This is a genomic window from Pseudomonas sp. CF161 (genome assembly GCF_000416215.1).
GTDB lineage: Bacteria > Pseudomonadota > Gammaproteobacteria > Pseudomonadales > Pseudomonadaceae > Aquipseudomonas.
The window spans coordinates 228,596-284,983 of record NZ_ATLP01000112.1 but is presented as its reverse complement, the minus strand read 5'-3'; the positions used below and the strand labels follow the sequence as shown (position 1 = coordinate 284,983).

General features: G+C 63.4%; 55 protein-coding genes (2 of these 55 only partly in view). 31 read left to right on the top strand and 24 right to left on the bottom strand.

Annotation, left to right across the window (positions count from 1 at the left end; translation table 11 throughout):
* Positions 1-98, top strand: the 3' end of a protein-coding gene (locus tag CF161_RS27175) for a TonB-dependent siderophore receptor (RefSeq protein ID WP_020299844.1). The gene continues 1,999 nt to the left of window position 1, outside the view; only the last 98 of its 2,097 coding nucleotides appear in the window; the start codon falls outside the window, past its left edge; its stop codon occupies positions 96-98.
* A gap of 91 nt (positions 99-189) precedes the next feature.
* On the opposite strand, the gene CF161_RS27170 is transcribed toward CF161_RS27175, so the two are convergent.
* The 4 genes from CF161_RS27170 to CF161_RS27155 all read right to left on the bottom strand — a co-directional run bounded on the left by CF161_RS27170 (position 190) and on the right by CF161_RS27155 (position 5,736).
* On the bottom strand, positions 190-390 hold the full coding sequence (locus tag CF161_RS27170; RefSeq protein ID WP_020299843.1) for a hypothetical protein: 201 nt from the start codon (positions 388-390) through the stop codon (positions 190-192).
* A 245-nt stretch (positions 391-635) separates the two neighbouring features.
* A complete protein-coding gene (gene aguA, locus CF161_RS27165; RefSeq protein WP_020299842.1) occupies positions 636-1,742 on the bottom strand; it encodes an agmatine deiminase in 1,107 nt (368 codons plus the stop codon).
* A gap of 5 nt (positions 1,743-1,747) precedes the next feature.
* Positions 1,748-2,626 carry an N-carbamoylputrescine amidase gene (aguB, locus tag CF161_RS27160; protein WP_020299841.1) on the bottom strand — a complete coding sequence of 293 codons (879 nt, stop codon included), beginning with the start codon at positions 2,624-2,626 and terminating at the stop codon, positions 1,748-1,750.
* Positions 2,627-2,823: 197 nt separating this feature from the next.
* On the bottom strand, positions 2,824-5,736 hold the full coding sequence (locus CF161_RS27155) for an aminotransferase (protein WP_020299840.1): 2,913 nt from the start codon (positions 5,734-5,736) through the stop codon (positions 2,824-2,826).
* A 243-nt stretch (positions 5,737-5,979) separates the two neighbouring features.
* On the opposite strand from CF161_RS27155, the gene rfbB reads away from it, so the two are divergent.
* Genes rfbB through CF161_RS27120 form a run of 7 tightly spaced genes read left to right on the top strand, consistent with a single transcriptional unit; the run spans position 5,980 to position 13,094 of the window.
* Entirely contained in the window at positions 5,980-7,062 is a 1,083-nt protein-coding gene (gene rfbB / locus CF161_RS27150; protein WP_020299839.1) for a dTDP-glucose 4,6-dehydratase, read from the top strand.
* Positions 7,059-7,934: a glucose-1-phosphate thymidylyltransferase RfbA gene (gene rfbA, locus CF161_RS27145; protein WP_020299838.1), complete on the top strand. Its 876-nt coding sequence runs from the start codon at positions 7,059-7,061 to the stop codon at positions 7,932-7,934. The genes rfbB and rfbA overlap by 4 nt, the downstream gene beginning before the upstream one ends.
* The gene (gene rfbC, locus CF161_RS27140; RefSeq protein ID WP_020299837.1) at positions 7,931-8,476 is read left to right on the top strand and encodes a dTDP-4-dehydrorhamnose 3,5-epimerase; all 546 of its coding nucleotides are present in this window, start codon (positions 7,931-7,933) and stop codon (positions 8,474-8,476) included. Before rfbA ends, rfbC begins: the two co-directional genes overlap by 4 nt.
* Positions 8,473-9,354, top strand: coding sequence for a dTDP-4-dehydrorhamnose reductase (rfbD, locus tag CF161_RS27135; protein WP_043230480.1), 882 nt, complete (start codon positions 8,473-8,475; stop codon positions 9,352-9,354). Before rfbC ends, rfbD begins: the two co-directional genes overlap by 4 nt.
* 35 nt (positions 9,355-9,389) lie before the next feature.
* Positions 9,390-11,198 carry an ATP-binding protein gene (locus CF161_RS27130; protein ID WP_043230477.1) on the top strand — a complete coding sequence of 603 codons (1,809 nt, stop codon included), beginning with the start codon at positions 9,390-9,392 and terminating at the stop codon, positions 11,196-11,198.
* Positions 11,195-12,595, top strand: coding sequence for a sigma-54 dependent transcriptional regulator (locus CF161_RS27125; RefSeq protein WP_020299834.1), 1,401 nt, complete (start codon positions 11,195-11,197; stop codon positions 12,593-12,595). Before CF161_RS27130 ends, CF161_RS27125 begins: the two co-directional genes overlap by 4 nt.
* 43 nt (positions 12,596-12,638) lie before the next feature.
* Positions 12,639-13,094, top strand: a complete 456-nt coding sequence (locus tag CF161_RS27120) for a thioesterase domain-containing protein (RefSeq protein WP_020299833.1) — start codon at positions 12,639-12,641, stop codon at positions 13,092-13,094.
* 18 nt (positions 13,095-13,112) lie between these two features.
* On the opposite strand, the gene cysQ is transcribed toward CF161_RS27120, so the two are convergent.
* Entirely contained in the window at positions 13,113-13,940 is an 828-nt protein-coding gene (gene cysQ / locus CF161_RS27115) for a 3'(2'),5'-bisphosphate nucleotidase CysQ (RefSeq protein WP_020299832.1), read from the bottom strand.
* A gap of 11 nt (positions 13,941-13,951) precedes the next feature.
* The gene (gene nudE, locus CF161_RS27110; protein ID WP_020299831.1) at positions 13,952-14,518 is read right to left on the bottom strand and encodes an ADP compounds hydrolase NudE; all 567 of its coding nucleotides are present in this window, start codon (positions 14,516-14,518) and stop codon (positions 13,952-13,954) included.
* An 89-nt stretch (positions 14,519-14,607) separates the two neighbouring features.
* Between nudE and yrfG the strand changes: the two genes are divergently transcribed.
* Positions 14,608-15,270 carry a GMP/IMP nucleotidase gene (gene yrfG / locus CF161_RS27105; protein ID WP_020299830.1) on the top strand — a complete coding sequence of 221 codons (663 nt, stop codon included), beginning with the start codon at positions 14,608-14,610 and terminating at the stop codon, positions 15,268-15,270.
* An 80-nt stretch (positions 15,271-15,350) separates the two neighbouring features.
* Here yrfG and lysM read toward each other — a convergent pair whose 3' ends face one another.
* Complete coding sequence (lysM, locus tag CF161_RS27100) at positions 15,351-15,791, bottom strand: peptidoglycan-binding protein LysM (protein ID WP_020299829.1); 441 nt, start codon at positions 15,789-15,791, stop codon at positions 15,351-15,353.
* A 138-nt stretch (positions 15,792-15,929) separates the two neighbouring features.
* On the opposite strand from lysM, the gene CF161_RS27095 reads away from it, so the two are divergent.
* The 4 genes from CF161_RS27095 (at position 15,930) to CF161_RS27080 (ending at position 20,824) form a co-directional block, all read left to right on the top strand.
* A complete protein-coding gene (locus CF161_RS27095) occupies positions 15,930-16,817 on the top strand; it encodes a LysR family transcriptional regulator (RefSeq protein WP_020299828.1) in 888 nt (295 codons plus the stop codon).
* A 94-nt stretch (positions 16,818-16,911) separates the two neighbouring features.
* Complete coding sequence (gene fdhD / locus CF161_RS27090) at positions 16,912-17,751, top strand: formate dehydrogenase accessory sulfurtransferase FdhD (protein WP_020299827.1); 840 nt, start codon at positions 16,912-16,914, stop codon at positions 17,749-17,751.
* Positions 17,748-20,096 (top strand): FdhF/YdeP family oxidoreductase, encoded by a 2,349-nt coding sequence (locus CF161_RS27085; protein ID WP_020299826.1) that lies wholly within the window; start codon positions 17,748-17,750, stop codon positions 20,094-20,096. Before fdhD ends, CF161_RS27085 begins: the two co-directional genes overlap by 4 nt.
* 254 nt (positions 20,097-20,350) lie before the next feature.
* Positions 20,351-20,824 (top strand): YMGG-like glycine zipper-containing protein, encoded by a 474-nt coding sequence (locus tag CF161_RS27080; RefSeq protein ID WP_020299825.1) that lies wholly within the window; start codon positions 20,351-20,353, stop codon positions 20,822-20,824.
* A 67-nt stretch (positions 20,825-20,891) separates the two neighbouring features.
* Here the strand turns inward: CF161_RS27080 and CF161_RS27075 are convergent, their stop codons facing one another.
* The 5 genes from CF161_RS27075 to CF161_RS27055 form a co-directional block, all read right to left on the bottom strand.
* Positions 20,892-21,335: a thioesterase family protein gene (locus CF161_RS27075; protein ID WP_020299824.1), complete on the bottom strand. Its 444-nt coding sequence runs from the start codon at positions 21,333-21,335 to the stop codon at positions 20,892-20,894.
* Between the two features lie 168 nt (positions 21,336-21,503).
* Entirely contained in the window at positions 21,504-22,730 is a 1,227-nt protein-coding gene (locus CF161_RS27070; protein ID WP_020299823.1) for a 3-hydroxyacyl-CoA dehydrogenase, read from the bottom strand.
* Positions 22,731-22,859: 129 nt separating this feature from the next.
* Positions 22,860-24,794: an ATP-dependent DNA helicase RecQ gene (locus CF161_RS27065; RefSeq protein WP_020299822.1), complete on the bottom strand. Its 1,935-nt coding sequence runs from the start codon at positions 24,792-24,794 to the stop codon at positions 22,860-22,862.
* Positions 24,795-25,020: 226 nt separating this feature from the next.
* A complete protein-coding gene (locus CF161_RS27060; RefSeq protein ID WP_043230474.1) occupies positions 25,021-26,151 on the bottom strand; it encodes a polysaccharide deacetylase family protein in 1,131 nt (376 codons plus the stop codon).
* A gap of 66 nt (positions 26,152-26,217) precedes the next feature.
* Positions 26,218-27,393 carry a tetratricopeptide repeat protein gene (locus CF161_RS27055; RefSeq protein ID WP_020299820.1) on the bottom strand — a complete coding sequence of 392 codons (1,176 nt, stop codon included), beginning with the start codon at positions 27,391-27,393 and terminating at the stop codon, positions 26,218-26,220.
* A 206-nt stretch (positions 27,394-27,599) separates the two neighbouring features.
* On the opposite strand from CF161_RS27055, the gene CF161_RS27050 reads away from it, so the two are divergent.
* Both CF161_RS27050 and CF161_RS27045 read left to right on the top strand, forming a co-directional pair.
* A complete protein-coding gene (locus CF161_RS27050; protein ID WP_020299819.1) occupies positions 27,600-27,884 on the top strand; it encodes a hypothetical protein in 285 nt (94 codons plus the stop codon).
* Positions 27,885-27,886: 2 nt separating this feature from the next.
* Entirely contained in the window at positions 27,887-28,240 is a 354-nt protein-coding gene (locus tag CF161_RS27045; RefSeq protein ID WP_020299818.1) for a DUF1493 family protein, read from the top strand.
* Between the two features lie 165 nt (positions 28,241-28,405).
* Here CF161_RS27045 and CF161_RS27040 read toward each other — a convergent pair whose 3' ends face one another.
* The gene (locus tag CF161_RS27040; protein ID WP_020299817.1) at positions 28,406-29,947 is read right to left on the bottom strand and encodes a phosphoenolpyruvate carboxykinase; all 1,542 of its coding nucleotides are present in this window, start codon (positions 29,945-29,947) and stop codon (positions 28,406-28,408) included.
* 179 nt (positions 29,948-30,126) lie between these two features.
* Positions 30,127-31,029, bottom strand: a complete 903-nt coding sequence (gene hslO / locus CF161_RS27035; protein ID WP_020299816.1) for an Hsp33 family molecular chaperone HslO — start codon at positions 31,027-31,029, stop codon at positions 30,127-30,129.
* A 102-nt stretch (positions 31,030-31,131) separates the two neighbouring features.
* On the opposite strand from hslO, the gene CF161_RS27030 reads away from it, so the two are divergent.
* Positions 31,132-31,932 carry a phosphatase PAP2 family protein gene (locus CF161_RS27030; protein ID WP_020299815.1) on the top strand — a complete coding sequence of 267 codons (801 nt, stop codon included), beginning with the start codon at positions 31,132-31,134 and terminating at the stop codon, positions 31,930-31,932.
* Positions 31,933-32,004: 72 nt separating this feature from the next.
* Here CF161_RS27030 and CF161_RS27025 read toward each other — a convergent pair whose 3' ends face one another.
* Positions 32,005-32,409 (bottom strand): RNA-binding S4 domain-containing protein, encoded by a 405-nt coding sequence (locus tag CF161_RS27025; RefSeq protein ID WP_020299814.1) that lies wholly within the window; start codon positions 32,407-32,409, stop codon positions 32,005-32,007.
* Between the two features lie 115 nt (positions 32,410-32,524).
* Here CF161_RS27025 and CF161_RS27020 point away from each other — a divergent pair, with 115 nt between their 5' ends.
* From CF161_RS27020 to rimK, 3 genes are all read left to right on the top strand, one after another.
* Positions 32,525-33,304 (top strand): EAL domain-containing protein, encoded by a 780-nt coding sequence (locus CF161_RS27020; RefSeq protein ID WP_020299813.1) that lies wholly within the window; start codon positions 32,525-32,527, stop codon positions 33,302-33,304.
* Positions 33,305-33,385: 81 nt separating this feature from the next.
* Positions 33,386-33,802, top strand: a complete 417-nt coding sequence (locus CF161_RS27015; RefSeq protein ID WP_371106556.1) for an ATP-dependent zinc protease — start codon at positions 33,386-33,388, stop codon at positions 33,800-33,802.
* Positions 33,799-34,704, top strand: coding sequence for a 30S ribosomal protein S6--L-glutamate ligase (rimK, locus tag CF161_RS27010; RefSeq protein ID WP_007972871.1), 906 nt, complete (start codon positions 33,799-33,801; stop codon positions 34,702-34,704). Before CF161_RS27015 ends, rimK begins: the two co-directional genes overlap by 4 nt.
* Before the next feature lie 71 nt (positions 34,705-34,775).
* Here the strand turns inward: rimK and CF161_RS27005 are convergent, their stop codons facing one another.
* The gene (locus CF161_RS27005; RefSeq protein WP_020299811.1) at positions 34,776-36,089 is read right to left on the bottom strand and encodes an ATP-binding protein; all 1,314 of its coding nucleotides are present in this window, start codon (positions 36,087-36,089) and stop codon (positions 34,776-34,778) included.
* Between the two features lie 104 nt (positions 36,090-36,193).
* Entirely contained in the window at positions 36,194-36,934 is a 741-nt protein-coding gene (gene ompR, locus CF161_RS27000) for a two-component system response regulator OmpR (protein ID WP_020299810.1), read from the bottom strand.
* Between the two features lie 359 nt (positions 36,935-37,293).
* Between ompR and CF161_RS26995 the strand changes: the two genes are divergently transcribed.
* The 9 genes from CF161_RS26995 (at position 37,294) to CF161_RS26955 (ending at position 46,373) form a co-directional block, all read left to right on the top strand.
* Positions 37,294-39,618: a Tex family protein gene (locus tag CF161_RS26995; RefSeq protein WP_020299809.1), complete on the top strand. Its 2,325-nt coding sequence runs from the start codon at positions 37,294-37,296 to the stop codon at positions 39,616-39,618.
* Complete coding sequence (locus CF161_RS26990) at positions 39,618-40,001, top strand: PaaI family thioesterase (RefSeq protein WP_020299808.1); 384 nt, start codon at positions 39,618-39,620, stop codon at positions 39,999-40,001. Before CF161_RS26995 ends, CF161_RS26990 begins: the two co-directional genes overlap by 1 nt.
* A 214-nt stretch (positions 40,002-40,215) precedes the next feature.
* Positions 40,216-41,799 (top strand): glutamate--cysteine ligase, encoded by a 1,584-nt coding sequence (gshA, locus tag CF161_RS26985; protein ID WP_020299807.1) that lies wholly within the window; start codon positions 40,216-40,218, stop codon positions 41,797-41,799.
* 160 nt (positions 41,800-41,959) lie between these two features.
* On the top strand, positions 41,960-42,937 hold the full coding sequence (tauA, locus tag CF161_RS26980) for a taurine ABC transporter substrate-binding protein (RefSeq protein WP_020299806.1): 978 nt from the start codon (positions 41,960-41,962) through the stop codon (positions 42,935-42,937).
* Between the two features lie 27 nt (positions 42,938-42,964).
* Positions 42,965-43,759, top strand: coding sequence for a taurine ABC transporter ATP-binding subunit (gene tauB / locus CF161_RS26975; protein ID WP_020299805.1), 795 nt, complete (start codon positions 42,965-42,967; stop codon positions 43,757-43,759).
* Positions 43,756-44,607 (top strand): taurine ABC transporter permease TauC, encoded by an 852-nt coding sequence (gene tauC / locus CF161_RS26970; RefSeq protein WP_020299804.1) that lies wholly within the window; start codon positions 43,756-43,758, stop codon positions 44,605-44,607. The genes tauB and tauC overlap by 4 nt, the downstream gene beginning before the upstream one ends.
* Positions 44,608-44,772: 165 nt before the next feature.
* On the top strand, positions 44,773-45,606 hold the full coding sequence (tauD, locus tag CF161_RS26965; RefSeq protein WP_020299803.1) for a taurine dioxygenase: 834 nt from the start codon (positions 44,773-44,775) through the stop codon (positions 45,604-45,606).
* A 96-nt stretch (positions 45,607-45,702) separates the two neighbouring features.
* Positions 45,703-45,948, top strand: a complete 246-nt coding sequence (locus CF161_RS26960; RefSeq protein WP_020299802.1) for a hypothetical protein — start codon at positions 45,703-45,705, stop codon at positions 45,946-45,948.
* Entirely contained in the window at positions 45,945-46,373 is a 429-nt protein-coding gene (locus CF161_RS26955) for a type II toxin-antitoxin system VapC family toxin (protein WP_020299801.1), read from the top strand. The genes CF161_RS26960 and CF161_RS26955 overlap by 4 nt, the downstream gene beginning before the upstream one ends.
* 55 nt (positions 46,374-46,428) lie before the next feature.
* Here the strand turns inward: CF161_RS26955 and mgrA are convergent, their stop codons facing one another.
* The 3 genes from mgrA to CF161_RS26940 form a co-directional block, all read right to left on the bottom strand.
* Positions 46,429-47,466 carry an L-glyceraldehyde 3-phosphate reductase gene (gene mgrA / locus CF161_RS26950; protein ID WP_020299800.1) on the bottom strand — a complete coding sequence of 346 codons (1,038 nt, stop codon included), beginning with the start codon at positions 47,464-47,466 and terminating at the stop codon, positions 46,429-46,431.
* Positions 47,467-47,538: 72 nt separating this feature from the next.
* Positions 47,539-48,873, bottom strand: coding sequence for an LLM class flavin-dependent oxidoreductase (locus CF161_RS26945; protein ID WP_020299799.1), 1,335 nt, complete (start codon positions 48,871-48,873; stop codon positions 47,539-47,541).
* A gap of 85 nt (positions 48,874-48,958) precedes the next feature.
* A complete protein-coding gene (locus CF161_RS26940) occupies positions 48,959-51,223 on the bottom strand; it encodes a TonB-dependent receptor (RefSeq protein ID WP_020299798.1) in 2,265 nt (754 codons plus the stop codon).
* Positions 51,224-51,430: 207 nt separating this feature from the next.
* On the opposite strand from CF161_RS26940, the gene CF161_RS26935 reads away from it, so the two are divergent.
* Positions 51,431-52,477 carry a LacI family DNA-binding transcriptional regulator gene (locus CF161_RS26935; RefSeq protein ID WP_020299797.1) on the top strand — a complete coding sequence of 349 codons (1,047 nt, stop codon included), beginning with the start codon at positions 51,431-51,433 and terminating at the stop codon, positions 52,475-52,477.
* A gap of 133 nt (positions 52,478-52,610) precedes the next feature.
* Here the strand turns inward: CF161_RS26935 and CF161_RS26930 are convergent, their stop codons facing one another.
* The 3 genes from CF161_RS26930 to CF161_RS26920 all read right to left on the bottom strand — a co-directional run bounded on the left by CF161_RS26930 (position 52,611) and on the right by CF161_RS26920 (position 54,222).
* Positions 52,611-53,012, bottom strand: coding sequence for a type II toxin-antitoxin system HicB family antitoxin (locus CF161_RS26930; protein ID WP_043230523.1), 402 nt, complete (start codon positions 53,010-53,012; stop codon positions 52,611-52,613).
* A 29-nt stretch (positions 53,013-53,041) separates the two neighbouring features.
* Positions 53,042-53,224: a type II toxin-antitoxin system HicA family toxin gene (locus tag CF161_RS26925; RefSeq protein ID WP_020299795.1), complete on the bottom strand. Its 183-nt coding sequence runs from the start codon at positions 53,222-53,224 to the stop codon at positions 53,042-53,044.
* A 107-nt stretch (positions 53,225-53,331) separates the two neighbouring features.
* On the bottom strand, positions 53,332-54,222 hold the full coding sequence (locus CF161_RS26920; RefSeq protein WP_020299794.1) for a LysR family transcriptional regulator: 891 nt from the start codon (positions 54,220-54,222) through the stop codon (positions 53,332-53,334).
* Between the two features lie 132 nt (positions 54,223-54,354).
* Here CF161_RS26920 and CF161_RS26915 point away from each other — a divergent pair, with 132 nt between their 5' ends.
* Both CF161_RS26915 and CF161_RS26910 read left to right on the top strand, forming a co-directional pair.
* Positions 54,355-55,095, top strand: a complete 741-nt coding sequence (locus CF161_RS26915) for an SDR family oxidoreductase (RefSeq protein ID WP_020299793.1) — start codon at positions 54,355-54,357, stop codon at positions 55,093-55,095.
* 95 nt (positions 55,096-55,190) lie between these two features.
* Positions 55,191-55,448 (top strand): hypothetical protein, encoded by a 258-nt coding sequence (locus CF161_RS26910; protein WP_020299792.1) that lies wholly within the window; start codon positions 55,191-55,193, stop codon positions 55,446-55,448.
* Positions 55,449-55,490: 42 nt separating this feature from the next.
* On the opposite strand, the gene betT is transcribed toward CF161_RS26910, so the two are convergent.
* On the bottom strand, positions 55,491-56,388 hold the final stretch of the coding sequence (gene betT, locus CF161_RS26905) for a choline transporter BetT (protein WP_020299791.1). It continues 1,067 nt past the right edge of the window; only the last 898 of its 1,965 coding nucleotides appear in the window; the start codon falls outside the window, past its right edge; its stop codon occupies positions 55,491-55,493.

The following is a 56,388-nucleotide window of genomic DNA, read 5'->3' as shown; positions in this document are numbered from 1 at the left end:
TCAGCGACCGCACTTACTACTCCACGGCCACCAGTGCCGGGCAGATCCAGTTCGGCGACCCGCGCAGCCTGGTGGTCACCGGCACCTACAGCTTCTGACGCCCCACGGAAGGCGCTGAAGCCCCGCTATAAAATCCGCGCAAAAAAAAGCGCTGCCATCCCGGCAGCGCTTTTATCAATCCGTTGCTGACTATCCTTCCATTACATCCCACAACGCTTGCAGTTCTGCCTCGCTGAGCAAGCCGGCAGGGTAGCGCTCGGTGATCATCCGGCGCGGATCAGGCTCTCTGATCTGGCGCGTTCCATTGGATTTCAACCACAGGGCCAAAGCCTGAAGCGATTCGTTATTCATTGCCAAGGGATGCGATGCCCGCTCGCTGATCATATTCATTCCAGCGCTCTCTCCTGGTTCGTGAGCGGCTAACTTATCCAAGGTTTATGACAGAACATCGCAGTTCTACCGGTCTCAGAATTACCTCTGAACTGATACAAGAGCTGTGCCAATGTGCCGGCAATGACGGTTGGCGGATACAAAAAAGCCCGCAGTCCATAAGGGCTGCGGGCTTGCTGCTCGGTACAGGATTAAATTCATCATCCCATCCCGTACTCAGGTGACATGGGCTGTTACAACCCCACTCAACCTTTGTGCGGTGCAGGCTGCTGTTGGGTAAGGCAATGGATATTGCCGCCCCCCAGTAACAGTTCACGCCCCGGCACCATCACCACTTCATGCTGCGGGAACAACCCCTGGAGGATCTCCCGGGCCTGGTCATCCAGCGGATCGTCGAAACTTGGGGCAATGATGCCGCCGTTGACGATCAGGAAATTCACATAAGAGCCGGCCAGGCGCACGGACGGGTTGCGCTCCTGGGTCCCTTCCACGGCATCGACGCCGTCGCACTCTTCCTGGGTGGCGTACAGCGGCCCCGGGATCGGCATTTTATGCACCTTGAAGGTGCGGCCCTTGGCATCGCGGGTGCTTTCCAGCACGTTCATCGCCGCCTGGCAGCGCGGGTAGTTCGGGTCCTCGGGATCATCGGTCCAGGCCAGCAACACTTCACCCGGGCGCACGTAGCAGCAGAAGTTATCCACATGGCCGTCGGTTTCATCGTTGAACAGGCCATCCGGCAGCCAGATGACCTTGTCCACCGCCAGGTGCTCGCCCAGCAGCGCTTCGATCTCATCGCGCTTCAGGTGCGGGTTGCGATTGCGATTGAGCAGGCACTCTTCGGTGGTGATGACCGTGCCTTCGCCATCGACGTGGATCGAACCACCTTCGAGCACAAAACCTTCAGTGCGGTAGCGCTGGCAGCGTTCGATTTCCAGGACCTTGCTCGCGACCTGCTCGTCACGGTTCCACGGCGAGTACAGGCCGCCGTCGAAACCGCCCCAGGAGTTGAACCCCCAGTGCACACCGCGGACTTCGCCGCTGTTGTTGATGACAAAGGTCGGGCCGGTATCACGGACCCAGGCATCATCGCTGGACATTTCCACCAGGCGGATATTGGGTACGTCGAGGCGCGCCCGGGCGTTTTCATATTGGCCGGCCGATACCGCTACGGTCACCGGCTCAAAACGGGCGATGGCCCGGGCCACCGCCGCATGTGCGGCCTGCGCCGGCTTGCCGCCCAGGCGCCAGTTGTCCGGGCGCTCGGGCCAGATCATCCAGGTCTGGGTCTGCGCTGCCCATTCGGCGGGCATGTAAAAGCCGTCGGCGCGAGGCGTGCTGTGCAAAGTGCTCATGGTGCTTAGGACTCCAGGGAACCGTCGAGTGTTTTGATCGCACCATACAGGTTCGGACGACGGTCACGAAACGAACCCCAGGCGCTGCGAATGTGTTCCAGCTGGTCGAGGTCAAAACTCTGGACCAGTACCCCTTCTTCGGTCTGGTTCAGTTCCTGGACCTTCTCGCCGAATTGATTGGCGATAAACGACGAGCCGTAGAAAGTGATGTCGTAGCCGTCCTGCTCTTCGTTGCCGATGCGGTTGCTGGCGATCAGCGGCATCAGGTTGGCACCGGCATGGCCTTGCTGCACGCGCTGCCAATGCTCGCGGGACGAAATGCTCTGGTCATGGGGCTCGCTGCCGATGGCCGTGGGGTAGAACAGGATTTCCGCCCCTTGCAGCGCCATGCTCCGCGCGCATTCCGGGAACCACTGGTCCCAGCAGATACCCACGCCGATTTTTGCGTAGCGGGTGTTCCACACCTTGAAACCGGTGTCGCCCGGGTTGAAGTAATACTTTTCGTGGTAGCCGGGACCATCCGGAATATGGCTTTTCCGATAAATCCCGAGGTTGCTGCCATCGGCGTCGATGATCGCGATGCTGTTGAAGCGCGCGCGCCCGGCCAGCTCGAAAAAGCTGATGGGCAGCACCACTTGCAGCTCCTTGGCGACCTTCTGGAAATGCTTGATCGCGATGTTTTCTTCCACCGTCGTCGCCAACTGCAGGTAGTCCGGATTCGGCTTCTGGCAGAAATACGGGGTCTCGAACAGCTCCTGGATCAGGATGATCTGCGCGCCTTGACCCGCGGCCTCGCGGACCAGCTTTTCAGCGGTCTCGATATTGGCTTCCAGATCCCAGGAACAAGCCATCTGGGTAGCGGCGACGGTAACGATACGACTCATGGAGCATCTCCTGGGCTGGCGGGCGTTGGACCGATGGTGACAGCGGCCCATGACAGAAAAGGCCACGCGCGAACACGCGGGCGTTTCAGCAACGCCGACTTTATATCCGATAAAAATCGACTTTAAAAGCGATATCAATTCATAACATGACAAATTACGCACTTAAAGCCGATAACAATCGGTTAAAGCTCAGGCATTCACAGCCCCTCGCCCAGCACCTTGGATAGCATGTCGACAAAGAAATCCACGCTCTGGCGAGTGGTGACCATGGGTGGCTTGATCTTGAGAATATTCAGGTAGTCACCGGTGGGCTGCATGAAGATGCCCAACTCCCGCAGGCGTTCGCACAGCAGGGTGGTTTCTTCGGTGGCGGGCTCCAGGGTCTCGCGGTCGCGCACCAGTTCCACCCCCAGATAGAAGCCCGAACCATGCACCGCCCCCACCAACGGATGAATATCCATCAGCGCCAGCAAGCGTTGCTTGAAATGGCCGCCGACCACCTGGGCGTTTTCCCAGAGCTGTTCTTGCTCCATCACATCCAACACCGCCATGCCGATCCGGCAACTCACCGGGCTGCCGCCCGAGGACGAGAAGAAATAGCCCTCGGCCTCCAGCGCCTCGGCAATTTCGCGCCGGGTGATCACCGCTCCCAACGGCTGGCCATTGCCCATGCCTTTGGCCATGGTGATGATGTCCGGCACCACGCCCTGCTCTTCAAAGCCCCAGAAGAAGGAGCCCATGCGGCCGTAACCGACCTGCACCTCATCGGCAATGCACACGCCGCCCTGGGCCCGTACCAGGCCATAGACCTGCTGCAGATAACCCGGCGGCAGGGAAATCCCGCCGGCATTGCCGTACACCGGCTCGCAGATAAAACCGGCCAGCTGCCGTTGTTGCGCGGCCAGCCTGGCCAGGTTGTGCTCGACACTGCGCACGTAGTCCGGCGCGCTGTCCTGGCCGCGGAACTCGCCACGGTAGGTATTGGGCGCGGTGACCGGGTGCACCCAGTCCGGCCGACTGCTCAGGGCCTTGGGATTATCGGCGATCGAGGTCGACACCGCGTCCGCCGCCACCGACCACCCGTGATAGGCCTCAAGCACGCTGAGCATGTCGCGCCCGCCGCTGTAGGCCCAGGCCAGGCGAATCGCCAGGTCGTTGGCCTCGGTGCCGCTGTTGACCAGGAATACCCGGTCCATGGAATCCGGCGCCAGGGCCAGCAGACGTTCGGAAAACTCCGCCAGCGCGGCGTAGTGAAAACGCGAATTGGTGTTGAGCAACGACCACTGGCGGCTGGCTTCAGCGGCCATGCGCGGGTGGCCATGGCCCAGCACCGCTACGTTGTTGAGCATGTCGAGGTAGGAACGGCCCTGCATGTCGATCAGATGGTTGCGCCAGCCGCGCTCGATACGCGGCGGGTCCACGTAATAGTGTTTTTGCGAGCGGGCAAAACTGGCATCGCGCCGCGCCAGCAGCAGTTGGGGATCAAGCTCCGGCTCGGCATCGCAGGCCAGCCCCAGCAGCGCCGCCGGTGACGGGCACAACGCCTGCCAGGCCGCAGCCCGGGCCGGCGCGCAAAACAGCGGCGGGTCAAGCTCCAGGCCACGGCACAACTGTACCTGCAAGCCCTGGCTCACCTCCCCCAGCACCTGCCCCTTGAGCAGCGCCGCGCCCGAGTCCAGGGACGGCCTGACGCCCCACAGGCGCACGCTCAATTGCCCGCTGTCGAGGCGCAGGCTGCCGTCGGCGGCCACCTTCAGTACACCGGCAAACGGCGCTTCGACCGGGGTGCCACTGGGCACTTGCAGTTGCACATGCAGCGGGCAGGTGTCCGGCTCTACGGCGCTGTCAGGGCGGGTCCGGGATAAGCGGTACTGGCCATAGCGGCTGGCGGCCAGGCCATGGGTGGCGGCCGCCTCTTCCAGCAGCCGCTGGTCGATGCCGGGCTGTTCCCAGTTGCCGGCTTCAAAGTGCGGGCTGAGCACCCCCAGGTCGATCAGGGCAAACTCCCGTCCCACCAGGCTCGGCAGCAGGGGCGCAAAACCCTCACTGACAATGCTCGGCAAGGACTGGCCGAGCGCTGTCAGAATCGCCGCCTCCATCAACTCGAAGGGCACGGCCGTGGCGACCCGGAAAATTTCCCATTCATGGCTCAGGTTGGCGCGGCTGTATGCATTGCCCGGGTCGATGCTGACCTGCTGCTCACCACTGAGCACCAACACCGCCGCGCGCGCCACGATCAGCGGCCACAGCGCCCGCAACTCGGCATGCTGCAAGGGGTTGACCGCGTGATAGGCGCGAACTGCCGGCAGGATGCGCAACGGATCGCCTTCAGCATGGTGCAGCAGGGCGGCGCAGGTGACCGAAAGGTCGGTGATGCGCCAGGTGCGGATCAGGTCGCCAAAGTCGATGACGCCCTGTAACTGCCAGTGCCGTTGCGAATCACGCTGCCAGACCACGTTGTCATCGGTGATGTCCATATGGATCGCCTGCACCGGGAGCTCGTCGAGCAACGGCTGCAAGCGACGCTCAGCCTGCTCGGCGGCCTCTGCAATCAACCCGCGCTGGCGCCCATCGGCAATCACCGGCAGCAGATGGCCGATCAGGCTGCTGGCGTGACGCGCATCCCACTGCAAGGTGCGCTCAAGGCCCGGATGCTGGAAATCGGCCAGGGCCAGGTCCATCTGCCCGCACAACCGGCCAAAGCCAGCCACCAGTTGCGGCCCCAGGTAATCCAGGTGGGTCAGGGAGTGGCCTTCGATGAAATCGAGCAGGCGCACCTGTACCGTTTGTCCGGACATTTCCAGCGAAAGCAGGTCGGCACCGCTGTTGGCCGGGATCACCCGCGGCACTCGCCACTCGGGATGCTGGCCCAGATGTCGCAGCCCGGCATGCTGGGCCTGCAACTCCAGGGCGGCGTAGTCGCCATGGCAGATTTTCAGGACAAACCGACCCTGGTCGGTGTCGACGCGAAAGTTCAGGTCCTGCTGGCTGCCCAGGGATTGCAGCGTGCCGCGCAGCCCGTAGTGGGTTTCCAGCAACTCCAGCGCCTGCTGCGCGCTAACCTGCGGACTTGGCAGGCTGGCACGGTGAATCAACGTGGCGAGCAACATACAACGACCCCAGGCAATTATTATCAGGCGCTTATATCGCCACCGCGCCCGACGTTACGCAACCCCCCAGGTGTGACCGTCAGTGAACAAGCCAAGCGCCACTATGGGTTTAGCATTGTCTGAAAAACCTTATCGAGTTTGATTTGGACCACCCATGCCCCTTGCACCGCATGGGCTATGCCGACAAGCTATGCTGCTTCCGTTTGCACACAACGACCGACTTAAGGAAACAGGCTACCCAACATGCGCATTCTCGTTACCGGCGGAGCCGGTTTTATTGGGTCGGCGTTGGTCCGCCACTTGATCGAGCACACCGAACACGAAGTGCTCAACCTGGACAAACTGACCTACGCCGGCAATCTCGAGTCGCTGCACAGTGTTGCCAGTAACAGTCGCTACGAGTTCGTCAAAGCCGACATCATCGACCAGGCCACCGTCAGTGCCGTCCTGGCGCGCTTCCAGCCCCATGCCATCATGCACCTGGCCGCTGAGTCCCACGTCGACCGTTCCATTGACGGCCCGTCGGATTTTATCCAGACCAATATCGTCGGCACCTACAGCCTGCTGGAAGCCAGCCGCGCCTATTGGCAGGGCCTGCCGGCCGCGGAGAAAAGCGCCTTCCGCTTTCACCATATCTCCACCGATGAGGTCTACGGCGACTTGCATGGGGTCGATGACCTGTTCACCGAAACCACACCCTATGCCCCCAGCTCGCCCTACTCCGCCAGCAAGGCTGCGTCCGACCACCTGGTCCGCGCCTGGCAGCGCACCTACGGCTTGCCGGTGCTGATCACCAACTGCTCGAACAACTACGGCCCGTTCCACTTCCCGGAAAAGCTGATTCCGCTGGTGATCCTCAATGCCCTCGCGGGCAAGCCGCTGCCGGTGTACGGCAACGGCCTGCAAGTGCGCGACTGGCTGTTCGTCGAAGACCACGCCCGCGCCCTGTTCGAAGTGGTGACCAAAGGTGTGGTCGGCGAGACCTACAACATCGGCGGCCATAACGAACAGACCAACATCGACGTGGTGCGCGGCATCTGCGCCCTGCTCGAAGAGCTGGCGCCGCACAAACCGACCGGGGTCAAGCAGTTCGCTGACCTCATCACCTTTGTCCAGGACCGCCCCGGACACGACCTGCGCTATGCCATCGACGCCAGTAAGATCGAACGCGAGCTGGGCTGGGTTCCCGAGGAAACCTTCGCCAGCGGCCTGCGCAAGACCGTGCAGTGGTACCTGGCAAACCTCGAATGGTGCCAGCACGTCCAGGACGGCAGCTACCAGGGCCAACGATTGGGCTTCACCGACACCAAGGATCTGATTGCATGATGAAGGGAATTGTTCTGGCAGGTGGTTCGGGCACGCGCCTGCACCCGATCACCCTCGGCGTGTCGAAGCAACTGCTGCCGGTCTACGACAAGCCGATGATCTACTACCCGATCTCGGTGCTGATGCTGGCGGGGATCAAGGACATCCTGCTGATCTCCACCCCCCAGGACCTGCCGCAGTACCGCAACCTGCTGGGCGACGGCAGCCAGTTCGGGGTGCGCTTCAGCTACGCCGAGCAGCCTTCGCCGGACGGTCTGGCCCAAGCTTTTCTGATTGGCGAAGAGTTTATTGACAAGGACCCGGTGTGCCTGATCCTGGGTGACAACATTTTTCATGGTCAGCATTTCGGCGAGCAGCTGAAAAGCGCGGCCAAGCGCACCGGTGGTGCCACGGTATTCGGCTACTGGGTCAAGGACCCGGAGCGCTTCGGGGTAATCGACTTCGATAGCGAAGGCCGTGCCTTGTCGATCGAAGAAAAACCACAGAAGCCGAAATCCAGCTACGCAGTCACCGGGTTGTATTTCTACGACAACGATGTGATCGAGATTGCCAAGGCGGTCAAACCTTCGCCCCGGGGCGAATTGGAGATCACCGACGTCAACAATGCCTACCTCAAGCGCGGCGACCTGCAGGTTGAGCGTTTCGGCCGTGGTTTTGCCTGGCTCGATACCGGTACTCACGACAGCCTGCTCGAGGCATCGCAGTACGTGCAGACCATCGAGCACCGCCAGGGCCTTAAAGTTGCCTGCCTTGAGGAGATCGCCTACGAGAATGGCTGGATCAATCGTGCGCAGTTGCTGGAGCGGGCGAGTTACTTCGGCAAGACCGGCTACGGCCAGTACCTCTTCACCCTTGCCGGAGAAGAACAATGAAGGTCATCCCTACCGACCTTCCTGGCGTGTTGATCCTCGAGCCCAAGGTCTTTGGCGATGAGCGCGGTTTTTTCTACGAAAGCTTCAATGCCAGGGCCTTCAAGGAAGCCACCGGGCTGGATACCCAGTTCGTGCAGGACAACCACTCCCGCTCACAGCAAGGGGTGCTGCGCGGCTTGCATTACCAGCTGGAAAATACCCAAGGCAAACTGGTACGCGTCACCGTGGGTGAAGTACTCGATGTGGCGGTGGATATCCGTCGCAGCTCGGCGCATTTCGGGCAGTGGGTGGCGGTGCGGCTGTCCGCCGACAACCATCGCCAGCTATGGGTGCCCGAAGGCTTCGCCCACGGTTTCGTCGTCCTCAGCGACTTCGCCGAGTTCCTCTACAAGACCACCGATTACTACACCCCGTCCGCCGAGCGCTGCATTCGCTGGGATGACCCGGACCTGGCCATCGACTGGCAACTCACGGGCACGCCCACCCTCTCGGCCAAGGATCAGGCCGGCAAGCGCCTGAACGAGGCCGACCTGTTTCCATGAGCACGCCCATGAAGATCCTTATCAGCGGCCAGCATGGCCAGGTGTCCCGCGAGCTGCACCAGCGCCTCAAGGGTTTGGGCGAGTTGATCGTGCTCGGTCGCGATCAGCTCGACCTGGCGCACCCGGAGCAGATCCGCCGCCAGGTCCAGGCCATCGCCCCGCAGTTGATCATCAACGCTGCCGCCCATACCGCGGTGGACCAGGCGCAAAGCGAACCCGAGCTGGCCTTTGCCATCAATGCCACGGCGCCCGGTATCTTCGCCGAGGAGGCCCGAGCCCTGGGCATCCCGCTGATTCACTACTCCACCGACTATGTGTTCGATGGCAGCAAGGCCACGCCCTATACCGAGGACGACGCGCCCAATCCGCTTGGGGTCTACGGCCAGAGCAAGCTGGCCGGTGAGCGCGCGATCGGCGCCGTCGGCGGCCAACACCTGATCCTGCGCACCAGTTGGGTCTACTCCAGCCACGGCAAGAACTTCCTGCTGACCATGCAGCGCCTGCTGCAGGAAAAACCCCTGCTGCGGGTGGTCGCCGATCAGATCGGTGCGCCAACCTGGGCCGGCACCATCGCCCACAGCACGCGCCTGCTGATCGAGCGCTGGCAGGCCGGGGAGGCGGGTGCCTGGGGCACTTATCACCTGAGCGCTGCGGGCCACACCTCGTGGTTCGGCTTTGCCGAGGCGATCGCCGCGCACCTGCGGAACCAAGGCAAGGCCTGCGCCGCGCTGGAGGCGATTCCCTCCAGCGACTACCCGACTCCAGCACCCCGGCCGCTGAACTCGCGCCTGGACTGCAGCCGCCTGGAACGCGAGTGGGGCGTGACCCAGCCCGACTGGCAGGCTGCATTGCGCGAGTGTCTTGCCGAGCAGGGCTAGGCATAATGCGCCTGTATCCACAGGCGCCGACCCCCATGACTCCACCCCTCCCCCGCAGACCCCGTTGGCGTAGCCTGGCGTTGCTGGCCCTGTGCCTGGCGCCGCTGCTGTGGCCGCTGGAGCATTTGGCCGAGCGCTATTACCGCAGTGAATTGGTAGGGCAGAACCGCCAGACCCTCGATCTGTACGTGGCCAACCTGCTCGGCACCCTGCATCGCTACGAAGTGCTGCCGCAGATCCTTGGCGATCTGCCCGCCCTGCGCTCGGTGCTCGATGCCCCGGATGATGGCGTCACCCAAGGCAATGCCAACCGCCTGCTGAAAAACATCAGTGCCCAGACCGGCGCCGAAGTCATGTACCTGATGGACACCAACGGCAAGACCCTGGCCGCCTCCAACTGGGACAAGCACGACAGCTTTGTCGGGCGCAATTTTTCCTTCCGTCCGTATTTCAGCGAAGCCATGGCCGGGCGTCTCGGGCGGTTCTTCGGCCTTGGCACCACCTCGGCCAAGCGCGGTTATTTCTTCGCCGCGGCGGTGCACGACGGCGAGCGGATCATCGGCGTGCTGGTGATCAAGGTCGATCTCGACCACACCGAGAGCCTGTGGGGCAAAACCCCGGAACAATTGCTGGTGACCGACCACAACGGCGTGGTGATCCTGACCTCGCGCCCCGAGTGGCGCTTCCGTGCCACCCGGCCCCTGAGCGATGCGGAGCGCCAGGCGATCAGTGCCATCCAGCCCTACCCGACCCGCGAACCCAGGCCCCTGAAGCTCAACGCCAATGCCTGGCTGACCCAGACCGTGCAGATCGATGAAACCGGCTGGAGCGTGAGCATCCTCGCTCCGCAGACCTTGGTGGCGCGCCCGGTGCGCACGGTGGTGGCGGTGGGCGGGGCCGCGCTGCTGGTGTTGATGCTGTTGCTGGGCCTGATGATGCAGCGCCGCCGTCACTACCTGGACCGCATTGCCTTCGAGGCCAAGGCCCGCCGTGAGCTGGAAATGCGCGTAGCCGAGCGCACCAGTGACCTGGAAGGCCTCAACCGCCGGCTCAAGCAGGAAGTGCTAGAGCGCGAAACCGCGCAGCAGGAGTTGGTGCGGGCCCAGGACGACCTGGTCCAGGCCGGCAAGCTCTCGGCCCTGGGCACCATGTCGGCGAGCATCAGCCACGAGCTCAATCAACCCCTGGCGGCGATCCGCAGCTACGCGGAAAACGCCGAGGTGCTGCTCGATCACCAGCGCACCGAAGACGCCCGCGGCAACCTGAAGTTGATCAGCGAGCTGACCGGGCGCATGGCCTCGATCATCGCCCACCTGCGGGCCTTTGCCCGCCGCGACCGCCATGCTCCGGAAAGCGTGGCCCTGCAACCGGCGCTGGACGATGCCCTGGCCTTGCTGGCCAAGCGCCGCAGAGCGATGGAGGTCGAGCTGATTCGCGACCTGCCGGCCGCCACACTGTGGGTCGAAGCCGGGGAAACCCGCCTGCGCCAGGTGCTGGGCAACCTGCTGGCCAATGCCCTCGACGCCCTGACCGAAAAAGGTCCGCCGCGCAAATTGTGGCTGAGTGCCGAATCCACCGAAAGCGGCGTCAATCTGTACATTCGCGACAATGGCCCGGGCTTTTGCATGGAAGCCCTGGGCCGCGCCGGCGAGCCGTTCTACACCACCAAGACCCGGACCCAGGGCCTTGGCCTGGGCCTGGCGATCTGTGACACCCTGATGCGCGCCTTTGGCGGTGAACTGTCGTTCGCCAACCACCGCGAAGGCGGCGCCCTGATCACCCTGCGACTGCGCGCCGGCGCACCGGGTGTGAGCCTGCAACCGTCCGAGGACCGCAGTGTATGAGTACCCCCATCGACCACCAGGTGCAGGTGGTGTTGATCGACGACGACCCCCATCTGCGCCAGGCCTTGAGCCAGACCCTGGACCTGGCCGGGCTGCAGATCCTGCCGCTGGCCGAAGCCCGCGGGCTGGCGGCGCGCCTGGAGCGCGACTGGCCGGGCGTGGTGGTCAGTGACATCCGCATGCCGGGCATGGACGGCCTGGAGCTGCTGGCCGAACTCCATGGCCAGGACCCGGAGCTGCCGGTGCTGCTGATTACCGGTCACGGTGATGTGCCGCTGGCAGTGCAGGCCATGCGCGCCGGGGCCTATGACTTCCTGGAAAAACCGTTCGCCAGCGATGCCCTGCTCGACAGCGTGCGCCGCGCCCTGGCCTTGCGCCGGCTGGTGCTGGACAACCGCAGCCTGCGCCTGGCCCTGAGTGACCGCCAGCAACTGAGCACGCGCCTGGTCGGGCACTCGGCGCCGATGCTGCGCCTGCGCGAACAGATCGGCGCCTTGGCGGCGACCCGGGCCGACGTGCTGATCCTCGGCGAAACCGGGGCTGGCAAGGAGGTGGTGGCGCGAGCGCTGCACGACCTGTCGAACCGGCGCAACGGCCCGTTCGTGGCGATCAATGCCGGGGCCCTGGCGGAATCGGTGGTGGAAAGCGAACTGTTCGGCCACGAACCCGGGGCCTTCACCGGTGCGCAAAAGCGCCGCATCGGCAAGTTCGAGTTCGCCAATGGCGGCACGCTGTTTCTCGATGAAATCGAAAGCATGAGCCTGGATGTGCAGGTCAAGCTGCTGCGCATGTTGCAGGAGCGGGTGGTGGAGCGCCTGGGGGGCAATCAGTTGATCCCGCTGGACATCCGGATCATCGCCGCGACCAAGGAGGACCTGCGCCAGGCCGCCGATCAGGGGCGCTTTCGCGCCGACCTGTACTACCGGCTCAATGTCGCGCCGCTGCGCATTCCACCGCTGCGCGAGCGGGGCGAAGATGCGCTGATGCTGTTCCAGCATTTCGCCGACGAAGCCAGCACCCGCCACGGCCTGCCGCTCCATGAGCTGCAACCCGGGCAACGGGCGTTGCTGCTGCGCCACACCTGGCCGGGCAACGTGCGCGAACTGCAGAACGCGGCCGAACGCTTTGCCCTGGGCCTGGAACTGGCCCTGGACAACAGCGCCCCGGACGGCAGTGCGCAGCCGGCCCCCACCCTGGTCGAGGGCGGGTTGAGCGAGCAGGTGGAGAACTTCGAAAAGAGCCTGATCGCCGCCGAAATGAGCCGCGCTCACAGCTCGGTGCGCAGCCTGGCCGAGGCCTTGGGCATCCCGCGCAAGACCCTGCACGACAAGCTGCGCAAACACGGCCTGAGCTTCGCCGACAGCGGCGCCAGCACCGGCAGCGACGAACTCGATTGAGCAGCGTCCACCCCTTCCCCCCTTTCAAGCCAGAGGCCCGTGCATGAACAGCGACAGTCGTTACCTGGAATCCGTGCTCCATCACGACATCCCGCTCACCCGGGACATGGGGCTCAAGGTGCTCGACTGGCAGGCGCGGCAACTGCGCCTGTCACTGCCGCTGGCGGCCAACGTCAACCACAAGAGCACCATGTTCGGCGGCAGCCTGTATTGCGGCGCGGTGCTGGTGGGCTGGGGCTGGCTGCACCTGCGGCTCAAGGAAGAAGGGATCGAGGACGGGCACATCGTGATCCAGGAAGGCCAGATCAGTTATCCGCTGCCCGTGACCCGCGACGCCACGGCCATCTGCAGCGCGCCCAGCGATGCGCAATGGACGAAATTCCTGCGCACCTATGAACGTCACGGGCGGGCGCGGCTGAGCCTGGAGACGCGGATCGTCAACGAGGGAAGCGATGCCGACGCGGTGCGCTTTACCGGGCAGTACGTGCTGCACCGCTGAGCACCGCGACGACGACCATCAGCTGCGCGCCAACTCCAGCAGCTTCTGGCGCCAGGTCGCCTTGGCCGGCAACGCCAGGAAAAACTCATTGAGCAGCGATTCACGCGCCGGGTAGCAGAACGGCGCGCCACTCAAGTCCAGTACTTCACCACCGGCCCCCTCGAGCACGCCCTGGGCGGCGGCAGTGTCCCATTGCGAGGTCGGGGCCAGTCGGGGGTAACAATCGGCGGCGCCTTCGGCCAGCAGGCAGAATTTCAGCGAGCTGCCGATATTCGCCAGTTGCAGTTCGCCCAGGCTGGCGCTGAGCCCGGCCAGCAGGCGCTCCTGCTCCGGGCTGGAATGACGCCGGCTGGCGACCACGGTGAAGGCCTGGCCGGCAGCCGGTGCTTCGCGCACCTGGATCGGCACCGGCGCCTGGCCACGGTCGGCGCGCCAGGCACCCAGGCCGGCACCGCCGCAGTAGCTGCGACCGTTGGTCGGCATCGTGACCACGCCAAACACCACGCGACCCTGTTCGATCAGGGCGATATTGACGGTGAACTCTTCGCTGCCGGAAATGAATTCCTTGGTGCCATCCAGCGGATCAACCAGCCACCAGCGCTGCCAGCCGGCGCGCACCGCCTGTGGAATGTTCGCGTCCTCTTCGGACAATACCGGGATGCTCGGGTCCAGCGCGGTCAGGCCGGCCAGGATCAGATGGTGCGCAGCCAAGTCCGCGGCGGTCACCGGCGAGTCATCGGTTTTTTGCGTCACCGCCACATCGGCGCGCCAGAACGGCAGGATTGCCTCGCCAGCCTGCAAGGCCAACTCGATCACCGGCGCCAGCAACGGGTGGGGAAAGGTCATCGATGCCTGACTCATGCCGGAAACACTCCGCGCTGGGTCAGCAGGTCACGGGCCAGGTACAGCGCCGCCAAGGCACGGCCTTCGGTGAAGTTGGGGTTCTGGGCCAGGCCCGAGAGTTCACGCAGGTTGATCTTGTCCACGCCCATCGGCTCGGGCTCGTCGCCTTCCAGGCTTTCTTCGTAGAGGTCGGTGGCCAGCACCACCTGGATTTTCTGGCTCATGTAACCGGGCGACAAGGACAACTCGGTCAGGTGCTCCAGCTGCCGTGCGCCATACCCGGCTTCCTCCTTGAGTTCCCGCTCGGCCGCGGCCAGCACATCCTCGCCCGGCTCGATCAGGCCCTTGGGCAACGACAGTTCATAGGCATCGGTACCGCCGCAGTATTCTTCCACCAGCACCGCGTGCTCGGCATCGAGCATCGCCACGATCATCACTGCGCCATAACCGGCGCCTTTGCCCACCAGGCGTTCATAGGTACGTTCCACGCCATTGGAAAAGCGCAACTGCACTTCTTCGACACAAAACAGACGGCTGGTGGCGACGATCTCGCGGGCGAGTACAGTGGGTTTCTGGCGCATGAAGGGCTCCTTGGCGTGAACGCGCTACTATAACGCGGCTTTCCCGATAGTTTGTGTCGGATATCTTTCTACCGCTCGAGACGTTTCCCATGCCTTCACTGCCCTGGCGCGATATCGACACCGTTCTGCTGGATATGGACGGCACCCTGCTCGACCTGCATTACGACAACCACTTCTGGATGGAGCACCTGCCCCAGCGTTACGCCGAGCTGCACGGAGTCAGCCGGGCCATGGCCGAGATGGAGCTGCAGCCCCTGTTCGAGAACAACGCCGGCCAGTTGAAGTGGTATTGCCTGGACTTCTGGAGCGCCGAACTGAAGCTGCCGGTGCGCGAACTGAAGCTGGAAACCGCCCACCTGATTGCCCTGCGCCCTGACGCCGACACCTTCCTGGCCGCCATCAAACAGGCCGGCAAACGTGTGGTACTGATCACCAACGCCCACCGCGACTCGCTGTCACTGAAGCTGGAGCGGATCGAACTGGCGCCTTACTTCGAACGCCTGATCAGCTCCCATGACTACGGTTTCGCCAAGGAAAACCCGCAGTTCTGGGATGCCCTGCAGGCCGATATCGGGTTTGACCCGAGCCGCAGCCTGTTTATCGATGACACCCTGCCGATCCTGCGCAGCGCGCGGGACTTCGGCGTGGCTCATCTGTTGGCGGTGCGTGAACCGGACAGCCGCAAAGGGCCGAAAGACACCGCGGAGTTCGCGGCGGTGGGAGATTATCGAGACTTGATCGAGGGGCTGTAGAAGGGCCCGGGATCAGGTGTTGGATGTCAGGGCCAGCGCAGCCTGCGGCAGGCTGCGCTGGCCCTATCAGGCACCCACCATCACTCGGGAATTCGCAGCACCTGACCCGGATAGATCTTGTCCGGATGGGACAGCAGCGGCTTGTTGGCCTCAAAGATCTTGTTGTACTTGTTGGCGTCGCCGTACTGCACCTTGGCAATCGCGCTCAGGGTGTCGCCCTTCTTCACGGTGACAAACACCGCCGCCACTGCCACCGGCCCGGTCACGGTGATCTGGTCGTCGACACTGCCGACGCCGGCGATATTGCCCACGGCCAGGAGGATTTTTTCTTTCTCTTCCTGGCTTGCGACCTCACCGGTCACCGTGACCTTGTCGCCGTCGACGCTGGCCTGCACATTCGGATTGCCCAGGCCGACCTTGGCAATGTGTTCCTTCAACTGCTCGCTCGCATTGGCGTTACCCGGCGTCAACAGATCAATAAGCTTTTCGCCTGCTTCTTTCACAAAGCTAAAAATACTCATGGTGCACACTCCTTGGGTTATGGGGTCCAGACGCGAAAGACTAGACCAGCCTCGGCAGATGAGGTTCAAAAGCGACCAGTGACCCAGTGCCGCACAAGCACGCTAGAATCGGCACCTTCCCGGCGCCCTGGAGCGAAGATGGACATCAAGCAGCTGAAATTCCTCATCGCCCTCGATGAAACCCGGCATTTCGGCCAGGCCGCCGCCCGTTGCCATATCACCCAACCCACCCTGTCCATGCGCCTGCGCAGCCTGGAAGAAGAGCTGCAACTGCCGCTGGTCAATCGCGGCCAGCGCTTCGAGGGGTTTACCGCCCCGGGCGAGCGGGTGCTGGCCTGGGCACGCACCGTGCTGGCGGCCTATGACGGGTTGCAGGCGGAAGCTGCCGCCTGTCGCGGCAATCTGGTCGGCACCCTGCGCCTGGGGGTGGTGCCGCTGTCGAGCTTCGACCCGCAGCACTTGATGCAGGCCCTGCACCAGCAGCACCCGAACTTGCGCTTCGAGCTTTCGGCCTTGAGCTCCGAACAGATCCTCGAACAACTGGCGAGCAACCGCCTGGACCTCGGCGTGTCCTACCTGGAGCGCCTGGACACCGAGCGTTTCGATTCCCTGGCCCTGGGCGAAACCCGCATGGGCTTGCTCTACGACCAACGGTTTTTCAGTTTCGGCGAGCAGCCCCTGAGCTGGGAGGCGCTGATCGAACTGCCCCTGGGCATGCTCACCAGCGGCATGCATTTTCGCCAATCCATCGACCACAACTTCCACAGCCGAGGCCTTAGCCCGCAACCGCTGTTACAAACCGATGCAGTTCATCAGCTGGTGCAAATGGTCCATGGCGGTTTCTGCTGCGCGGTGATGCCGCTGGAAGGCGGCCTGGAAACCCTCACCGAGCACTTGCGCCTGCAACCCATCGAAGGCGCCCAGACCCTGGCGCGGTTGGGTTTGATCATGCGGCGCAGCGCGCCACGCTCAGCCTTGGCCGAGGCCTGTTTCGCGCTTTACCAGAAATCGCCCAAACCTTCTTGATCGACGCCATCTATCAACGCATCAGTACTAGCAATTAGACGTGACACTTTGCCGCGCTTAGTCTTGGCGCTGAATACTCCGCTGGTATTGCCCCATGACCGCCAAGCGCCCGACCCGCGCGACGCCAGCCCTAGAAACGCCCGCGCCCGCCGCCAGTCAGAACTACAGCTACAGCAACCTTGAACACTGCGAATCGGACAGCACCGCGCTGGCCGAGGAAGTCGCCCTGGCGATCGCCTACAACGGCATCAGCCAGGCGGTGATGCTCGTGACCCCGTCGGACCTTGAAGACTTTATCGTCGGCTTCAGCCTGGGCAGCGGCATCATCAGCGACGCGACCGAGATCTATGACCTGCAACTGAGCGGTTCGGGCTCGGCGCAGTACGCGCAAGTGGAAATCGCCAACCGCGCGTTCTGGAACCTCAAGCAGCAACGTCGTCAGCTGGCTGGCACCAGCGGCTGCGGCCTGTGCGGCGTCGAGGCCGTGGAACAGGCACTGCCCGACCTCAAGGTCTTGCCCGGCGCCCCTTTGCCACCGGCGGCCTGGCTTGACGGCCTGCGCCAGCGCATCGGCAGCTTCCAGCCCCTGGGCCAGCATTGCGGCGCGGTGCACGCGGCGGTGTTCATGAACCACCAGGGGCAGTTGCTGCTGGGCCGGGAAGACATCGGCCGGCACAACGCCCTGGACAAGCTGATCGGCGCACTGATCCGCCAGGACATCCCCACGGCCGGCGGCGTGGCCATTGTCACCAGCCGCTGCAGCCTGGAACTGATCCAGAAAGTCCTGCGCGCGGGCATCCAGACCCTGGTCAGCCTGTCGGCCCCCACCGGCCTGGCCGTGCAATGGGCACGCCGGCACAACCTCAACCTCATTCACCTGCCGCAGAAAAGTGCGCCGCGGGTCTATAGCCCCGTGATGGAGAACCAAGCGTGAGCAACCACAACCAAGCCGACCAGACCCCAACCCCGCGCTACAAGCCCTACAAAGGCGCGGCCGGCGGCTGGGGGGCGCTGATCAGCGTGGCCCAGGCCTGGCTGACCAGCGACAACGCGCTGAAGAACCTGCGCATGATGCTCAAGACCAACCAGAACGGCGGCTTCGACTGCCCGGGCTGTGCCTGGGGCGACTCGCCGGAAAGCGGCATGGTCAAGTTCTGCGAAAACGGCGCCAAGGCGGTCAACTGGGAAGCCACCAAACGCCGCGTGGACGGGGCGTTCTTCGCCAAGCACAGCGTGACCTCGCTGCTGGAACAGAGTGACTACTGGCTCGAATACCAGGGGCGCCTCACCGAACCCCTGAGCTACGACGCCGCCAGCGACCGCTACAAACCCATCAGCTGGGAAGCCGCGTTCGCCTTGATCGGCCAGCATTTGCAGGCGCTGCCGAGCCCGGACATGGCCGAGTTCTACACCTCGGGCCGGGCCAGCAACGAAGCGGCGTACCTGTACCAGCTGTTTGTGCGCGCCTATGGCACCAACAACTTCCCCGACTGCTCGAACATGTGCCACGAAGCCAGCGGCGTGGCCCTGGCGCAAAGCGTCGGCGTCGGCAAAGGCACGGTGACCTTCGACGATTTCGAGCATGCGGATGCGATTTTTGTCTGGGGCCAGAACCCCGGCACCAACCACCCGCGCATGCTCGAACCGCTGCGTGAAGCGGTGAAGCGCGGGGCCCAGGTGGTGTGCGTCAACCCGCTGAAAGAGCGCGGCCTGGAACGCTTCCAGCATCCGCAGCACCCGCTGGAAATGCTCACCAACGGTGACAAGCCCACCAACACTGCCTACTTCCGCCCGGCCCTGGGTGGCGACATGGCGCTGGTGCGCGGCATGGCCAAGTTCCTGCTGCTGTGGGAACGCGAGGCGCAGAAAGCCGGCAGCCCGTCGGTGTTCGACCACGACTTCCTGAATGAACACACCGCCAGCGTGCTCGAGTACCTGGGGGTGATCGATGACACCTCCTGGGAGCAGATCGTCGAGCAGTCCGGCCTGACCCTGGTCGAGATCGAGCAAGCGGCGCGCATGTACGCCAAGGGCAAGAACGTGATCATGTGCTGGGCCATGGGCATCACCCAGCATCGGCATTCCGTGGCAACCATCCAGGAAATCGCCAACCTGATGCTGCTGCGCGGCAATATCGGGCGCCCGGGCGCAGGCCTGTGCCCAGTGCGCGGCCACAGTAACGTGCAGGGCGACCGCACCATGGGCATCAACGAACGGCCTCCGGTGGCGTTTCTCGACGCCCTGGAGCGACGCTTCCAGTTCAAGGTGCCACGCAGCGACGGGCACAACGTGGTCGAGGCGATCCACGCCATGGCCGAGGGCCGTTCGAAGGTCTTTATCGCCCTGGGCGGCAACTTCGCCCAGGCCACCCCGGACAGCCCGCGGACCTTCCAGGCCCTGAGCAACTGCGACCTCACGGTGCAGATCAGCACCAAGCTCAACCGCAGCCACCTGGCCCATGGCAAACAGGCCCTGATCCTGCCGTGCCTGGGGCGTACCGACATCGACCTGCAGAGCGAAGGCCCGCAGGCAGTGACCGTGGAAGACTCGTTCAGCATGGTGCACGCCTCCAACGGCCAGCTGCAGCCGCTGTCGCAACAGATGCGCTCGGAGCCGTGGATCATCGCCGGCATCGCCGCCGCAGCCTTGGGCAGCCGCCCGGTGGACTGGAACTGGCTGGTGGCCGACTACGGGCGCATCCGCGACCTGATCGCCGACACCATTCCAGGCTTCAAGGACTTCAACCAGCGCCTGCAAAACCCGGGCGGCTTCTACCTCGGCAACTCGGCCGGCGCGCGGCGCTGGAGCACCGCGTCCGGTCGCGCCAACTTCCGCGCCAACGTGCTGCCCAAGGACCTGGTCCATGAACGCACCCGGGCCACCGGGCAGATACCGGACCTGATCATGCAGTCCATGCGCTCCCACGATCAGTACAACACCACGATCTATGGCCTGGACGACCGCTATCGCGGGGTCAAGGGCCAGCGCGATGTGCTGTTCGTCAACGAAGCGGACATCATCCGGCTGGGCTTCAAGCCGGGGCAGAAGGCCGACATCGTGTCGATCTGGGACGACGGCCGCGAACGTCGGGTCAAGGGCTTCACCCTGCTGGCCTTCGATATTCCGGCGGGCCAGGCAGCGGCCTATTACCCGGAGGTCAACCCGCTGGTGCCGCTGGAAAGCACCGGCGACGGCAGCCATACGCCGACCTCGAAGTTCGTGGCGATTCGCCTGGAAGCCGCCAGTGACAGTGGGTTGATCATGGCCAAGTCGGCGTAAATCGATGGCGGCCCCGGCTCCATCACCATGGAGCCGGGGTTGTCAGCCGGGCTTTTCCAGCGCGCAAAAAAAAGCCGCTTTTGTGCAAAAGCGGCCTGTCCGAAGTAGCTAAAGACCCGCCAAAACGACTTAAGTTCCACAACCAAAACAATAACTTACGAGATTGTGTACAACTCGTGCTATTCGTCGGATTTTGATTGTAAGCCTTCAGACACAGCCTCAGGATCGCGCCGTCATCCCTTTGAGGTTCCTCTATGAAGTTTTCCTCGATTCTCTTGTTGTCCCTTGGCCTGGTCAGCGGCTTCGCCTCTGCCGGAGGCACCACTGAAGCAGGTGTGGGCGGCGCATTGGGCGGGGTTCTGGGCTCGGTGGTCGGTCAGTCGATCGGCGGCAATACCGGCTCGGCCATCGGCGCGGCATTGGGCGGCGCGGGCGGCAGTGCGGTGGGTGCCGACAAACGCAGCCGTGGCCAGGCAGCCATTGGCGGCGCCTTGGGCGCAGCGGGCGGCAACGTGGTCGGGCGCAGCATGGGTGGCAACACCGGCAGCCTGATCGGCGCAGCGGCAGGCGGTGGCGCCGGCGGCGCACTGGGTAACTACATGGGCAATGAAAGTGCGCGCGACGATCGCGAGTACCGTGGTCGCGACAACCGCCGCTACTACCGTGACGATCACCGCGGTCGCGGCCATGCGTATGGCCACCGCAAACATCGCCATCACCGCGACTGATCAACGCGGCTCAAGCCTGCGCCCGAGCGCAGGCTCTGCAGGCATCGCCGGGACCCTGGGCCGCGGCTTAGCGGATCGGCTCCAGCACCAGACGTTCCAACGCTTCACGTAATCCGGCCGGCAGCGCCACCGGCCGATTCGACGCCCGCTCTACAAACACATGCACAAAGCGCCCGGCAGCACAGGCATCCTCCTCCCCCGCCTTGAATACCGCCAACTCGTACTGCACCGAACTGTTGCCCAGCTTGCCGACCCGCAGGCCGATTTCAATACGCTCGGGAAAGGCGATCGAGGCGAAGTAGTCGCAGGCGGAACTCACCACAAACCCCACCACGTCACCGTCATGGATATCCAGCCCACCCTCTTCGATCAGGTAGGTGTTTACCGCCGTGTCGAAGAAGCTGTAGTAGGTGACGTTATTCACATGCCCATACACATCGTTGTCGTGCCAACGGGTGATGATCGGCTGAAAGTGGCGATAGTCGCTGCGTTGCGGCATCCGCTCGGTCATAAGGCTCTCTCACAATTCTGGTAGGCGCGGGCTGGCCCGCGAGGGCGATCCATTGATCGCGCGGGATGCCACATATGGTTATTTGCCTGGCAGATCCCGCAGCGCAGCCTCGCACAGTTTGGCGTGCAGCCCAAAGGGACAGGGCCTGCCAGCAAACATCAACCGCGCCTAGCGTTGGGCAAACCCTTTACCGGCTTGCGCCAGTTCAGTGAGCAGGCGTGCCGGCTGCCAGTGCTCGCCCAACTCGGCCTCAAGCCGCAGCAGACGCTGGTGCACAGCCGCCAGCCCTTGCCGATCGGCCCAGCTCATCGGCCCGCCCTGGTCCTTGGGAAAGCCATAGCCGTTGAGATAAACCAGGTCGATGTCGTGGGCCGACTCGGCAATGCCTTCCTCGAGGATCTTCGCCCCCTCGTTGACCAATGCCAGCAGGCAGCGCTCAAGAATCTCCTCGGGGCCGATCTGCCGGCGCTGATAGCCCAGGCCCTCGCTGACCTGCTGCACCAGGGCATCCACCTCAAGATCGTGCTCCGCCTGACGGCTGCCGGGCTCGTAGTGGTAATAGCCGTTGCCGCTTTTTTGGCCGAAGCGCCCCAGCTCGCACAGACGATTATCGACCTGCACCTCGGGCTCATCCTGGCCGACGCCGTCCAGTTGCCGGGCCCGCCAGCCCAGGTCGATACCCACCACGTCGTACATGCGAAACGGCCCCATGGCGAAACCAAAACCTTGCAGGGCCGCATCCACCTGGTAGGGGAAAGCGCCCTCGAGCAACATCTTGCGCGCCTCCAGCACGTAGGTATTGAGCATGCGGTTGCCGATAAAACCGAAACAGTTCCCCGCCACCACACTGACCTTGCCCATGCGCCGGCCCAGGGCCAGGGCCGCCTCGAGCACCTCGGGTGCAGTGCGCGCGCCGCGCACCACTTCGAGCAGTTTCATGATGTGCGCCGGGCTGAAAAAGTGCAGCCCCAGCACCTGTTGCGGACGCTGGGTGACGGCAGCGATGGCGTCGATATCAAGAGCCGAGGTGTTGCTGGCCAGGATCGCTTCGGGCTTGAGCAGGACATCGAGTTGGCGAAAGATCTGTTGCTTGAGCTCGAGGTTCTCGTAGACCGCCTCGATCACCAGGTCGACCTCGCGGATCGCCGGATAGTCCGCAGCGGCGCTGACCCTTGCGATACGCGCGTCGGCTTCGGCCTGCTCGATCCGCCCCTGGCGCACGTTGTGCGCGTAGGTCTCGGCCACCGCCAGCAACGCCTGCTCCAGCATCTGCGGGTTGTTGTCCACCCACTGCACCCGCACCCCGGCATTGGCCAGGCACATTACGATTCCGCGGCCCATGGTGCCCGCGCCAATCACGGCGGCGTGCTGAATATCGACGGCTGTCTGGCTCATATTGGCTCTCTTGTTGGCGATGCGAAGACAGCCCACACCATAGTCAGGCACCGGGTATTTTTGAAATTTATTCCTGTGATGAGGGCCATTCAGCAGATGGATGCAGCAGCGGCTGCACTCACCCGAACCTCAAGCGCGCAGGTTGCTGTCGGCCCAGTCCCGCACCTCGGCGTAGGGGTAATCTTCAAGCGCCGCAAACCCGGGGATGGCCCGCGCCTTGAGCTTGGTGAACAGCGGCACACTGATGCCGCACACAAACCGCGTCAGGCGCTCGGCACCCGGCAAGTGCCCGGTGTGCTGCTGATGCCTGTGGATAAAAGGCTCGCAGAGCTCGGCAAAGTTTTTATCCACAAGCGCAGGCAAGTCGGGCGGCGCCGGCAGACGCGCCACCTGACCGTGACACACCGAACAATGCCCGCAACGGCGCGGCGCATTATCGTCGCCAAAGTACTGCGCCAGGCGGTAACCCAGGCACTGCTCGGTGCCGAACAGATCGAGCATGGCGTGGATCCGCGCAATCTCGGCGCCCTCGTGCCGGGTGAAATACCCGTGCAGTTGCGCGCTCAGTTGTGCCGCGTCGAAGTCGGTCTGCAGCAGGCTGTAGACCTCGGTCATTTGCTTGCTTTCCAGCTCGACCCAACCGCGCTCCTGGAAATAATCCAGGGCCTTGACCACGCGGCTGCGCTCGGCCTGATGCTGCAGGTACAGCGCATCGAAATTGACCGTGGCCCAGGTGCGAGCGCGGCTTGAGGTCTGGATGATGGCCTCAACGAAATCCCGCCGCTCGCCCTCAAAACGCGCCAGCAGGGCATCCGGCTCCAGCAGGAACTTGAAGCGGTACTCGGCAAAATAGGCATAACGCGGCGCAATCAAGCCGCGCAGCTCCAGTTGCACCAACAAGGTCTTGAGTGGCAATTGGCGAATATTGCTCTGATCCGCCAGCGGCCCCAGCAGAAACTCCCATTGCCCATCCGGCGCCGCGGCCTGGAGTTCGTCGAGCACACAGCGGATGCCGTCCAGTTCCGGAGTGTCGCCGTAGACGAAGTTCTCCAGCACGTTGAGGCTGTCGCGGTTGGCCAGCACCAGGCAATCCGAGGGCTGCCCGTCACGCCCGGCGCGGCCGATTTCCTGGCTGTAGTTCTCGATGGACTTGGGCAGGTCGAAATGCACCACATTGCGGATGTCGCTCTTGTCGATGCCCATGCCGAAGGCAATGGTGGCGACGATGCAATTGGACTGGCCGCCCATGAACTGGCGCTGGATCGCCTCCCGCTGCTCATGGGGCAAGCCGGCGTGATACGCCTGGGCCTGGATGCCGTGCTGGCTCAGGTGTTGGGCAATCTGCTCGGCGGTTTTCTGCAGGGTGACGTAGACGATGCTCGGCTGCCCGGGCCGTTCGCCCATCCACTGCACCAGGCGCCGGCGTTTGTCCTGCCCGCGCACCGGCTCCACCAGCAGGTTGAGGTTGGGCCGGTAGAAACCGGTGGTGACCACGTCCTGCGGGGCGATGGCGAACTTGGCCTGCATGTCGGCGATCACCTTGGGCGTCGCGGTGGCCGTCAGCAGCAAGGCCTGGGGGATGTTGAACTGGCGCTGGTAGTCCGGCAGCTTCAGGTAGTCCGGGCGGAAGTTGTGCCCCCATTCGGAGATGCAGTGCGCCTCGTCCACCACCAGCAGCGAAATCGGCACCTGTTGCAGGAAATTCCGGAAGCGCTCGTTCTTCAGGCGCTCCACGGAAATCATCAGAATCTTCAGCTCACCGGAGCGCGCACGGGCCATGACGGCGTTGGCGTCGTCGCGGCTCTGGGCGGAATCGATGCTGGCCGCGGCGATGCCGTGGCGTTGCAGGAATGCCAGCTGATCCTGCATCAGCGCCAGCAACGGCGAAACCACCAGGGTCAGGTGCGGCAGCAGCAGGGCCGGCAGCTGATAACACAGGGACTTGCCGGAACCGGTAGGAAAAATCGCCGCCGCCGAACGCCCGCCCAGCACCGCGCTGACCGCAGCCTCCTGGCCCGGGCGAAACTGTGGATAACCAAAGACCTGTTCGAGGGTGTTGTGCATAAGCTGTCACTCCATTGACCGCTGACATGCTTTGAAGCCTAGCGTGGCCCGTCAGCAGGTCGAGAAAAGGTCGAGAGGAAAGGGATACCGGATGATACAGGCACACGGCCAAAGCGGTGGCCGCACCGTAGCCGCTGCCGCAGGCTGCGCTGGCCCGCGACCGCGATTCACCTGACACACCCCTCGGCGCCCAAGCCGGCCAGCGCAGCCTCGACAGCCGCGACAATCAGCGGCCCATACGGCAATCCACCCATTGCACGCCATTGCCCCGATTGGTCTCGAACAGCGCGGGCAAGGCCTTGGCGGCTTTGTCATGGGTGTCGTGAAACAGGATCACGCCACTGCGCCACAGCAGCATCAAGGTTTGCACCCGCTGGCTCGCCGCACGGCTATCAACGGCCTTGCTCCAGTCCTGGGAGTCGATATTCCACAGCATCAACTGCACGCCCTGGGCCTTGAAGAACGCAGCGCTGTCGCTGCGACGCTGGCCATAGGGCGGGCGAAACAGCGGCTGGTACTCCTCGGTCAAGGCTGCGCTGACCAGGCCTGCCGATCGGGTAATCGAACCCTGCCAATCGCGCCAGGAGCTGTGGGACTTGTGCTCCCAGCCATGTAGGCCAACGCATTGATCGCTGTAAAGATTGCGCATGTCGTCCGCCGAGGACTGCTCAAGACGCTTCTGAAATGGCGCGCCCAACACGAAGAAAAAAGCATGCACATCCTCGGCCCGCACCACATCCAACAGGCGGTCGGTAGACCCGCTCCGCGCCGTCGGACCATCGTCGAACGTCAGCAGAAATTGCCGGTCGCCCAGTTCATCGCCAAGGATTTCAGCTTCGGAGAAACGCTCAATCTCACTGCTGACCATCGGGAACAACGCCGCCAGCCGCAATTGCTCACGCAGGTATTGCTGGTGAAAACCCAGGCTGGCCTCAGCCCAGGCGCCATACGTGGCTTTGCTCTGGCCGGTGAAGCCGGCCACCAGTTGGCGGAACTCCCCCAGGTTGCGCACCCTCAGGCAGAACGCCTCACCCTCACACTGCTGGCTGGCCAGGCGGAAGTTGTTCAGCAGCCGCTGCCAGAAACGCTCACGCACCCGGTTCACCGCTGCCAGGTCGAGATGCTTGACCCCCAGCTGTTGCTGCAGCGCCTTTTCATCCAGTGCTTCGCTGGCCAATAGCGCCTTGGCGAACATCAGAATCTCGGCGCGGGAGGCGGTGTCGAAGCCCTCGACGCTGTTCAGGGTAGTTGGCCAACCGCTGCGGTCGATGGTGGCAAAAACCAGCGGCCCCGCAGCAGAAGTCACGCAAGGAGTCAGATAAAACGCAGACATCAAAAGGAGAATTCTTAAGCGCATAGCCACTTCCTAAAATACACAACGCGCCAGGGTAGGCGCGTTGTGGGTAGAACTTTGTCAGGGAGATCAGAGTTTTCTAACGCGCTCGATGGCCTGGTCATACACCGGGCTGGCCTTCTGCTCCCGAGCCTTCTGGTACAGGGCCAGGGCATCGGCAAACCGCCCGGCGGCCTCATAGATAGACGCCGAGTTGTAATAGGCGCTGGCACGTACAGTGGCCGCCGTCGCGCCGCTGGCCAGGGCGATGGCCTGATTGTCGGCCTCAAGGGCCCTGGACAGCTCGCCGAGCTTGCGGTGGGTCAGCCCGAGATTACTGTACGCCTGGGCGTAAGACGGGTCCTGCTCGATGGCCTGGCGAAAGAAGTCACGTGAGCGCAGCACGTCACCGGCCTTGTAGGTCGCTTCGCCCTGTTCATTCAGAGTTTTCGCATCGCCCTGAGGCACCGCCCCTACCTCCAGGCTGCTCACCGCGACCTTGTCGTCCAGCAACACCTCGACCTCGCTCATGGCGTCGGCAGGCTCGCCCCGCACTTCGCCGAGGCGATTGATGTCCTGCAGCTCGCTGTTACCGGTAATGCGGAACACCGTCCACAGATTGCCGACGCGCTGGCGCGGCAGCTTGTAGGTGCGTAGCAGGGTTTTGCCCAGGTACAGCTGCACCTTGGCCTGACTCAGGGAAAGCTGGTGGGCGCGCGCGGTAGTGCCGTGGGTGAAGTCATGCACGGCGTAGATGTAACTGTCGCCGGCCTGCTTTTTTTGCAGGGTGATGACTTCCGGGCCCTGACCTGGCTTGTCAGCCCCTTCCAGCAAGGTGTCGGGCCCCTTCAGGGTCTCGAAGTACAGGTTCTTGCCGGGATAGATCAGGCGCGCATCCAGGTCCAGCCCATCGGCCTCCCAGGTCAGCACGATCCGCAGGCCATCGAAGTTCTGCTTCACCGGCAACATGGCGTAGGTTTTGCCATTGCACGGGCAAGGTGCCTCGATCACCACGAGCCCATGCTTTTTCAGGGTCAGAGTGGTGCTCGAGTCGTCCGCCATCTCGGTGTTGAGGCTGAACCGGCCTGAGCCATCGGTCAGCCCGCCAGCGACCTGCTGCCGTGCGGGAAGCAATTGCAGTTGGACCTCGGCGAGCGCCTGCTGGCGGTCCAAGCCATCAACCACTTCAATCGTCCAGGGCAACGCCTGCACCGAACACGCCACCAGCCAGAGCGACAACCACCACGCCATGCGAAACCTGCGCATACCACATCCCTTTACGTGTTAACCGCCATAGGCTGACAGCCCCCGGCCATTTGGCGCGCACGATACACAGATTATCCGCACACTGCTTGAGGAACCTCGCCTGCCACAGCGGCAGGTACTTCCTACTCCCGAGTCTGGCATCATCCTCCTTCACCGAACCCTGCAGTGATCACGCCCCTGCACCACAACCTTGGTAAGCAATCCCCATGAGCAAGCTGCAACACCTGATCGCCGAAGCCAGGCAAGGACTCAGCGTCATGCAGTCCATCAGCGACGAAAAATGGCGAGCCCTTGCCACCCAATGTGGCGCAGCGGAAAGAGCAGAAATCAGACAGCGCATCCAATCGCTGGAGGCCATGAGCCTGGAGGCCGACGAAGGCGATGACGAACAACGGGACGACATCCGTTGTGCCATCGACAACCTCAACCTGCTACTGAGCCTGTCCGAAGCCCATGAGCGGGCCGCCGGCTCTTCTCACAAGGACTGTTAGGCATGCACCTGGCCCCCCACTTCCCCGATGACCCGGCCATGCGCCAGCTCATGCAGTTGCTGCACGAAGAACTTGGCCTGCCCGAGCGCAAGACCATCAGCCTGGATACCGCCATCAACTTCGACCTGGGTTGCGACGGCGCGGATGCCGAACAGCTGATGCTGGCGCTGGAAGAACTGTTCGTCATCGAGTTCGTCGACTACGACGCCTATCGCTACTTCCAGCCCGAAGGCTTCGACGTCTTCCTCAAGCGCCGGGCCAAGGGCCGGGGCGATAAACTGCCGCTGACCATCGGCATGCTGTATCGAGCCATCAAGGCGCAGCGTTGGGACACACAGACGCTGGAAAGCCGCTAGCCCTGAACCAGAGCAGAACCTGAACCTGTTCCGGGACTGATCAGCGCCTCGTTTCCAGCGCCGTTCTGATGGTCGTCAACGCCTGGCGGCGGCAACTGAACCCAAACCTTGCGCCCACAAAAAAGCCGCCCCGAAGGGCGGCTTCTCAAACCACTGAACCGATGCTTACAGCTTCGGGCCGGCAGCCTTGATCGCGTCGCTGACGTCGAACTTCTTGAAGTTCTCGGTGAACAGGCCGGCCAGGGCTTTGGCAGCCTCGTCGTAGGCGGCTTTGTCAGCCCAGGTGTTGCGTGGGTTGAGCAGGCCGGTTTCGACGCCTGGAACGGCCAGTGGCACGTCCAGGTTGATGGTGTCCAGGTGCTCGGTCTCGGCACCGATCAGCGCGCCGCTCTGGATCGCTGCGATCACGCCACGGGTGGTCGGGATGTTGAAGCGTTGGCCGACGCCGTAGCCACCGCCGGTCCAGCCGGTGTTGACCAGGTAGACCTTGGAGCCGAAGCCACGGATGCGCTTGATCAACAGCTCAGCGTATTCGCCAGCCGGACGCGGGAAGAACGGTGCGCCGAAGCAGGTGGAGAAGGTCGACTTGATGCCGGTCCCCGAGCCCATTTCAGTCGAGCCCACCAGCGCGGTGTAGCCGGACAGGAAGTGGTAGGCCGCTTGCTCTTCGCTGAGGATCGACACAGGTGGCAGCACGCCGGTCAGGTCGCAGGTCAGGAAGATCACCGCGTTTGGCTCGCCACCGAGGTTTTTCTCGGAACGCTTGGCAACGTGCTCCAGCGGGTAGGCGGCGCGGCTGTTCTGGGTCAGGCTGACATCGGCGTAGTCGGCGTGCTTGGCGTCATCGATAACGACGTTTTCCAGGACTGCGCCGTGCTTGATGGCTTTCCAGATGACCGGCTCGTTCTTCTCGGACAGGTCGATGCACTTGGCATAGCAACCGCCTTCGATGTTGAACACCACGCCCTCGCCCCAACCGTGTTCGTCGTCACCGATCAGGTAACGGCTTTCGTCGGCGGACAGGGTGGTTTTGCCGGTGCCGGACAGACCGAAGAACAGGGTCACGTCGCCTGCTTCACCGATGTTGGCAGCGCAGTGCATTGGCAGCACGTCGGCGGCCGGCAGCAGGAAGTTCTGCACCGAGAACATGGCTTTCTTCATTTCACCGGCGTAGCGCATGCCGGCGATCAGCACTTTCTTCTGGGCGAAGTTGAGGATCACGCAACCATCGGAGTTGGTGCCATCACGCTCTGGAACGCATTCGAAGTTGGCAACGTTGAGCACCTGCCACTCGTCACGGCCAGCCGGGTTGTACTGGGCCGGGTTGATGAACAGGCAACGACCGAACAGGTTCTGCCAGGCAGTCTGGGTGGTCATTTTCACGGCCAGGTAGTGATCGGCAGACGCCCCTACATGAACATGGGAAACAAAATGTTCCTGCGCGTTGTTGAATGCCTCGACGCGGTTCCACAGGGCATCGAACTTGTCGGCCGGGAACTTGCGGTTGATCGGGCCCCAGGCAATGGCAGCCGAGGTGGACGGCTCTTCAACGATGAAACGATCAACTGGCGAGCGGCCGGTACGGTGACCGGTGCGAACCACCAGCGCGCCGGTATCGGCAAGCTCGCCTTCACCGCGACTCAGGGCTTCTTTGACCAGATCATCGACACTCAGATCGGTGTACACGGCGTTATTGGCTTGCGTCATGAGGTTCCCCGTCGGCCAGTGGCCGAGTGCTCCAAACGTTTTGTAGTAGAAAGTCGTGCACTACTACCGCGAAAAAAGTGGGCCGGATTATGCCAGAAAAGCCCAAAAAGAGTAGGGCCCTCCCGTCAGAACGGCGTTATTCCGGCACTTGCCAGGTAATTTACCTGCGCTGAATCGTTTTAGTGACGAGTATCTGACGGCGTGTCGACACCCGCTCCGGCAAACAATTGAGCGATATCGGTGGCATCGAACAGGTAGCGTTCGTTGCAGAACTGGCAATCGATCTCGATGTGGCCGCCATGTTCGATGACCAGTTGCTTGGCATCTTCCAGACCCAAACTGACCAGTGCATTGCCCGAACGTTCGCGCGAGCAGCTGCAGCGAAAACGCAGCGACTGCACGTCGAACAGGCGCACGGCCTCTTCGTGATACAGGCGATGCAGCACGGTTTCGTTATCCAGGCTGAGCAACTCGTCGGCGGTCAGGGTGCTGGCCAGGGCGGTGATGTGCTGCCAGCTGGCGTCGCGTTCTTCCTGGTCGCGCAGGCGGTCGGCGGGCAATTGCTGCAGCAGCAGGCCGCGGGCGCGGCGGCCGTCGGCGTACAGCCAGAAACGGGTGCCAACCTGCTGCGACATCACGAAGTAGTTGGTGAAGCATTCCGACAGGGTCGCACCGTCCAGGTCGACGATGCCCTGGTAGCGCTGGCCCTGAGTCGGGTCGACGGTCAGGGCCAGGACGCCGTTGGGCATCAGGTCGGCCAGGGTGGCATCAGGGGCAATCTGCGCCGCGTCATAGCGGGCCAGGCCACGGATTTCACGGTCGCTGGAGCACTCGATCATCAGCAGCGGAACCGGGCCCTCGGAGCGTGCTTGCAGGATCAGCAAGCCGTCGAACTTCAAGGTGCCGACCAGCAGCGCGGCGGCCGCCATCAGCTCGCCAAGCAACTGTGCAACCGGCTCGGGATAGGCGTGTTTGGCAAGGACTTCGGCGTAGCTGAGTTCCAGGCCCACGAGCTCGCCGCGGGTGTCGCTGTCATCGAAGATGAAGCGTTGGGTGAAGTCGGTATCCGGCAAATCAGTCATAGGTCTGGGTATCTGAAGTGATGACAAAATGTGTACAAGCATCGAAAATCAGTTTTTTCGCACCGTTATGGTGCGCGTATTTTCGCTTGCTGGAGGCATTTTATGAACAATCCGGGTCTGTTCCAAGCAAGGTGGAACCTCGGCAGATTGGCTGTGTGTAATTTACTCCCTTTGGCCCTGCTGGGTTTCTGGTTGTGGCCGACCGGGCAAATGCTCTGTGTGATGTTCGACGAATGGCTGTTTCATCTGCTCAATTCCCCCTTGGCGACACACCCGACCTGGCTGCATATCTGGGCCGTGGCCAGCCTGCGCCCGTTCGATGCGGTGGTCGGGGTGATTCTGCTGAGCCTGTTGATTCGCGGTGACTGGGTGTTCAAGGCCAGCGACGTGCGCCGGGCGTTCTTCGGTTTTGTCTCGATCCTGGTGCTGATGCTGGTGATTCGCGTGCTGTTTTCAAAATTCGCCGCCTTCATGGGCTGGCAACATCAAAGCCCGTCGATGGTGATCGACGGCGCGGTGCACATGAGCGAGTACTTCCCCGGGCTGGAAAGAACCTGGGAACTCAAGGACCGTTCCAGCCAGAGCTTCCCCGGCGATCATGCCTCGGTGCTGCTGATCTGGGCGATGTTCATGGGGTTGTTCAGCCGCAGCCTGGGACAGTGCGTGGTGGTCTGGGGCCTGGCGCTGCTGTTCATGATGCCGCGCCTGGTGGCGGGCGCCCATTGGGGGCAGGACGATTACATCGGCGGCGTGCTCCTGGCAATCTGGGCCCTGGGCTGGGGTTACTACACGCCGTATGCGGCCAAGGCCTCGGACCTGCTGCTGCGCCTGACCGCGCCGCTGTTCAACCTGCTGGAGCGGATGCCGCTTGTATCGCGGCTGAGCGTGGTTCGGCTGCGCTGAGGCGGTAACGGCGTCAGGCCGGTGGCGTGGCGAGGGAGCAAGCTCCCTCGCCATGCGGCGGTCGCCGGACAATCATTCGTGGCTGCTGCCGTGAAACTTGAACAGGTCCCGGCGCTGCTTCTTGCTCGGCTTGCCGTCGGTGCTGACGCCCAGGGCGCCAGCCTTGCGCAGGGCGGCGGCGCCTTCGCGCTTGGCGATGCTGGCTTCGGTTTCCGCGTACAGGGCCTGCGCCTCGGGCGCGCCACGGCGCACGATGGATAACGCCAGGACCACCACGGTGCGCTCGTCGAAACCGGCGCGGATCTGAAACTCATCGCCGATTCGCGGCTCTTTGCCAGGCTTGCAACGCTCCCCCCGGTGATGCACCTTGCCGCTCTCGATCGCCGCCTTGGCCAGGGCGCGAGTCTTGAAGAACCGCGCCGCCCACAACCACTTATCGAGACGGACCTTGTCGTCCTCTTCCTGCTTTTGAGCCACTGGAATTCCCCTCTCTGAAAAATGTCGCAACTGTACTACTTGATTGCAGGGGCGCATAAACCCCGTGCCTCACCTAAAATACCCCAGGTTTGCACCTGACCAGCGAGGAGTCCTTGTGACTGATTTCCCCACATCATTGACCTCGCCCAAGACCCGCTGCGAAGGTTGCCAGCAAAGCCAGCCGCTGGACTTTGACTTTGCCTTCGCCTATCAACCCATCGTCGATCTGCGCGACCGCTCGATTTTCGCCCACGAAGCCCTGGTACGCGGGGTCCAGGGCGAAGGCGCGCTGACGGTGCTGAGCCAGGTCAACGACAGCAATCGCTATCGCTTCGACCAGCGCTGCCGCACCCAGGCAATTGCCGGCGCGGCACAACTGGGGATGCAGAGTCACCTGTCGATCAACTTCATGCCCAACGCGGTGTACCGTCCCGAGTTGTGTATTCGCACCACCCTGGAGGCTGCCCGCCAGCACAACTTCCCGCTGGATCGGCTGATTTTCGAGACCCTGGAAAGTGAGCACGTAGATAACTATCGCCATTTGACCAATATTCTGCGTGAATACCGCGAATTCGGCTTCAAGACCGCCATCGACGACTTCGGCTCCGGCTATTCGGGGCTGAACCTGCTGGCCGATTTCCAACCTGACCTGATCAAACTCGACATGGCGTTGATTCGCGATGTCGACCGTGACCGCGTCCGGCAGGCCATCGTTCGAGGGATTGTCACAATCTGTGCGGAATTGGGCATTACAGTCATCGCCGAAGGCATTGAAAGTGCCGGTGAACGGGACTTTCTCGCCGACTGCGGAATTTTTCTGATGCAGGGCTACTGGTTCGCCAAGCCTGCATTCAAAGCATTGGCCGAGGTTCCTCCCGAGGCCTGGAAAGCGTAATCGCTGGTTACCATTTTGAAGACATTTGACCATTTGACCGTCGTGGGTTTGCGCGAGTGGGTGGCGCTTCCCGATTTGGGAGTGGCCGGCCTGCGCGCCAAGATCGACACCGGCGCCAGCACCTCCAGCCTGCATGCCACCGAGATCGAGCCATTCGAGCGCGACGGTGAGCGCTGGGTACGCTTCAACGCGCACCTGGGCAGCGTGGTGCAACTGCGACATCGGCGCTGTGAAGCGCCGCTGGTGGCGATGAAGACCATCAAGAGCTCCAACGGCCAGGCCCAGGTGCGTTATGTGATCAGCACCACCCTGGCCCTGGGCGATCGAGTCTGGCGGGTCGAGTTCACCCTCGCCTGCCGCAAGTCCATGCGTTACCGCTTGTTGCTGGGATCCAAAGCCCTGATCGACGGCCAGTTGGTGGTCAATCCAGGGATCAAATACGTTCAAGACAAGCCGGTGTTCCCGGTGTCCACTACCTCTGCCACAGGTGTTGCATGAAGATCGCTGTGCTGTCGCGTAACCCGCGTCTGTATTCCACTCGTCGTCTGGTCGAAGCCGGCACCGAGCGTGGCCATGAAATGGTGGTGGTCGATACCCTGCGCGCCTACATGAATATCGCCAGCCACAAGCCGCAGATCCACTACCGCGGCAAGCCGCTGGAGGGCTTCGATGCGGTGATCCCGCGGATTGGCGCCTCGGTGACGTTCTATGGCTGCGCGGTGCTGCGCCAGTTCGAAATGATGGGGGTGTTCCCCCTCAACGAGTCGGTGGCGATTGCCCGCTCGCGGGACAAACTGCGCTCGCTGCAATTGCTGTCGCGCCGAGGCATCGGCTTGCCGGTGACCGGCTTTGCTCACTCACCGGACGACATCCCCGACCTGATCGAAATGGTCAACGGCGCGCCTCTGGTGATCAAGGTGCTGGAAGGCACCCAGGGCATCGGCGTGGTCCTGTGCGAAACCGCCACCGCAGCGGAATCGGTGATCGAGGCCTTTATGGGCCTGAAGCAGAACATCATGGTCCAGGAGTACATCAAGGAAGCCGGCGGTGCCGATATTCGCTGCTTCGTGGTCGGCGACAAGGTGATTGCCGCCATGAAGCGCCAGGCCAAGCCCGGCGAATTTCGCTCCAACCTGCACCGTGGCGGCAGCGCCAGCCTGATCAAGATCACCCCCGAGGAACGCATGACCGCCCTGCGCGCCGCCAAGGTCATGGGGCTGGCGGTGGCCGGCGTGGACATCCTGCGTTCGAACCACGGGCCGCTGGTGATGGAAGTCAATTCCTCGCCGGGCCTGGAAGGCATCGAGACCACCACCGGCAAGAACGTGGCGGGGATCATCATCGAGCACCTGGAAAAGAACGGCGGGCCGAACATGACCCGCACCAAAGGCAAGGGATAGGAGCAACTACAAGCGGCGAGCTACAAGCGGCAAGTGAAGAGCCGCTCTACTCTTGCCGCTTGCAACAACCTTTAATCCGCATCCCGGGGGAGCAGCAGGCCTAGAGGAAGGCGTACTCGTGCTTCCAGGCCACCACCGGCGCGGTTGCGCAGCTCGACATTGCCGCCGTGCATCGAGGCGATGCGCTTGACGATCGCCAGCCCGAGGCCGGTGCCCTTGCCGCCACGGGCACGGTCGCCGCGGGTGAAGGGGTTGAAGATCGCCTCCAGCTCCGAAGGGTCGATCCCGGCCCCACGGTCCATCACGCTCAGCACCACGTACGGCGCGTTGGTGTCGCCGGACACATAGGCCGCCACTTCCACTTCGGTGCCGGCGTGATTCAGCGCGTTACCGATCAGGTTATTGAGCAGGCGCTTCATCGACACCCGACGCAGCGGGAACGGCTGGATCGGCTCCAGGCGCAGATGCACCCGCTCTTCGTTCTGGTTGTAGGGCGCTGCCACTTCACGCACCAGGTCGCTCAGGTCGACCTCTTCCACCGACTCGTCACGCCCGTCCCGGATAAACGCCAGGAACTGATCGAGAATCGCGTCCATGTCCTCGATGTCGCGCACCATGTCGTCGCTCAGGTCGCTGTGGTTGCCCATCAGCTCCAGGGACAGGCGCAAGCGCGTCAGCGGGGTGCGCAGGTCATGGGAGACCCCGGCCAGCATCAGCTCGCGCTCACGTCCGGCCTGCTCCACATCCTCGGCCATCTGATTGAAGGCGCGGTAGACCTCGGTCATCTCGCTCGGCGTATCGCTGATCGGCAGGCGCACGCTGCGCCCCTGCCCCAGTTGCCGGGCGGCATACACCAGGCGCTTGAGCGGCTGGTTGAGCTGGCTGACGAAAATCCAGGCCGACGCGGTGGATAACAGGCCGATGGCAAGGAACCAGCCCAGCACGCTCCAGATCTTCTGCCCGCGCAACGGGTGCGGGTACAGCGGCACTTTCAGCCAGCCGTCTCCCAGGCTCGGTGCCCGGACCCAGAGGGCGGGAGGTGCATGCATGCGCAACCGCACTTCGGTGTCGGCGCCCAGCTCGGCCTGCATCTGCCGCTGGTAGATCTCGCTGTAGGGCCAGTGCTGTTCGCCGGCCGGCACGCCGCTGCCGACCACCTTGATCAACCCGGCGGCTTCGGCGATCTGGTCGCGGTTGAATTCATCGGCGGCCCAATAGGCGCGCAGGGTCAGGGCCACGCCGTGGCTGTACTGGCGGTCCACCAGCACGTCCTCGTTCATCAGCAGATAAACCAGGGTCAGGGCCTTGGAGAACAGCACCACGATCAGCACCAGCCACAGGGTGCGGGAGAAGAAGCTTTGCGGGAACCACAGCGGGGTTTTCATAACAGCCCATACACACTTTGCAGGAGCGAGTCGCACTCGCAGCGTTGCGGAATGCGAACGCCCGGGCGTTGATGGCCCGGGCGTTCGCTCCTACAAATCACCGATCACTTGGTCGCAGTGCCATCCGGCACAAACACATAACCCACGCCCCAGACGGTCTGGATGTAACGCGGCTTGGAAGGATCGGGCTCGATCATCCGCCGCAGGCGGGAGATCTGTACGTCGATGGAGCGCTCCAGGGCGTCCCATTCACGGCCACGGGCCAGGTTCATCAGCTTGTCGCGGGTCAGCGGTTGGCGGGCGTTCATCACCAGCGCCTTGAGTACCGCGAACTCACCGGTGGTGAGCATGTGCACTTCTTCGCCGCGCTTGAGTTCGCGGGTCGCCAGGGACAGTTCGTAGTCACCGAAGGTCACGCTTTCGTCTTCGCTGCCCGGGGCCCCTGGCACCGGCGCCGATTGGCGACGCAGCACGGCCTTGACCCGCGCCATCAGTTCGTCCGGGTTGAAGGGCTTGGCCAGGTAGTCGTCGGCCCCCAGTTCCAGGCCCTTGATGCGGCTCAGCTCGTCGCCCTTGGCGGTGAGCATGATGATCGGGATCTGGTTGTTGGCGTTGCGCAGGCGGCGGCAAGCGGTCAGGCCGTCTTCGCCAGGCAGCATCAGGTCCAGGACCACCAGGTTGAAGACCTCGCGGCCCAGCAGGCGGTCCATTTGTTCGGTGTTGGGTACTGCGCGGGCACGGTAGCCCTTGCTGACGAAGAAACGCTCCAGCAGGCTGCTCAGCCCGGGGTCGTCGTCAACAATAAGAATTTTTTCGCCTTCAGCAGTTTGTGCAGTGCTGCTCATTGGATGCTCCTCTAATCTCGGTGCGCATTATGGCGTAGCTGCCGTTATACGCACCGTGTGCATTGTTAGCAGATTTTTCCTCGGTCGCCAGCAAACCCGCCGTCGGCCGGCGCCGCGCACTACCCCGGAACAGCAGAACGCTGGTTATAATGCGCCGCCTTTTGTGTCGGGCATTATCTGATCGTTATGCCAATGGCCGCTTTTTTATTTTTCATGGCCGGCAGTAATTTTTCGATTTCGCGGGTCAACAGGCTGCCTGTTGACCCAGGTGGCGGCGCTGGTCAGGCCGCTCAACCAGGCTCGCCGGGCCCATCAATCCGCGCCTGCGAGCCTGCTTTCACAATTTGTCAGGTGGTTTTATGGACAGCATCAACAGCCGCATCGCCGAGGAACTCGGCGTACGCCCACAACAGGTCGAAGCGGCCGTCGCTCTATTGGATGAAGGCTCCACCGTGCCCTTCATCTCCCGCTACCGGAAAGAAATCACCGGCAGCCTCGATGACACCCAGCTGCGTCATCTGGAAGAGCGCCTGCGCTACCTGCGAGAGCTCGACGAACGGCGGATCAGCATCCTCGCCAGCATCGAAGAGCAAGGCAAGCTGACCCCGGAACTGGCCCGCGACATCAAGCTGGCCGACACCAAGACCCGCCTCGAAGACCTTTACCTGCCGTATAAGCAGAAGCGCCGCACCAAGGGCCAGATCGCCCTGGAAGCCGGCCTCGGCGAGCTGGCGGACGGGCTGTTCAACGACCCGAGCCTGGCCCCGGAAACCGAAGCCGCACGCTTTGTCGACGCCGAAAAAGGCGTGGCTGACGTCAAGGCTGCCCTCGAAGGCGCCAAATACATCCTCATGGAACGCTTCGCCGAAGACGCGGGCCTGTTGGACAAACTGCGCAGCTACCTGAAGCAGGAAGCCACCCTCAGTGCCCGCGTGATCGCCGGCAAGGAAGAGGAAGGCGCCAAGTTCCGCGACTACTTCGAACACGACGAACCCCTGAAAAGCATGCCGTCGCACCGCGCCCTGGCGATTTTCCGTGGCCGCAACGAAGGCATCCTCAGCTCCGCGCTGAAAGTCGGCGACGAACTGCCGGGCACCATGCACCCGTGCGAAGGCATGATCGGCCAGCAGTTCGGCATCCAGAACCAGAATCGCCCGGCCGACAAATGGCTGGGTGAAGTGGTGCGCTGGACCTGGAAGGTCAAGCTCTACACCCACCTCGAGACCGACCTCTTGGGCGAGCTGCGCGATGGTGCGGAAACCGAGGCGATCAACGTATTCGCCCACAACCTGCACGACCTGCTGCTGTCCGCCCCGGCCGGCCCGCGCGCCACTCTGGGCCTCGACCCGGGCCTGCGTACCGGCTGCAAGGTGGCGGTGGTGGATGCCACCGGCAAGCTGCTGGACCACGCCACGGTCTACCCCCACGTGCCGCACAACAAGTGGGACCAGACCATCGCCGTGCTGGCCGCCCTGTGCGCCAAGCATTCGGTGGACCTGATCGCCATCGGCAACGGCACTGCCAGCCGTGAAACCGACAAACTGGCTGCCGAACTGATCAAAAAATACCCAGCCATGAAGATGACCAAGGTCATGGTCTCCGAAGCCGGCGCCTCGGTGTACTCGGCCTCGGAACTGGCCGCCCGCGAGTTCCCGGACCTGGACGTGACCATCCGTGGCGCGGTGTCCATTGCCCGCCGCCTGCAGGATCCGCTGGCCGAACTGGTGAAGATCGACCCGAAATCCATCGGTGTCGGCCAGTACCAGCACGATGTGTCGCAGCTGAAACTGGCACGCGGCCTGGACGCCGTGGTCGAGGACTGCGTGAACGCCGTGGGCGTCGACGTCAACACTGCCTCCGTGGCCCTGCTGGCACGGATCTCCGGCCTCAACGCAACCCTGGCGCAGAACATCGTCAGCCACCGCGACGAGAACGGCGCATTCAAGACCCGCGCCGCGCTGAAGAAAGTCGCACGCCTGGGTGAAAAAACCTTCGAACAGGCCGCCGGCTTCCTGCGCGTGATGAACGGCGACAACCCGCTGGACGCCTCGGCGGTGCACCCTGAGGCCTATCCGCTGGTGCAACGGATCGCTGCCGAGACCGACCGCGATATTCGCTCGCTGATCGGCGACAGCGCCTTCCTCAAGCGCCTGGACCCGAAGAAATTCACCGACGAGACCTTCGGTTTGCCGACCGTCACCGACATCCTCCAGGAACTGGACAAGCCGGGCCGCGACCCGCGTCCCGAGTTCAAGACCGCCGAGTTCCAGGAAGGCGTCGAAGACCTCAAGGACCTGCAACTGGGGATGATCCTCGAAGGCGTGGTGACCAACGTCACCAACTTCGGCGCCTTCGTCGACATCGGCGTCCACCAGGACGGCCTGGTGCACATCTCGGCGCTGTCCGAGAAGTTCATCAAGGACCCGCGTGAAGCGGTCAAGGCGGGTGATGTGGTCAAGGTCAAGGTCATGGAAGTCGACATTCCGCGCAAACGCGTGGGCCTGTCGATGCGCATGAGCGACACCCCGGGCGAGAAAATCGACGGTGCCCGTGGCTCGCGCCCGGGTTCGGCACCGCGCCAGTCGCAAAACAGTGCGCCGCGCAAGGAGACCACCACCGCAGCCCCGGCCAACAACGCCATGGCCTCGCTGTTCGCCAACGCCAAACAGTTGAAGAAACGCTGATGGAAATCCCCGCCGGCCTGACCGAAAGCGCCTTTTTCCAGCTGCTGGGCTGTCGCTTGCAGCGCCTGGAAGTCGGTGAAGCCGACGTTGCCCTGGCGCTGACGCCTGAACTGCGCAATCGCGGGCAGAAGCTGCACGGCGGGGCGATTTTCAGCCTGGTGGACATCGCCATGGGCCTGGCTTGCTCCAGCACCCACGGCTTCGACCAGCAGAGCGCGACCATCGAGTGCAAGATCAACTACATCCGTGCGGTGGCCGAGGGCGAGGTGTTGTGTCGCGCCCGGGTCATCCATCCCGGCCGCCGGACCCTGGTGGTCGAGGCGGATGTGGTGCAAGGCGACAAACTGGTCGCAAAAGCACAAGGCACCTTCGCCGTCCTATAGCTGCCTGCCATCAAATTGGGTTAATTTCGGCGCTGCGAAAGCGGCGTCGGAATTTTTTCCCGGCGCCAGAGCCAGATTCAAGGATGGAGTGTTGGCGTTTCCAGATGAGCCCATGGGCTTACGAACAAGGCGAAAACGCCAGTTTTAACTTCACCCTTGTAGACCGTCCTGCCCACCCCCATATTGGGGCGACTGACGCGTGAAGGAATCCAACTTGAGCGAACTTCTCAACCGCCGCCTGGCTCTGCTCGGCGAGCGCGCTAACCTATCCCTGCTCGAGCAGTGCCTGCACGGCATCGAACGTGAATGCCTGCGTGTGACCGGCGAAGGCCGCCTGGCACAGACTCCGCACCCGGAGGAACTGGGTTCCGCGCTGACCAACGAACAGATCACCACCGACTATTCCGAGTCGCTGCTGGAGTTCATCACTCCCGCGCTGCCCGATCCGGCAGACACCCTCAGCAGCCTCGACAAGATTCACCGCTTTGCCTACAGCAAGCTCGGCAACGAGTACCTGTGGAGTCCATCGATGCCGTGCCCGTTGCCGGCCGAGGAAGATATTCCGATCGCCTACTACGGCACCTCCAACATCGGCCAGCTCAAGTACGTGTATCGCAAGGGCCTGGCCCTGCGCTACGGCAAGACCATGCAATGCATTGCCGGGATCCACTACAACTTCTCGCTGCCGGAAAAACTCTGGCCGCTGCTCAAGGAAGCCGAAGGTTTTGTCGGCACCGATCGCGACTACCAGTCCACCGCCTATATCGCGCTGATCCGCAACTTCCGCCGCTACAGCTGGCTGCTGATGTACCTGTTCGGCGCCTCGCCGGCGCTGGACGCAGGCTTCCTGCGCGGGCGCTCGCACCAGCTTGAACAGCTGGACCCGGAGACCCTGTACCTGCCCTACGCCACCAGCCTGCGCATGAGCGACCTGGGTTACCAGAGCAATGCCCAGGCCGGCCTGACGCCCTGCTACAACGACCTGGCCAGCTACACCGACAGCCTGCGCGAGGCCGTGGCCACGCCCTACGCGCCCTATGTGGCGGTCGGCACCCACAAGGATGGCGAGTGGGTACAGCTCAACACCAACATCCTGCAGATCGAAAACGAGTACTACTCCAACATCCGCCCCAAGCGCGTGACCTACACCGGCGAACGGCCGATCCAGGCGCTGATGGCCCGTGGCATCCAGTACGTTGAAGTGCGCTGCCTGGACATCAACCCATTCCTGCCCATGGGCATCGACCTGCAGGAAGCCCGCTTCCTCGACGCCTTCCTCTTGTACTGCGCCCTGAGCGACAGCCCGCTGTTCGAGAACAACGAGTGCGGCAATGCCACCTCGAACTTCCTCAGCGTGGTCAAGGAAGGCCGGCGCCCGGGCCTGCAATTGCAGCGCAAGGGCCAGGCCGTGGACATGAAGGAATGGGCCGCCCAGTTGCTGGAGCAGATCGCGCCACTGGCCGCCCTGCTCGACCAGAGCCATGGCGACGACGCCCACAGCAAGGCCCTGGATGCGCAACTGGCCAAGGTCAAGGATTCGTCCCGGACCCCATCGGCCCAGGTGCTGGCGGCCATGCAGGAACGCAAGGAGAGCTTTACCCAGTTCTCCCTACGCCAGAGCCAGGCCCACGCCGAGTTCTTCCGCAGCCCGGGGCTGGACAAGGAAGAGCAGGCAGCGTTTGAAGAAGCGGCGCGCAAATCCCTGGCGCAACAGGCTGAGCTGGAGCAGAACGAAGTCGGTGATTTCGATGTGTTCGTGGGTTCCTACCAGGCCAGCATCCTGGCTATCAGCAACTGAAAGCGTGGCGAGGGAGCCTGCTCCCTCGCCACAACAGCCTGCGGGCCAGGCCCGCGTACTTCCCTCATAAGCTAATGCTAATAAGTTATTTATTTCTGCATTCTTAGATCATTTAGTCTCCTCACACGCCGATCACCGGCCGCCCATGAGGAGCACCTCCATGAAACTGCATTTCCCCCTTCGCCTCCTGGCGGCCGCTTCCCTGGCGGCTGCGAGTCTGTTTGCCCAGGCGGCCGACTTTACCGTTGCCTACCAGACCACCGTCGACCCGGCCAAAGTCGCCCAGGCCGACGGCGCTTATGAAAAAGCCACCCAAGCCAAGATCGACTGGCGCAAATTCGATAACGGCGCCGACATCATTGCCGCCATCGCCTCCGGCGACGTGCAGATCGGCTACCTCGGTTCCAGCCCCCTGACCGCGGCCATCACCCGCAAGGTGCCGGTACAGACCTTCCTGATCGCCACCCAGATCGGCGCCGCTGAAGCCCTGGTGGCTCGCGAGGGGTCCGGGATCAAAGGCCCGCAGGACCTGATCGGCAAGAAGATCGCCGTGCCCTTCGTCTCCACCGGGCACTACAGCCTGCTGGCAGCGCTCAAGCACTGGAACATCGACCCTTCGAAAGTACAGATTCTCAACCTGGCTCCCCCGGCGATCATCGCCGCCTGGAAACGCGGCGACATCGACGCCACTTACGTCTGGGATCCGGCACTGGGCGTGGCCAAGGAAAACGGCAAGGTGCTGATTACCTCCGGCGAGCTGGCCAAGTTCGGCGCTCCGACCTTCGATGCCTGGATCGTGCGTAAGGATTTTGCCGAGAAGCACCCGGAAATCGTCACGGCGTTCGCCAAAGTCACCCTGGATGCCTACGCCGATTACCGTAAAGACCCACAAGCCTGGCTGGCCAATCAGAGCAATGTCGACAAGCTGGTGAAACTCTCCGGCGCCAAGGCCAGCGACATTCCGTTGCTGCTGCAAGGCAACGTCTACCCACTGGCCGCCGATCAGGTCATCAGCCTGGGCGCACCGACCACCAAGGCCATCACCGACACCGCAGTGTTCCTCAAGGAGCAAGGCAAGGTCGAAGCCGTGCTGCCGGATTACGCGCCCTTTGTCAGCGCCAAGTTCATCACTAACTGAAACCCGTCGGGAGAGGAGATAGCCGTCATGGCCTTGCTACAACTGGAGCGCATCAGCGCACAGTACCCCGGCGCGGCCGAGCCGGTGCTGGCGGATATATCCCTGAGCCTTGGGCCACAGCAACTGCTGGTCGCCCTGGGCCCCTCGGGCAGCGGCAAGACCTCGCTGCTGAACCTGATTGCCGGCTTCGTCGAGCCCAGTGCCGGGCGCATCACCCTCGATGGCGTGCCCATCAAGGGACCGAGCGCCGAGCGCGGCGTGGTGTTCCAGGACGATGCCCTGCTGCCCTGGCAGGACGTGCTGGCCAACGTCGGCTTCGGCCTGGAACTGGCCGGCGTCGCCCGCGACAAACGCGAAACCCGCGCCCGGGAAATGCTTGCCCTGGTGGACCTGGCCGGGTTTGACACGCGGCGCATCTGGCAGCTTTCCGGCGGCCAGAAACAACGCGTCGGCCTGGCCCGCGCCCTCGCGGCCGACCCACGGGTGCTGCTGATGGACGAACCCTTCGGCGCCCTCGATGCCTTTACCCGCGAACAGATGCAGGAGCTGCTGCTGCAAGTCTGGCAGCGCACCGCCAAGCCCACCTTTCTGATTACCCATGACATCGAAGAGGCGGTCTTTCTCGCCACCGACCTGATTCTGCTCGCGCCCAATCCGGGGCAGATCGTCGAGCGCCTGAGCCTGGACTTCGGCCAGCGCTACGCGGCCGGTGAATCGGCGCGGGCCATCAAGTCTGATCCGCGCTTTATCGAAACCCGCGAGCACGTATTGGCCCGGGTGTTCTCCCAACGCAGCGCCACCCAACAGCAGGAGCGCGCATGAGCAGCTACCAGATCCCCGCCACCGCGACCGCGACCGCCCCTGCCCCTGCCCCGCCCACCACGGTGATCCCCGTGCGCCGCAGCCTGAGTACGCGCTGGATCAGCCTACTGACCCTGATCACCCTGCTCGCCCTGTGGTGGGCAGTCACCGCCAGCGGCTGGATCGAGCCCCTGTTCCTGCCGCCGCCTGCTGCCGTGCTGCAAAAAGGCTGGCTGCTGGCGACCAGCGGTTATATGGATTCCACCCTGTGGCAGCACCTGGCGGCGAGCCTGCAACGCATCGGCCTGGCCCTGGGCTTTGCCGTGCTGACGGCGATTCCGGTGGGCATCGCCATCGGCGCCAACCGCATCGCCCGGGGCGTGCTCGACCCACTGATCGAGTTCTACCGGCCAATTCCACCCCTGGCCTACCTGCCGCTGATCGTGATCTGGTGCGGCATTGGCGAGCTGTCCAAGGTGCTGCTGATCTATCTGGCGATCTTCGCCCCGATTGCCATCGCCACCGCCACCGGCGTGCGCACCGTGGATCCGGCCAAACTGCGCGCGGCGCAGTCCCTGGGCGCGACCCGGGCACAGCTGATTCGCCATGTGATTTTGCCCAGCGCCCTGCCGGATATCCTCACCGGGGTGCGGATTGGCCTGGGTGTGGGCTGGTCGACCCTGGTCGCTGCCGAATTGATCGCCGCCACCAGCGGCCTGGGGTTCATGGTGCAGTCCGCGGCGCAGTTCCTGGTCACCGACGTGGTGGTGCTGGGGATCCTGGTCATTGCCCTGATCGCCTTCAGCATGGAAATGGGCCTGCGCGCCCTGCAACGCAAACTCGTGCCCTGGCACGGCCAGTCCCACTGATCCACAGCCCCTGTAGCCGCTGCCGCAGGCTGCGCTGGCCCTCAAAACACCATGAGTGTGTCAGGTGTACACACGGCGTTTTCCAAGGCCCGCGCAACCTATCGGCAGCGGCTACACACGCTATCTGACCACGCCGACACTTCGGCGCCGACTTCGAGAATGACCATGAGCCTGACCATCACCCCCTTAAGCTCCGCCCTCGGCGCCCAGATCAGTGGCGTCGACCTCAGCCAGCCACTGAATGTGGAACAGCGCGATGCCATCGAGCAGGCGCTGCTCAAGCACCAGGTGCTGTTCTTGCGTGACCAGCCGATCACCCCGCAGCAGCAGGCGCGGTTTGCGGCGAATTTTGGCGATCTGCACATTCACCCGATCTACCCCAATGTGCCGGAGCAACCCGAGGTGCTGATCCTCGACACCGCCGAAACCGATGTGCGCGACAACGCCATCTGGCACACCGACGTCACCTTCCTGCCGACCCCGGCCCTGGGCGCCGTGCTCAGCGCCAAGCTGCTGCCGGAGTTTGGCGGCGACACCCTGTGGGCCAGCGGCATCGCCGCCTACGAGGCCCTGTCGGCACCGCTCAAGGGGCTGCTACAAGGCCTGACCGCGACCCACGACTTCACCAAGTCCTTTCCCCTGGAGCGCTTCGGCAATACCCCCGAAGACCTGGCGCGCTGGGAACAGACCCGGCGCAACAACCCGCCCCTGTCCCATCCGGTGATCCGCACCCACCCGGTCAGCGGGCGCAAGTCGCTGTTCGTCAACGAAGGCTTCACCACCCGGATCAACGAGCTGTCGGAGACCGAAAGCGAAGCCATTCTGAAACTGCTGTTCGCCCACGCCACCCGCCCGGAATTCACCATCCGCTGGCGCTGGCAGAAAAACGACGTGGCGTTCTGGGACAACCGCGTGACCCAGCACTACGCCGTCGACGACTACCGCCCACAACGCCGGGTGATGCAGCGCGCGACCATTGTCGGGGATGTGCCGTTCTAGGACGGCCACCACCCCTGGCACGACCAACGGCCCGTCCTCTGCGAAAAAAACGATTATGCTCGCAATGATTTCATTGATTGCATTCGGAGCACGCCCGTGGCCAGCCTCACCATCCGTAACCTGGACGATCAGATCAAAGAACGCCTGCGCATCGAGGCCGCCCATAACGGCCATTCCATGGAGGAAGAGGCGCGACTGATTTTGCGCAGAGCGCTGACAAAATCCTTGAACGATCAGGACCTGGCCAGCCGTATCCACTCACGCTTTGCGGGCCTTGGCGGGGTCGAGCTTGATCTGCCTGAACGCAAGGAGCCGGGACGGCTGGTGGATCTTGGCCAATGATCCTGCTCGATACCAACGTGCTCTCGGAGCTGATGCGACCCAAGCCCGAACCGACGGTAGTCCTGTGGATAAGCACGCAACGCACCGATGACCTGTGCATAAGTTCGATCACCATGGCCGAGATTCTTCACGGCGTGGCGCGCCTGCCCAAGGGCAAGCGTCAACGGGATCTCCATGAGTCGGCCATGATCATGTTCGAAGAGGATTTCGGCGAACGGATACTGCCCTTCGATACCCCCGCAGCCTTGTACTACGCCCACCTGATGACCACCCGCGGTCAAGCCGGACGCCCCATGAGCATGGCCGATGCGCAGATCGCGGCGATCTGCCGCACCCACGACGCCGCCCTGGCCACGCGCAATATCAGGGACTTCGAAGAGTCGGGCGTGGACCTGATCAACCCCTGGCAGCCGCTGGAGATTTAGCCCGCCAGCGGCACTGAACGCCGACCCGCCGGGCCGGCGCCAGCCCCATCGAGGCTTATTCGGCGGTCGAGGGTTTTTCCCAGAGGTTGATCCCGCCTTCCAGGGCAAAGCGATCGATTTCTGCCAGCTCTTCAGCGCTGAAACTCAGGTTCTGCAACGCCCCGACGTTTTCGATGATCTGCTCCGGGCGGCTCGCGCCGATCAACGCCGAGGTCACCCGCGGGTCGCGCAGGGTCCAGGCCAGGGCCAGTTGCGCCAGGCTCTGGCCACGGCGCTTGGCAATTTCATTCAAGGCCCGGACGTGGGTGATATTGGCCTCCGACAGATGAGCCGCCTGCAGCGAGCCTCCCCCCGGGCGGTTGACCCGCGCATCTTTGGGGACGCCGTTGAGGTACTTGTCGGTCAACAGCCCCTGGGCCAGCGGGGTGAACGCAATCACGCCCGCACCCAATTCTTCGGTGGTGTCCAGCAGGTCTTTTTCCACCCAGCGGTTGAGCAGGTTGTAGGCCGGCTGGTGGATCAGCAGCGGCACTTTCCACTCCTTGAGCAGGGCCGCGATTTCGCGGGTCTTGACTCCGGAATACGAGGAGATGCCGATGTACAGGGCCTTGCCCTGCTGCACCGCCGTGGCCAGGGCGCTGGCGGTTTCTTCCAGTGGGGTGTCCGGGTCGAAGCGGTGCGAATAGAAGATATCCACGTAGTCCAGCCCGAGGCGCTGCAGGCTCTGGTCGAGGCTGGCCAGCACGTATTTGCGCGAACCGCCGCCCTGGCCGTAAGGGCCCGGCCACATGTCCCAGCCGGCCTTGCTGGAAATGATCAGCTCGTCGCGGTACTGCTTGAAGTCTTCACGCAGCAGGCGGCCGAAGTTGATTTCGGCGCTGCCGTAGGGCGGGCCGTAGTTGTTGGCCAGATCGAAATGGTTGATGCCCAGGTCGAAGGCGGTGCGCAGCAGCGCGCGCTGGGTGTCGATCGGCGTGCTGTCGCCGAAGTTGTGCCACAGGCCCAGGGACAGTGCCGGCAGCACCAGCCCGCTGCGGCCGACGCGGCGATAAGGAATGGAGTCGTAGCGGTTTTCGGCAGCCAGGTAAGTCATCGAATCCTCTCTCGTTGGGGTGTTGCTGAAACTTGGATTGGCCGGGGTCGCCGCCTTGCGGCGCCCCCGGCGTCATTGAGGCTGAAACTGATTGGTGGGCCGCGCCAGCCCCAGGTTCTCCCGCAGCGTGCGGCCTTCGTATTCTGTTCTGAACAGGCCACGGCGTTGCAGTTCCGGAACCACGCCCTCGGCAAAGTCCTGCAAGCCTCCCGGCAGGTGCGGCACCAGCACGTTGAAGCCATCGGCGGCGCCCTCTTCGAACCAGGCTTGCAGCTCGTCGGCAATCTGCGACGGGGTGCCGATCAGGCTGTAATGCCCCCGGCCGCCGGCGATTTTTCGCCCCAGTTCGGCCAGGGTCAGGTTGTCCTTCCCGGCCAGATCGGTGAGCAGTTTCTGTCGGCTCTGCTGGCCGCTTTCGGTCAACGGCAACTCAGGCAACGGACCATCCAGCGGGTAGTGCGACAGGTCGAAGTTACCCAGCATCCGCCCGAGCAACGCCACGCCCACCTCGGGCTCGACCAGCGCTTGGAACGACTCGAACTTGTCCCGGGCTTCGCTCTCGCTTTGCCCCACCACCACAAACACCCCCGGCATGATCTTCAGTGATTCAGGGCTGCGCCCGTACTGCGCCAGGCGCCCCTTGAGGTCGGCATAGAACGCCTGGGCATTGGCCAGGGAGCTTTGCGCGGTAAACACCACTTCGGCGGTCTGCGCCGCCAGCTCGCGGCCGATGGGCGAGGAGCCGGCCTGGACGATCACCGGGTAACCCTGGGGCGGGCGCGCCACGTTCAGCGGCCCCTGGACCCGAAAGTGCTCGCCCTGGTGGTTCAGCACATGCAGCTTGGCCGGGTCATAGTACTGGCCGCTGGCTTTGTCGCGGACAAAGGCATCGTCCTGCCAACTGTCCCACAGCCCGGTGACCACCTGATGAAACTCCCGGGCCCGGCTGTAGCGTTCGGCGTGACCGATGTGCTGGTCGCGTCCGAAGTTCTGCGCTTCGGCGGCGTTATCGGAAGTCACCAGGTTCCAACCGGCCCGGCCACCCGACAAATGATCCAACGATGCGTACTTACGTGCTACGTGGTACGGCTCGTTATAACTGGTCGAAGCCGTGGCAATAAGCCCTATATGTTGGGTCACAGCGCTCAAGGCAGAGAGCAGGGTCAGGGGCTCGAAGTGGTCTGAACGCGCCATATGACTGGCGATGGCGCCCGCGGGCGCGGCGATGCTGTCGGCCACGAACAGCGCGTCAAACAACGCGCCCTCGGCAATCTGCGCCAGTTGCTTGTACGCGGCAAAGTCCAGTCCGGCGTCTGCCGGTACGTACGGGTGGCGCCAGGCAGCCACGTGATGGCCCGTAGCCATTAAAAACGCGCCCAGCTTGAGTTGGCGAGCAGGTTGGGTCATGCAGCACTCCTTGATTCACGCATAACGGGGCGCAGCAGTGAGGGCCCGAGAGCAGGATGCGCTCCCGGGCCAAGCCGGCCGCTCCTTAGAAATCCTTGCGCAGCTGGACACCGAAGTAACGTTCGTCATCCCGTGGTACGGCGCGGTAAATGTAGCTGCCGCCGCTGGCCAGCAAAGGCGAGTAGGACTTGTCGGCGAGGTTCTTGCCCAAGAGGGCCACGCGCCAGCCGTTGCTGTAGTCGGCCAGGGCCACGCTGGCGTTCCAGATGCCGTAGGCGCCCTGCTTGGTGTCGACGTTCTGGCTGATGTCGTACTGCACTTCGCTTTGCCAGCTGTAGTCGGTGCCCAATTCGATATCCAGGCCGTTATCCAGCGGGATGCTGTAATCGGCGCGCACGTAGCTTTTCCAGTCCGGGCTGAAGGGCAGCGGCTTGCCATTGACGTTGCACGAAGCCGCCGCACCCGCCGGGCAAGCAAACTCATCGATGCGCGCCCGGGTGTAGGCCAGGGCCCCGGACAGCTTCAGTTGCTGGGTGGCCTGCAACGCGTAGTCCAGCTCGACCCCTTCAGTGCTGACGCTGCCGGCATTGATCAGGCGCGTCACGACCTGCCCGGCCACGGTGTCGAAGAAGTTGGCCTGGTAGTTGTCGTAGGCGCTGTGGAACACCGCGAGGTTGGTGGTCAGGCGGTTGTTCCAGCTGGTGGCCTTGATCCCGGCTTCCCAGGTGTTGGAGGTCTCCGGTTTCAGCGCATCGGTGTCACGCGGCTGCATGTTGAAGAACACGTTGTAGGCCGGGCCCTTGTAGCCGCGGGAATAGGTCAGGTAAGTGGTCACCGTGTCGCTCAGGTCGTATTGCAGGCCCAGGCGCCCGGACCAGCCGTCTTCATCCACCGAGCCGGAGCTGTTGGTGGCCGGCTGGATGCCGCTGACCTGCACCGCCGAGGTGGAACGGCGGCGGTGCTCGTATTCCAGCTGGTCATGGGTCCAGCGCAGGCCGGCGATGCCCCGCAGGCTGGAGGTGAAATTCAGGGTGGTCTCGCCGAACGCCGAGTAGCTGTCGCTGCGGGTGCTGTAGTCGGCAATGCCGCGGTTGACACTGGTGGTCGTGGTCAGGGTGCGCTGGTAGGTTTCTTCATCCTTGCCATGCATGTAGAACAGGCCGCCGACGTACTCCAGGAACTGCCCCTTGGGCGAGGCCAGGCGCAGCTCCTGCGAGTACTGGTTGAAGTCCAGGTCGCCCTGGTCAGCGGTGCCGGGGAAGGCTGCGGTGACGGTGCCCAGGCGGTCGCCATCCTGATACTGGGTGTTGTTCCAGCCGCGCCAGGCGGTGATCGAGGTCAGGGTGTAATCGCCCAGGTTCCAGTCGAGCTGGGCCGACAGGCCTTTGTTGATGTCTTCGACATGGCTGCGGGTGTCGGTGTTGATATCGCGGTTGTCACTGCTGGCCCGCACCGGGTTCAGGGCACCGGCAAACGCCGGCGTCAGCGCCTTGCTCACCACGCCATTGGGCGCATCGTCATGGGACTGCATGTAGTCGGCGGCCAGGGTCAGCTTGAGGTCATCACTGGGGGTGAATTCCAGCTTGCCGCGCACGCCTTTGCGGTTGTAGCCGTTGACCTCCTGACCGTTGTGCTGGTTGTCGACGTTACCGTCGTAGCTGCCAAACAAGGTGGTCAGCGAGCCCTTGAGCGTATCCGGAATCAGGCTGCCGCCGATGCCGAAGCGGGTGCGGCTTTCATTGCCGCTGTAATAGGCCTGGTCGATGTAGCCGTGGGTCTCGGCGGTGGGCGCCTTGGTCACGATGTTCAGCACCCCGGCCGAAGCGTTTTTGCCGAACAGGGTGCCTTGGGGCCCGCGCAGGACTTCAATGCGCTCCAGGTCCAGCAGGTCGAGGGTGGCCTGGCCCGGACGGGCGTAAACCACGCCGTCGATCACGGTGGCCACGGTCGGCTCGACGCCCGGCGACGTGGAAATCGTGCCCACGCCGCGAATGAACAGCGAGGTGTCCTTGTTCGAGGCGCCGGTGCGGAAGTTCAGCGACGGCACCTGCTGCACGATGCTCGCCACGCCATTGCGGTTATCCCGCTCGAGCTGTTCGCCATCCACCACCGAGACGGCAACCGGCACTTTTTGCAGCGACTCTTCGCGGCGGGTGGCGGTGACGGTCACCGATTTCAGGGTCGGCTCCTGCTCTGCGGCAGTGGTCGTGGCGTCGGCGTCGGCGGCGTATGCCCCCGGCAGCGGCAAGGCGGCCAGCCCTGCCAGCAACCAGCCCAGGTGCGGTCGGCGCGGTGTGGCGGCGCGAATCGATTGCGCGAGTTTTTGCTGATCCCCAAGAATGTTATGCATGGTCTGCCTGCTGGAAATATGCCCTGAACCGCTGCCGATCTACGCCGGCAGCGCCTGAATATCTGTCTTGGGCATTCGCTCGAGCGAGTAGCAGACACGGCGCCTTGTTAGCGCTAACATCGGCAGTATCTGCAAGACGGCCATAGACCGTCCAATACTGAAAAATTACTTTTATATGCTTTTTTGTTTGAAGAGAGGATCACGCCCTTGACCACCGAGAACACTCCAGGCCGCAAGCGCCGCGGCGCCGGACGGGTGACCCTGAACACCGTGGCCAGGCAGGCCGAGGTCTCGGCCATCACCGTATCGCGTTACTTCAACCAGCCCGAGAGCGTATCCGCCGAGCTTCGCGAACGCATCGCCCAGGTGGTGGCGGAACTGGGCTATGTACCCAACCTGGTGGCCGGCGGGCTGGCCTCGGCACGGGGCAGGATCGTGGCCATGGTGATCCCGAACATCTCCGGGCCGATCTTTGCCAGCACCATCCAGGGCTTCAGCGACACCCTGAGCCGCCATGGCTATCAACTGCTGCTGGCCTCCAGTTATTTCGACGTGGCCCAGGAAGAAAGCGCCGTACGGGCCTTTCTCGGCTGGTCACCGGCGGCACTGGTGCTGACCAGCCACTTTCACAGCGCAGGCACGGAGAAGATGCTCGCCGAGGCCGATATCCCACTGATCGAAACCTGGGATTACCAACCGGATCGCGCGCCGGTGCAGATCGGGTTTTCCCATCATCAGGTCGGGGTCAGCGCGGCGAACTACCTGCACGGCAAAGGCTATCGACGCATCGCTTTCGTGCTCAACAGCGCGCCCGGCGACCTCAGCGCCCTGGAGCGCAGCGAGGGCTATGCCGCCACGCTGCGCGGGTTGGGGCTGGAACCCTGGATCTTCACCCCGGACGCCGACCGCGCGCCGTTCGAGGCCGGCAAACAGGCGATGCACGCCCTGATGCAGGCCAGCCCACGACCTGACGCAATCATTTTCGCCAACGACAACCTGGCGGCCGGCGGCTCGCTGGCCGCGCAACGGGCCGGCCTGCAGATCCCCGCCGATTGCGCGGTGCTGGGCTTTGGCGACTACCCCTTCGCCGAGATGCTGCTGCCCAGCCTGAGCACCATCAAGCCACCCGCCCTGGAGATCGGCGTACTCGCCGCCACCCGCGTCCTGCAGAGCCTGGGCGTGTTGCCGGTGGAAGACGAAGTACAACGCCTGAACCTGTTGCAGTGCCAAGTGATCGAGCGCGAAAGCAGCTGATCTCTGCTGGATTGTGGTTGCTGCCGCAGGCTCGGGGGGCGTTTGGAAGCTGGCTTGATCTGAGGCCGGTTGGACACCTGACATTTAAGCGGCGGTCTGGAGGGCCAGCGCAGCCCCGCGCGCTCGGCAGCGGCTACAGGGCGAGCTCGCGCAGGGCGGCGGCGGCGAGGAAGCCGGAGCGCGAGCGGTAGCGCTGATCGCGCTTCACGGTCTGGTCGATGCGCTCCAGCAGTTGCTCGGGCAAGGTGGCGTTGAAGCGCACCGACTTGCCGAAATAGGGCGCCACATCAAACTCCACCACGCCCCACACGCCCCCGGCGTAGTCGGGGTTGTGCAGATGGTCGTCAATCTCATGCACCTGGGGCAGCGGCTCACCGTCGGCCACCAATCCCTCGTAGTGCAGGGACAAGGCCTCCTTGATGTTCTCGAACGCCAGGGACACGGTTTTCCCGGCAGAAAAACAACCCGGCACATCCGGGACTGTCACGCCGTATTCGGAGTCGGCGTCCTTGTGCAGTACGACTGGGAATTTCATGACCTTGGGCTCCTCTTGCAGGTCGCAGCTCATCTCAAGCCCGCCTGTCTCAATATGCTGTTGATCGTGCCCCTGGGCAGATCCGAATCAGACTGGGGAACCGTCACCCGCCCCGGCCTGTACGGATGCCGGTACTGGTGGTGACTGCCCTTGATTGCAACCCGATACCAACCATTGGCCTCGATCATCCTGATCATGTCGCGACTGCGCATATCCCTGCCCTTCGATACCCATCGAACAGGCACTCTAACCAACAGCCAGACACTAATACACACTATACACATCAAGCAACCAAATTCTGCCTGGACGGATGTCCCGTTCAATCCGCCTGGGCAAACACCTGCGCCAGCCAGTCGACAAACACCCGGACCCTAGGCGACATATGGCGATTGTGCGGGTAGAGCACTGACACCGGCATCGGCGGCGGTGGGGTCTCGACCAGGATTTCCTGCAACAGGCCCTGGGCCATCTGCTGCGCGACGCCGTAATGCGGGCACTGGATGATGCCCAGGCCGGCCACCGCCGACGCCTTGTAGACCTCGGCGCCAAACACTGAAAGTGCACCGTCGATGGCCACTTCCTGGCGTTGGCCCGCCACCATGAATTCAAACGGGAACAGCTTGGCCGTGGTGCGCGACACGTAGTTCACCGCGCGATGGCGGCTCAGATCGGCAAGGCGCTCAGGCTCGCCAAAGCGCCGCAGGTAATCGGGGCTGGCACAGGTCACCTGGCGCAAATTGGCGACCCGCCGGCCGATCAGCGCCGAATCCCCGAGGGTGCCCGCCCGCAGCACGCAGTCCACACCTTCGGCGATCAGGTCGACAAAACGATCGGATTCGCTGAGTGAAAGCTCGATCTGCGGATACCGCGCCATGAATTGCGGCAACGCCGGAATCACGAAGTACTTGGCCAGGGTCCCGTGCAGATCGACCCGCAGCAGCCCCTTGGGCGCCACTTCACGAAATGCCAGTTCGGCCTCCTCCAGTTCCGCCAGCAACTGCACGCAACGCTGGTAATAGGCCTCGCCATCCAGGGTCGGGCGCACCCGGCGCGTGCTGCGCTCCAGCAACCGCGTACCGAGCCAGGCCTCGAACTGGTTGAGGGTGTGGGTCAGGGTCGCCCGCGGCAGGTTCAGGTCCGCAGCCGCCAGAGTGAAACTGCTGCGCTCGTAGATGCGCACAAAAACCTTCATCGCCTTGACCTGATCCATCAGCACCTCCAGAGCTTCGATTGTTGGCGATTATTGAACAGTCAAGGCAACTTCGCTGCATTTATCGATCCGGGCAAGCATGTGAATCTGCTGCCACCCCCACATGCACCTTGAGCCACAGGAACCTGAACCATGACCACTGAACAATCGAAAGTCGCCATCGTCACCGGCGCCTCCCGCGGTATCGGCGCGGTGATCGCCCGGCAGTTGGCGAGCCAGGGTTTTGCCGTCGCGATCAATTACGCCAACAGCGCCGACGAAGCCTCAAGGCTGGTGGTGGAGCTGCGCCAGGCCGGGCATCAGGCCATCGCGATCAAGGCCGACGTGGCCAACAGCGAGGACGTGCGTCGGCTGTTCGATGCGACCGAAGCCAAGCTGGGCAAGGTCGATGTGCTGATCAACAACGCCGGCATCCTCAAGGTCCTGCCCCTGGCGCAACACAGCGACGAGCTGTTCGAGCAGACCTTCGCCATCAACACCCGGGGCACTTTCAATACCCTGCGCGAAGCCGCCACGCGCCTGAATGACGGCGGCCGCATCGTCAACTTTTCCAGCAGTACGGTCGGTCTCAACCTGCCGGGCTATGCGGTGTACATCGCCAGCAAGGCGGCGGTGGAATCCCTGACCCAGGTGTTCGCCAAGGAATTGCGCGGGCGCAACATCACGGTCAACGCCGTGGCGCCGGGGCCGGTGGCGACCGAGCTGTTCCTGCAGGGCAAAAGCGAGGAGCAGATCCAGGCCTTCGCCAAGATGCCGCCCCTGGAACGCCTCGGCCAGCCGGAAGACATCGCCCGGGTCATCGCCTTCCTGGTGAGCCCGGCGGCGGATTGGGTGAACGGGCAGATTTTGCGCACCAACGGCGGGCTGGTTTGAGGTCGAGCGCGGCGCTGGGGCCTATGCTCGTTGAAGGGTGCGCCACGGCCGCCCTGTCACTGGCCAACCGGTTTTCCCATAGGGCGGTATCCATCATGCACACCACCATCGTCATCACCTTCGGCCTGCTTCTGCTGGCGCTGATGCTGTTTATCGGCAACAAGATCGGTATCAGCCGCCAGGCCCTGACCTACGGTTTCGTCGGCCTGTGGCTGGCGCTGACGGTAATCAACGGGGCAGTGGGGGTGGTCACCGCCAACCAGCCCCTGCGCTCGGAGCTGGTGGTCGGCAGCCTGGTGTTCGTGGTGCCGGTGGTGGCCTTGGCTCTGTATCTGCTGTCCACCCGGCCCTGAAGCCGGGCCGGGAAGCCTGCGCCCCCGCCACGGCGCTCCCGATCAACGCACCAGGTGCAGGAACTGCATGTGGCGTTCGTACTGGTCGAGGATGTCGTTGATGATCTGCTCCTTGGTGTAGCCCATCAGGTCGTAATCCTGGCTACCCTCGCTCAGGTGCACCTCGGCCCGGTAGTAGCGACGGTTGCGCAGCTCTTTCGGGCCCATGCCGCCACGGGCAAAGGACGGGGTGAAGTACCCGCGCATCTGCACCTGGTAGATGAACGGATGCTGGTCGCCGTGACCAATCTCGAGGCTGACGTTGTCGTTGGCCGGGTCGGGCTGGGTCACCACATTCAGGCCCTTCTCGACGAACACCGCACTCACCTCTTCGATAGCCGGGCGCACCGTCTGGTCGAGGAAGCGGTACACCTCGTCACGCGATGGAAAGTGCACCGCCTGGCTCAGGCGCTGGCGCCAGCCACCCTTGCCCCGCCGCGACGACGCCGCCACCGGTGCCAGGGAATGCAACTGGGCGATGCGCTTCTGCGATTCGAGGTAGAAGGCCTTGTGCAGCCCCCACATCATCAGCAACAGAATCAGCGAGAACGGCAGCGAGGTCAGCACCACCGCGGACTTGAGCGAATCGATGCTGCCGGCGAACAACAGCGCGCTGGTCACCAGGGCGGTCATCGCGCCCCAGAACACCCGCAGCCATTTCGGCCCGTCTTCATCGGCGCTGCCGCCCTTGGCCGACAGGGTCGAGAGCACCACGGTGCCGGAGTCGGCCGAGGTGACGAAGAACACGAAGCTGATAAACACCGTGACCGCGATCACGGTCTTGCCCCAGGGGTAGGTTTCCAGCAGCAGGTAGAGGGTCATCGACGGGTTGTCGAGGGCGCTCATGCCCAGGGCGCTCATACCGTGGTTGAGCACCTGGTCGATGGCGCTGTTGCCGAAG

Bases quoted from the DNA above. Each gene is read 5' to 3' on its own strand.
- CF161_RS27170 (WP_020299843.1), bottom strand. From the start codon at position 390: ATGAATATGATCAGCGAGCGGGCATCGCATCCCTTGGCAATGAATAAC.
- aguA (WP_020299842.1), bottom strand. From the start codon at position 1,742: ATGAGCACTTTGCACAGCACGCCTCGCGCCGACGGCTTTTACATGCCC.
- aguB (WP_020299841.1), bottom strand. From the start codon at position 2,626: ATGAGTCGTATCGTTACCGTCGCCGCTACCCAGATGGCTTGTTCCTGG.
- CF161_RS27155 (WP_020299840.1), bottom strand. From the start codon at position 5,736: ATGTTGCTCGCCACGTTGATTCACCGTGCCAGCCTGCCAAGTCCGCAG.
- rfbB (WP_020299839.1), top strand. From the start codon at position 5,980: ATGCGCATTCTCGTTACCGGCGGAGCCGGTTTTATTGGGTCGGCGTTG.
- rfbA (WP_020299838.1), top strand. From the start codon at position 7,059: ATGATGAAGGGAATTGTTCTGGCAGGTGGTTCGGGCACGCGCCTGCAC.
- rfbC (WP_020299837.1), top strand. From the start codon at position 7,931: ATGAAGGTCATCCCTACCGACCTTCCTGGCGTGTTGATCCTCGAGCCC.
- rfbD (WP_043230480.1), top strand. From the start codon at position 8,473: ATGAGCACGCCCATGAAGATCCTTATCAGCGGCCAGCATGGCCAGGTG.
- CF161_RS27130 (WP_043230477.1), top strand. From the start codon at position 9,390: ATGACTCCACCCCTCCCCCGCAGACCCCGTTGGCGTAGCCTGGCGTTG.
- CF161_RS27125 (WP_020299834.1), top strand. From the start codon at position 11,195: ATGAGTACCCCCATCGACCACCAGGTGCAGGTGGTGTTGATCGACGAC.
- CF161_RS27120 (WP_020299833.1), top strand. From the start codon at position 12,639: ATGAACAGCGACAGTCGTTACCTGGAATCCGTGCTCCATCACGACATC.
- cysQ (WP_020299832.1), bottom strand. From the start codon at position 13,940: ATGACCTTTCCCCACCCGTTGCTGGCGCCGGTGATCGAGTTGGCCTTG.
- nudE (WP_020299831.1), bottom strand. From the start codon at position 14,518: ATGCGCCAGAAACCCACTGTACTCGCCCGCGAGATCGTCGCCACCAGC.
- yrfG (WP_020299830.1), top strand. From the start codon at position 14,608: ATGCCTTCACTGCCCTGGCGCGATATCGACACCGTTCTGCTGGATATG.
- lysM (WP_020299829.1), bottom strand. From the start codon at position 15,791: ATGAGTATTTTTAGCTTTGTGAAAGAAGCAGGCGAAAAGCTTATTGAT.
- CF161_RS27095 (WP_020299828.1), top strand. From the start codon at position 15,930: ATGGACATCAAGCAGCTGAAATTCCTCATCGCCCTCGATGAAACCCGG.
- fdhD (WP_020299827.1), top strand. From the start codon at position 16,912: ATGACCGCCAAGCGCCCGACCCGCGCGACGCCAGCCCTAGAAACGCCC.
- CF161_RS27080 (WP_020299825.1), top strand. From the start codon at position 20,351: ATGAAGTTTTCCTCGATTCTCTTGTTGTCCCTTGGCCTGGTCAGCGGC.
- CF161_RS27075 (WP_020299824.1), bottom strand. From the start codon at position 21,335: ATGACCGAGCGGATGCCGCAACGCAGCGACTATCGCCACTTTCAGCCG.
- CF161_RS27070 (WP_020299823.1), bottom strand. From the start codon at position 22,730: ATGAGCCAGACAGCCGTCGATATTCAGCACGCCGCCGTGATTGGCGCG.
- CF161_RS27065 (WP_020299822.1), bottom strand. From the start codon at position 24,794: ATGCACAACACCCTCGAACAGGTCTTTGGTTATCCACAGTTTCGCCCG.
- CF161_RS27060 (WP_043230474.1), bottom strand. From the start codon at position 26,151: ATGCGCTTAAGAATTCTCCTTTTGATGTCTGCGTTTTATCTGACTCCT.
- CF161_RS27055 (WP_020299820.1), bottom strand. From the start codon at position 27,393: ATGCGCAGGTTTCGCATGGCGTGGTGGTTGTCGCTCTGGCTGGTGGCG.
- CF161_RS27050 (WP_020299819.1), top strand. From the start codon at position 27,600: ATGAGCAAGCTGCAACACCTGATCGCCGAAGCCAGGCAAGGACTCAGC.
- CF161_RS27045 (WP_020299818.1), top strand. From the start codon at position 27,887: ATGCACCTGGCCCCCCACTTCCCCGATGACCCGGCCATGCGCCAGCTC.
- CF161_RS27040 (WP_020299817.1), bottom strand. From the start codon at position 29,947: ATGACGCAAGCCAATAACGCCGTGTACACCGATCTGAGTGTCGATGAT.
- hslO (WP_020299816.1), bottom strand. From the start codon at position 31,029: ATGACTGATTTGCCGGATACCGACTTCACCCAACGCTTCATCTTCGAT.
- CF161_RS27030 (WP_020299815.1), top strand. From the start codon at position 31,132: ATGAACAATCCGGGTCTGTTCCAAGCAAGGTGGAACCTCGGCAGATTG.
- rimK (WP_007972871.1), top strand. From the start codon at position 33,799: ATGAAGATCGCTGTGCTGTCGCGTAACCCGCGTCTGTATTCCACTCGT.
- CF161_RS27005 (WP_020299811.1), bottom strand. From the start codon at position 36,089: ATGAAAACCCCGCTGTGGTTCCCGCAAAGCTTCTTCTCCCGCACCCTG.
- ompR (WP_020299810.1), bottom strand. From the start codon at position 36,934: ATGAGCAGCACTGCACAAACTGCTGAAGGCGAAAAAATTCTTATTGTT.
- CF161_RS26995 (WP_020299809.1), top strand. From the start codon at position 37,294: ATGGACAGCATCAACAGCCGCATCGCCGAGGAACTCGGCGTACGCCCA.
- CF161_RS26990 (WP_020299808.1), top strand. From the start codon at position 39,618: ATGGAAATCCCCGCCGGCCTGACCGAAAGCGCCTTTTTCCAGCTGCTG.
- tauA (WP_020299806.1), top strand. From the start codon at position 41,960: ATGAAACTGCATTTCCCCCTTCGCCTCCTGGCGGCCGCTTCCCTGGCG.
- tauB (WP_020299805.1), top strand. From the start codon at position 42,965: ATGGCCTTGCTACAACTGGAGCGCATCAGCGCACAGTACCCCGGCGCG.
- tauC (WP_020299804.1), top strand. From the start codon at position 43,756: ATGAGCAGCTACCAGATCCCCGCCACCGCGACCGCGACCGCCCCTGCC.
- tauD (WP_020299803.1), top strand. From the start codon at position 44,773: ATGAGCCTGACCATCACCCCCTTAAGCTCCGCCCTCGGCGCCCAGATC.
- CF161_RS26955 (WP_020299801.1), top strand. From the start codon at position 45,945: ATGATCCTGCTCGATACCAACGTGCTCTCGGAGCTGATGCGACCCAAG.
- mgrA (WP_020299800.1), bottom strand. From the start codon at position 47,466: ATGACTTACCTGGCTGCCGAAAACCGCTACGACTCCATTCCTTATCGC.
- CF161_RS26945 (WP_020299799.1), bottom strand. From the start codon at position 48,873: ATGACCCAACCTGCTCGCCAACTCAAGCTGGGCGCGTTTTTAATGGCT.
- CF161_RS26940 (WP_020299798.1), bottom strand. From the start codon at position 51,223: ATGCATAACATTCTTGGGGATCAGCAAAAACTCGCGCAATCGATTCGC.
- CF161_RS26930 (WP_043230523.1), bottom strand. From the start codon at position 53,012: ATGAAATTCCCAGTCGTACTGCACAAGGACGCCGACTCCGAATACGGC.
- CF161_RS26925 (WP_020299795.1), bottom strand. From the start codon at position 53,224: ATGCGCAGTCGCGACATGATCAGGATGATCGAGGCCAATGGTTGGTAT.
- CF161_RS26920 (WP_020299794.1), bottom strand. From the start codon at position 54,222: ATGGATCAGGTCAAGGCGATGAAGGTTTTTGTGCGCATCTACGAGCGC.
- CF161_RS26915 (WP_020299793.1), top strand. From the start codon at position 54,355: ATGACCACTGAACAATCGAAAGTCGCCATCGTCACCGGCGCCTCCCGC.
- CF161_RS26910 (WP_020299792.1), top strand. From the start codon at position 55,191: ATGCACACCACCATCGTCATCACCTTCGGCCTGCTTCTGCTGGCGCTG.